This is a genomic window from Massilia consociata (assembly GCF_042432755.1).
GTDB classification, from domain to species: Bacteria; Pseudomonadota; Gammaproteobacteria; order Burkholderiales; family Burkholderiaceae_D; genus Telluria; species Telluria consociata.
The window spans coordinates 170,530-226,645 of sequence record NZ_JBHLWP010000016.1; the positions used below are offsets into that span (position 1 = coordinate 170,530).

The following is a 56,116-nucleotide window of genomic DNA, read 5'->3' on the forward strand; positions in this document are numbered from 1 at the left end:
CAGCGCCACCGCCTGCTGCGGGCGGTCGCCCAGGATCTCGGCGCGGTCGACCGTGTCGCCGGTGGCGTCGTCGCTCTTCTCGATCGGCAGGTGCTCGTTGGCGAGGTAGCCGTGCAGTTGTTCGGCCAGCTGCAGCTTGTTCTTGATCGACAGCTCGACGTTGATGCGCTCGATGCCGTCGGTGTATTCGCCCATCCGGTTCAGGGGGATCACCACGTCTTCGTTGATCTTGAAGGCGTTGGTGTGGCGCGCAATGGCCGCGGTGCGGGCGCGGTCGAGCCAGAACTTCTTTCTCGCTTCGGCACTGACGGCGACAAAACCTTCGCCGACCCGGGTGTTCGCCAGGCGCACCACTTCCGAAGCGGCGATGGCCACCGCGTTCTCGTCGTCGCCGACGATGTCGCCGAACAGCGCCATTTTAGGGAGCACGCCGCGCTTCGATTTGGTGGCGTAGCCGACCGCGCGCAGGTAGCGCTCGTCCAGGTGCTCCAGGCCGGCCAGGCGAAGGGTAGCAAAGGCCGGATCGCCGTTCTTCGGCAGGCTGTCGAGATAGTCCTTGATCTCGACGATCGACGGGATCGCGTCGCGCGCCTGGCCGAAGAATTCCAGCGCCACGGTGCGGGTGAACTTCGGCATCTTGTGCAGGATCCAGCGCGCCGACGTGATCAAACCGTCGGTGCCTTCCTTCTGGATGCCCGGCAGGCCGGCCAGGAATTTGTCGGTGACGTCCTTGCCCAGGCCTTCCTTGCGGAAGCGCTTACCTTCGATGGTGAGCGTCTCGACCCGGAACGGCTCGCCCTTGGCGCCGGGTTTACCTGCACTGCGCGGCGTCGGATGGGTCCATTCGAGTTTGAAAGTGGCGACCGGCGCGTCGTGGATTTTCGAGAGGTTGTGATCCATGCGCGTGACTTCCAGCCAGTCGCCGTTCGGGTCGACCATGCGCCAGGAGGCCAGGTTGTCGAGCGCCGTGCCCCACAGGACGGCCTTCTTGCCGCCCGCGTTCATGGCGATGTTCCCGCCGATGCAGGAAGCGTGCGCAGAAGTCGGGTCGACCGCGAACACGAAGCCGGCCTTCTCGGCCGCCTGCGACACGCGCTGGGTGACCACGCCGGCATAGGTATGGATGGTCGCGTACTCGCGGTCCACGCCCGGCAGGCGGGTCATTTCGACCTCGCCCAGGCCGATCAGCTTTTCGGTGTTGATCACGGCCGACATCGGCGTGAGCGGAATCGCGCCGCCGGTGTAGCCGGTGCCGCCGCCGCGCGGGATGATGGTCAGGCCCAGCTCGATGCAGCCTTTTACCAGGCCCGCCATCTCTTCCTCGCTGTCGGGCAGCAGGACCAGGAACGGGTATTCGACGCGCCAGTCGGTGGCGTCGGTGACGTGCGAGACGCGGTGCATGCCGTCGAAACGGATGTTGCGTTTATCCGTGTAGGCGCCGAGCACCTGCTTTGCGCGCTTGCGCAGGTCATACGTGTCGCGGAACTCGCGCGCGAAATCGTCGACCGCCTTGCGCGCCGCGGCGAGCAGCTGTTCGACGGCGACGCTGCGCGCGGCGGATGCCTCGGCATCGCCGTCGTTCACGTCGACACTCAGGCGACGCTTGTCGACTTCGCCCAGGCGGTGGTGCAGCGCATCGATCAGCTTCTGGCGCCGCTTCGGGTTGTCGAGCAGGTCGTCCTGCAGGTAGGGATTGCGGCGCACCACCCAGATGTCGCCCAGCACCTCGTACAGCATGCGCGCAGAGCGCCCGGTCTGGCGCGCGCCGCGCAGCTCGTCGAGCAGGCGCCACGACGACTCACCCAGCAGGCGGATCACGATTTCGCGATCGGAGAACGAGGTGTAGTTATACGGGATCTCGCGCAGGCGCGCGGGAGCGTTGTCGGCGAGCAGGGTATGGATGTGTGCGGGGGCGTTCATTGAAATCGTATCGACAGTCGGACTGGCCCGAAGGATATTCATTCTAGCTTATTGCGGTGCACCACGCAGGGGATGAATGAGAAAGCGATATTTCCAGACGCAAGAAAATGCCAATACTGAACAGTATATGCAAATTTCGTTTGCGGAAAACGGTCGGGATGCAGGCTTCGTTTGCATGCAGATGACAAACGACATATTGCATAAGGCGATGCCGGTGGTCGACGGCTTCCGGTAACTACCAGAAGCGCCTGGCGCGCCGCTGGCTTCCGGCCTTACCTTCGATGCATTGTTAGAAGTTTTTTATAGTAAGTTTCTGATACCACGCAGGCCTGATACAGGCGTCCCGGAGTCGGTACCGTTTAGCCGATCCACTGCCCCAGCAAGTCTCCGATGGATTTCCAGAACCCGTCCGGGATATACAGCAGCGCCGCCGTCATGGTCACGTAGCGCAGGAACTTCCCGATCGCCATGTACATCACGCTCGGCCAGAACGGCAGGTGCAGCCAGCCGGCCAGGGTGCACAGCGGGTCGCCCACGCCCGGCATCCAGGACAGCAGCATGGTCTTGGCGCCATACCGCTTGAGCCAGCCGAACCAGCGGCTCTGGCGCTCCTTGGCGAAGGCCACCTTGGCGCGGTAGCCGATGAAGTAGTCGAATGCCCCGCCCAGCGTGTTGCCCACGGTGCCCACCAGCACGGCCGGCCAGAACATCGCCGGGTTGGCCTTCACCACGGCGAACACCGCCGGCTCGGAACCGAGCGGCAGCAGGGTCGCCGAAACGAAGCTGATGATGAAGATGGAGGTCAGCCCGACGGTCGGTGCGGCGAGGAGGTCCAGGAGCCAGAGGACAGCGTTTTCGATCATTAAGTGGGAAGCCCGAGCGAGGGTAAGAGGCGTCCATTATAATGAGGATCACTTATCGTAACGACACAATACGCCGAGCCTGATACCCAGCGCCGCGTATCGACCTGCCCGCCCCGGTCATCCTCCGAGCAGAACAGTGTGCGTCGTCCCGGACCGCCAGCCTACCCCCTGCTGGCTTCATTACCGATTGCCGACCATGACTACCGACTACCTCAAGAGAATCCTGACTGCCCGCGTCTACGACGTCGCCGAAGAAACCCCGCTCGAATATGCGCCGACGCTGTCGCAGCGCATGGGCAACCGCATCTACTTCAAGCGCGAGGACATGCAGAGCGTCTTCAGCTTCAAGCTGCGCGGGGCCTACAACAAGATGGCCAACCTGACGCTCGAACAGCTCAGGCGCGGCGTGATCTGCGCCTCGGCCGGCAACCACGCGCAGGGCGTCGCCCTGGCAGCAAGCCGCCTGGGCTGCCGCGCGCTGATCGTGATGCCCACCACCACCCCGCAGGTGAAGATCGACGCGGTGAAATCGCGCGGCGGCGCCAGCGTGGAAGTCGTCCTGCACGGCGACTCCTACACCGACGCCTACCATCACGCGCTGCTGCTGGAAAAAGAGCAGCGCCTGACCTTCGTGCATCCCTTCGACGATCCGGACGTCATCGCCGGCCAGGGCACGATCGGCATGGAGATCCTGCGCCAGCATTCCGGCCCGATCCACGCGATCTTCGTCGCCATCGGCGGCGGCGGCCTGATCTCCGGCGTGGGCGCCTACGTGAAGGCGGTGCGCCCGGACATCAAGGTGATCGGCGTGCAGACCATCGATTCCGATGCGATGGCCAGGAGCCTGAAGGCGGGCCAGCGCGTGACGCTGACCGACGTCGGCCTGTTCTCGGACGGCACCGCGGTGCGCCAAGTGGGCGAAGAAACCTTCCGCGTTGCCAGCCAGGTGGTGGACGAGATCATCATCGTCGACACCGACGCGATCTGCGCCGCGATCCAGGACGTGTTCCAGGACACGCGCAGCATCCTGGAGCCGGCCGGCGCGCTGGCGGTGGCCGGCGCCAAGGCCTACGTGGAACGCTCGCAGATGGCGCGCAATCCGGTCAAGGCCGAGACCCTGGTCGCGGTGGCCTGCGGCGCCAACATGAACTTCGACCGCCTGCGCTTCGTCGCGGAACGCGCCGAACTGGGCGAATCGCGCGAAGCCGTGTTCGCGGTAACGATTCCCGAGCAGCGCGGCAGCTTCCGGCGCTTCTGCGCGCTGGTCGGCCCGCGCAACGTCACCGAATTCAACTACCGCATCAGCGACGCGCGCCAGGCGCACATCTTCGTGGGCGTGCAGGTGGGCAGCCGCAGCGAGTCGGGCCTGCTGGCGCGCACCTTCGAGGAGCACGACTTCCGCACCCTGGATTTGACCCACGACGAACTGGCCAAGCTGCACATCCGCCACCTGGTGGGCGGAAAGAGCGCGCTGGCGCAGGACGAATTGCTGTATCGTTTCGAGTTTCCCGAACGTCCGGGTGCGCTCATGCGCTTCCTGGACAGCATGGCGCCGAACTGGAACATCTCGCTGTTCCACTACCGCAACCAGGGCGGCGACGTCGGACGCATCCTGGTCGGCCTGCAGGTGCCGGCAGCGGAGATGGACGAGTTTCGGCAGTTCCTGGCCACGCTCGGCTACCGGTACTGGGACGAGAGCAGCAACCCGGTCTACAAGTTGTTTTTGGGGGCATGATCCCCATTGTGTGGACAGGTGATCCCTCGTCCGCACATTTTGTTGAACGTGGGCGGCCATGCCGTCCACCCTAGGCGCCACAAGCGCATTGCGTATGAATACTCCTGATCAATCGCCTCTTGGCAAAACCTCGGCCTACCAGAGCCAGTACGCCCCCGAACTCCTGTTCCCGATCCCGCGCCAGCAAAAGCGCGAGGAAATCGGCCTGGGCACGGGCACCCTGCCCTTCTTCGGCGTCGATATCTGGAACGCCTACGAGCTGTCGTGGCTGAACATGCGCGGCAAGCCGCAGGTGGCCATCGCCACCATCACGGCCCCAAGCGATTCGCCCAACATCGTCGAATCGAAGTCCTTCAAGCTGTACCTGAACTCGTTCAACCAGACCCGCCTGGCCGGCACCGACGCGCTGGCCGAACTGCTGCGCCAGGACCTGTCCGCCGCCTTCGGCGCCCCGGTCCACGTGAGCATCACGACGCCGGACGCCTTCGACACCCTCAAGATGGGCGAGCTCGACGGTACCCTGCTGGACCGCCTCGACGTGGAGATCGACCAGTACGTGCCTTCGCCGCAGCTCCTGAGCGCGAACACCGAGGAAGCACCGGTCGAGGAAACCCTGGTGTCGCACCTGCTGAAGTCGAACTGCCTCGTCACCGGCCAGCCGGACTGGGGTACCGTCCAGATCCGCTACGTCGGCCCGCAGATCGACCAGGAAGGCCTGCTCAAGTACCTGATCGGCTTTCGCGAGCACAATGAGTTCCACGAGCAGTGCGTCGAGCGCATCTTCATGGACGTGCTGCGCCAGTGCAAGCCGAGCAAGCTCGCGGTCTATGCCCGCTACACCCGCCGTGGCGGGCTCGACATCAATCCATGGCGCGCCAACTTCAGCACCGGCAAGCCGGGCAACCTGCGTACCGCGCGCCAGTAACGCTTCGCAAGGCACAGGTGCTCGCCGCCTGTGCGTTTTTGGCTACAACGGTGTCAAGGCATGAATGGCAAAATGACACTGGCACATACTGCTTAAAATATGGGCAGCATGTGTGCAAAAGTCGGTTTTTTACCTACCCGGCATGCATTTGCAAGGTCGCAGGTGGGATTTCAATTGGGAAATTGCGTTTTGCTGTAACCAGGATTTCGTAGCAAAAAAATACGTTTTTGCCGAGTTGGTGTATCGTACTTCACTGTATGTACGTACAGATGCGAAATCGAATGTCACGGCCCCGAAACAGGCCTATAATTCCGCCTCGCAAGCGCCCTTACCTGTGCATGGCACAAAAGTTATGACGAACCTAAGCAAAATCCTCTCCCTCGAGAACGTGCAACTGGACCTCGAAGTCTCCAGCAAGAAGCGTGCTTTCGAGCAGGCTGGCCTGATTTTCGAGAACAACTGCGGTATCGCGCGTTCGACCGTGTCGGACAACCTGTTCGCACGCGAGCGTCTCGGCTCCACCGGGCTGGGTCATGGCGTAGCCGTGCCGCATGGCCGGATCAAGGGCTCCAAGAGCCTCAAGTCGCCGCTGGCGGCCTTCGTGCGCCTGAAGGAACCGATTCCCTTCGAGTCACCCGACGGCCAGCCGGTCAACCTGCTGTTCTTCCTCCTGATCCCGGACCATGTCACCCAGCAGCACCTCGAGATCCTGTCGGAAATCGCCGAGCTGTTCTCGGACGAAGCGGTGAGGACGGCCCTGGCGACCGATCCAGACCCGAAGTCGGTCCATGAGCGCATCATCAACTGGCAACCTAGTCTGCAGGCGTTGGGCTGATTTGTATTAGACTGTCTGTGCGGCAATGTCGCCGCGCACCGAAGCCATGCCCATGCTGCAGACTCCGCTGACCATCCAGCGCTTGTATGACGACAACCGCGACAGCCTGCAGCTCGGCTGGTTCGCGGGCTTCCCCGGCGGCGAACGCCAGATCGCAGGCGACGCCGCCTCGGCTGCCGACCAGGTGGGCCACCTGAACCTGATCCACCCGGGCCGCATCCAGGTGTTCGGGCACCAGGAACTGAATTACTACCACCGCCTGAAATCGAGCTCGCGCACCCATGTGATCGGCGAGCTGATCGGCGGCGGCCCGCCGGCCCTGATCATCGCACAGGGCCTGGAAACCCCGCCCGACATCCTGGCCATCTGCGACGAGCAGAACATCCCCCTGTTCTCGACTCCGCTGCCGGCGGCGCAGGTGATCGACTTCCTGCGCGTGTATCTGTCCAAGAAGCTGGCGCAGCGCGTCATCATGCACGGCGTGTTCATGGACGTGCTGGGCGTGGGGGTGCTCATCACGGGCGAATCCGGCCTCGGCAAGAGCGAACTCGGCCTGGAACTGATCTCGCGCTCGCACGGCCTGGTGGCCGACGACGCGGTGGAATTCTCGCGCATCGCGCCGAACATGATCGAGGGCCGCTGCCCGCCGCTGCTGCAGAACCTGCTCGAAGTGCGCGGCCTGGGCTTGTTGGACATCAAGGCGATCTTCGGCGAGACCGCGGTGCGCCGCAAGATGCGGCTGAAGCTCATCGTGCACCTGGTCAAGCGCGGTACGCTCGACGAGGAAGTCGAGCGCCTGCCCTTCCACCACCCGACCGAAGACGTGCTCGGGCTGCCGATCCGCAAGGTCGTGATCCCCGTCGCGGCCGGCCGCAACATCGCGGTGCTGCTGGAGGCGGCGGTGCGCAACACGATCCTGCAACTGCGCGGCATCGACACGCTGCAGGAATTCATGGAGCGCCAACGCCAGGCGATGAGCGGCGACTAAGGTTTCACCCCATGTCCTCATAGGAGAACAGGGACAAGCGCGGGGCGCTTGCGGTATCATCGCCGCATGCACATCGTCCTCATCACCGGTATTTCCGGCTCGGGCAAATCGGTTGCCCTCAATGTCCTCGAAGACGCAGGTTATTACTGCGTCGACAACCTCCCGCCGGCGCTGCTGCCGGCCCTGGTCTACGCCGTCAGCGAGAAAGGCACCGAGCGGATCGCCGTCGCGGTCGACGCGCGCAGCGCCGAGTCGCTGGTGGAACTGCCCGTGAGCGTGCGCCACCTGAAGGAAGAAGGCCACAACGTCAAGGTCATGTTCCTGACCTCGAGCACGCATTCGCTGGTCGCGCGCTTCTCCGAAACCCGCCGCAGCCACCCGCTGTCGCACGAACTGCGCCCGGGCGAGAACCCGGCATCGCGCCGCACGCTCATCGAATGCATCGCCGAGGAGCGCGAGCGCCTGTCGGCAATCGAGAACCTCGGCCACGTGATCGACACGTCCGAACTGTCCGCCAACAAGCTGCGTGCCTGGATCAAGGAACTGGCCGACGTCGAACATGCGCCGCTGACCCTGTTCTTCGAGTCCTTCGCCTTCAAGGTGGGCGTGCCGCTGGATGCGGACTTCGTGTTCGACGTGCGCGCGATCCCGAACCCCTATTACGACCTGGCCTTGCGCCCGCTGACGGGCAAGGATGCGCCGGTGATCGCCTTCCTCGATGCGCAGCCGAGCGCGGCCGAAATGCTGGAAGACATCCGTGCGTTCGTCGAGAAGTGGCTGCCCTCGTTCAAGACGGACAACCGCAGCTACCTGACGGTGGCGGTGGGCTGCACCGGCGGACAGCACCGGTCGGTGTACATGGCGGAGCGGCTGGGAGCCTACTTCAACAGTACCGAGCGCGTCATCGTGCGGCATCGGGAGCAGCCGAAGCACATTACCGTCTGATACGGTCTTTAGGTCCATCCGGAACGTAGGGTGGGCAGGTTTTCCTGCCCACGCGTTCAACTCACACCAGAGCTGCCGGCCCGGCTGATTCACCGTTAACTATCACCGCATGGGCGGGAGACCCGCCCACCCTACAGACCATCAGGCCAGGTGCCGCAGCGGGTGCGCGTAGTCCGGCCATACCGGCTCGAAGAAGCGCGCCACCATCGCCGGCGTCACCTGCTCCAGCGTCGGCGGGTTCCATTTCGGCGCATTGTCCTTGTCGATCACCAGCGCGCGCACGCCTTCGAGCACTTCGCCATGCTCGAAATTGCGGCGCACCAGGTTGCGCTCCATGCGCAGGCAGTCGGCCACGTCCAGCGAGGCGCCGCGCAGCAGAAGCTCGCGCGTCACGCACATCATGAGGGGCGAGCGCTGGCGCATCGCCTTCAGGGCCTTCTGCGCGAACGGGTTTTCGTCGCGCGAGAGCGACTCCATGATGGCCGGCACCGAGGCCGCGCCGAAGTGCGCGTCGATCACTGCGCGCTGCGCCTGCAGCTCGCTTGCACCTGCCTGGCTTGCAAACTGCGCGGCAAACGCGCGGATCGCCTCCGGCAATTGCGCGCCCAGGGTCGATTCCACCAGCGCCATCAGCTCGCCGAGCCGTTCTCCCGGCATGAACACGTCCGCCAGCCCGACATAGAGCGCGTCCGCCGCGCCGATCGTCAGCCCGGTCAGGCCCAGGTACTGGCCCAGCTGCCCCGGGGCATGCGACAGGAAATGGCTGCCGCCCACGTCGGGGAACAGGCCGATGTTCACTTCCGGCATCGCCATCCTGGTACGGTCGGTCACGATACGCAGGCCGCAACCGGGGCCACCCTGCGCGATGCCCATGCCGCCGCCCATCACCACGCCGTCCATGACGGCGATGTAGGGCTTCGGATAGAAGTGGATCAGGTGGTTCAGCGCGTATTCTTCGGTGAAGAAATCTTCCAGCAGCGCGCTGCCGCCGGTCGGGCCGACGCGGCCCATCTCGTGGAAGAAACGGATGTCGCCGCCCGCGCACAGGGCTTTCTCGCTGGTGCTGGTGATGAGCACCGCATCGACGGCGGCGCTGTCCTGCCAGTCCAGCAGGATGGCGGTCAATGCGCGCACCATGTCCAGCGACAGCGAGTTCAGGGCTTTCGGGCGGTCAAGCGTGATGACGCCGGTACGGTTGGCGACGCGCGTCAGGACGGTATCGGTCATGGCAGTGCTCTGTGATCGAAAAGACATGCATTCTACAGAACACTCGGGCCGGTGCGATATCTTTACAAAGCAAAAAGGGCGTCCCCTCAGACGCCCTTGCTGTGATTACCGCGGTGTGTGCGTAGGTGTTACGCTGCGGCGGCTTCGCCGTTGTCCGGCATGCGCTTGTGCGCTACGTGATTATGGTTTTGAAGCATGGATTTGTGTTTCAGAACCTGCCTGTCCAGCCTGTCCATCAGCGTGTCGATTGCCGCATAAAGGTCTTGCGCCGCACTGGCCACGTGCAAAATCTTGCCAGATACCTGTAGGTTGATCTCGGCTTTCTGCCGTTTTTCTTTTTCGGTGAGGTTATCGATGGCGAGGAACACGTGGGTGTCGATCACGTGGTCGAAATGGCGGGTAATGCGCTCGAGCTTATTCTGAACGTATTCACGGATGGCGGGGGTGACTTCGAGATGGTGGCCACTGATTGTGAGGTTCATACACACTCCTTTGGGAAGGTGCCCTGCCCGCGCCACAAGGTGAGAGTGGGCAGTAGCTTTACAGGGATTTGCGGAGGCTGACGGGCGGAATCTTGAGCGCTTCGCGGTATTTGGCAACCGTCCGGCGCGCAATGACCATACCTTGTTCCCCGAGCATCTCCGCGATCTTGCTGTCGGATAAAGGGTTCCTAGGGTCTTCTGCTCCTGTCAATTGCGCAATGAGAGCGCGGATCGCCGTCGAGGAGGCTTCTCCCCCCGCTTCGGTGGCGACATGGCTTCCGAAGAAGTACTTCAGCTCGAACATGCCGTGCGGGGTCAGCATGTATTTCTGCGTTGTGACACGAGAAATTGTGCTCTCGTGTAGACCTAGTGTATCAGCTATCTCACGTAAAACAAGAGGGCGCATGGCAACCGCGCCGTGGCTGAAAAAGTTGCGCTGGCGCTCGACGATTGCCTCGGCAACACGCAGGATCGTGTCGAAACGCTGGCGCATGTTCTTGATCAGCCACTTCGCTTCCTGCAGCTGCGCGCCCATCTGGCTTTCGCTTTTTCCCTGCTTGAGCAGGTTCGCGTACAGCGTGTTCACGCGCAGGCGCGGCATCACTTCCGGGTTCAGCGAAACGGCCCAGCCGTTCTTGGCGCGGCGCACGATCACGTCCGGCACCACATAGTCGGAGACGCCCGATGCGAACGCCGCGCCGGGATGCGGGTTGCACCTGCGGACCACGGCCTGCACCTCGCGCAGGTCTTCGTCGTCGCAATCCAGGGCCTTTTTCAGCTTGGTATATTCGCGCTGCGCGAACCAGGTCAGGTAACCCTCGACGATCTTCAAGGCGAGGCGCCGCGTCACCAGGGGCACGCCCGGCATGCGGCGGATCTGCAGCGCCAGGCATTCGGCCGCGCTGCGCGCGCCGACGCCGACCGGGTCCAGGCTCTGGACCAGGGCCAGCGCGCAGCGCAGTTCGTCCATCTCGATCTCGAGCTCAGCTGGCAGGCGCGCGTGGATCTCGTCCAGCGGCTCTTCCAGGTAGCCGTTGTCGTCGAGGGCGTCGATCACGAGTTCGACCAGGGCGCGGTCGCGCATTGCGCAACTGGTGGTGCGCACCTGCTCCATCAGGTGCTCGCGCAGCGTGAGGCCGCAGGCTTCCAGTTGCGGGCGGCCGTCTTCGTCGTCGCCACTGCGCGCACCGCCGCCTTCGCCACCCCAGTCCATGTCGCCATCGCCACGCTCGCCGTCGTGGTCGTGGCCATCGCCCTCGCCCTGCGCACCGTCGGCGGAAGCGCCCTGCTCCTGCGCCGGCTGCGCGGCCGGCGCTTCGCCGTTGGCGGGCGCCTGGTTGATGGCGCCGTCGGCCAGCAGCCGCACCGAACGGTCGAGCGGATCGTCGAGCCGTTCGAGCAGCGGGTTGTCGCCCAGGATCTGTTCGATTTCCTGGTGCAGTTCGAGCGTGGATAGCTGCAGCAGGCGGATCGACTGCTGCAGTTGCGGCGTGAGCGCCAGGTGCTGCGAGGTGCGGAGTTGCAGTGACTGTTTCATTGCCTAATGGTCGTGACGAGATGCAGTACTACATGCGGAAGTGTTCACCCAGATACACGCGCCGCACGGATTCGTTGGCGATGATGTCGTCAGGACGGCCCGAGGCGAGCACCGCCCCCTGGTTGATGATGTAGGCGCGGTCGCAGATGCCGAGCGTCTCGCGGACGTTGTGGTCGGTGATCAGGACGCCGATGTTGCGCTCCTTCAGGAAGCGCACGATGCGCTGGATCTCGATGACCGCGATCGGGTCCACGCCCGCGAACGGTTCGTCGAGCAGCACGAAGCGCGGGTTGGTCGCCAGCGCGCGCGCGATCTCCACGCGGCGGCGCTCGCCGCCGGACAGCGACATCGCCGGGTTCTCGCGCAGCTTCTCGATCTGCAGCTCGGCCAGCAGGGTGTCGAGGCGCTCGTTGATCTGGTCTTTTGGCAGCGCCTTGCCGTCCACGCGCTGCAGTTCCAGCACGGCGCGGATGTTCTCTTCCACCGTCAGCTTGCGGAACACCGAGGCTTCCTGCGGCAGGTAGGACAGGCCGAGCACCGCGCGGCGGTGGATCGGCAGGCTCGTGATGTCGGTGCCGTTGATGTCGATGGTGCCGGCATCCGACGGCACCAGGCCGACGATCATGTAGAACGAGGTGGTCTTGCCGGCGCCGTTGGGCCCCAGCAGGCCGACCACTTCGCCGCATTCGACCTGCAGCGACACGTCGCGCACCACCAGCCGTTTGCCGTAGCTCTTCTGCAGGCCCTTGACGACCAGGGTGCTGCAGTCTTCGCGGCCTGCCGTTTCGCGCGCTGCCGTCATTGCTTGGCGCCTTCCGACGTGGTGCGGCGCGGGGCGATGATCAGGGTGCCGCGGCCGCCGCCGACCTTGCTCGCGCCGCTCGGGTCGTTGCGCACCTGCGCGACTTCCCGGCGGTTGTCGTAGGAGATGAAGGGACCCTTGATCTCGTTGGTCATGCGGCCGTTTTCCAGCTCGCGCACTTCGGCGCTGGAGAACAGCTTGACCAGTTCGGCGCGCTCGTCGTATTCGATGCGCTGGGCCTGGCCCTCGACCCACAGGTTCGGGCCGCCGTCACGCTTCTGGCGGAAGGTGGCCAGCTTGCCCGGCGCTGCGGTGAGCGTCACGCTCATGTAGCCTTCCGGCGTTTCCTTCATCACGGCGCGGTCGGACTTCAGGACCAGGGTGCCGCGCGTGAGCACGACGTTGCCGGTCAGGGTGCGGGTCTGCGTGACCTCGTCGACGTCGAGGGTGTCGAAGTTGATCACGGCCTCCTTGAGCGAGTCGGCGCGCTCGGCAAAGGCGCTGAGCGATGCCAGGCCAAGGAAGACGGCTGCGATGAGTTTTTTCATTGAATGCTTGTCCTGTGTTGTTTGCTGGCCGCTAGCGCTGGCGCGGCGGATAGACGATCTGGCCGCGGCTGGCAAGGTGCAGCTTCTGGGTGGCGTTGTTGGCCACCATGCCGGTGCCGCGCACGGTGGCGGCGCCGAGCTGCATCTCGACCGGCTTGTCGGTCTTCATGATCTCTTCGTCGGGCAGCACGGTGAGCGCCTGGGTGCGCACGCGCAGCGCTTCGCTGGTCGGCGTGGCCGGGCGCTGGATGTCCACGTTGCCGAGCAGGTCGACGCGGTGCTCTTCATGGTAGATGCGGCCGCGGTCGGCCACCACGGTCATGCGCGGACGGCCCGGGGTCATGCCCTGCACCACCGGCTGTTCGACCACGGAGACATCGCCCATCGGCGTGTGCGCCAGGCGCTTGCCCGACACCACGTAGCTCGGCTTGCCGTCCTGCGTCATGCGCACGAACGAGAAATTCTCGACGATGTAGTCGGGTTCGGACCCCGGCCCGCCCAGGCGGCCGTCGAGCTCGTCGCTCTCCATCACCTGCAGCAGCCAGAAACTGCCGAAGGCGCAGAACACGCCGATCATCATGATGCTCAAGAGCTTCCAGCGGTGGGCGGTGCGCTTGTAGTTGACCATGGCGTCCTGACCGTGTTCAGGCGAAATACGGCGCCAGCGCCTGTTCGTAGGTACCCTGGGCGCGCATGATCATGTCGCACACCTCGCGCACGGCGCCGCGGCCGCCCGGGTTCTTCGTCACGTAATGGGCGCGGTACTGCACCTCCGGGTGGCCCGAGGGCACGGTGATGGCGAAACCCACGCGCGTAAAGAGCGGCAGGTCGATCACGTCGTCGCCGATGTAGCCGCAGTCCTCGGCCGTGAAGCCGGTAGCCGCGAGCAGCTCGCCAAAGCCGATGCGCTTGTCGTGGATGCCCTGGTAGACATGCGAGATGCCCAGGTCGCCGGCGCGCTTGACCACGATCGGCGATTTGCGCGCGCTGATGATCGCGGTCTGCACGCCGGTCTTGTTCAGCAGCTGGATGCCGAGGCCGTCGAGCACGTTGAAGGTCTTGGTGACCTCCCCTTCCGGGCCATAGGTCAGGCTGCCGTCGGTGAGGATGCCGTCGACGTCGAAGATCATGACTTTCACGCGCGCGGCGCGCTGCATGTGTTCCAGCGGGGTCAGCTGAACGCTCATCAGATCACCTTGGCGCGGGTCAGGTCGTGGATGTGCAGCGCGCCGACCAGGCGGTCATCCGCGTCCACCACGAGCATCTGGTTGATGCGGAATTCTTCCATGACGGCGACGGCATCCACCGCCAGCTGTTCCGGATGGACGCGGCGCGGGTTCGCGTGCATCACGTCGCGGATCAGGATATTGGAAAAATCGTGGTTGCGTTCAATGAGGCGGCGCAGGTCGCCGTCGGTGAACACGCCGACCGGACGCCGGTCGGCATCGATCACGGCGGTCATGCCCATGCCCTTCTGGGTGATCTCCAGCAGCGCCTTGGCCAGCGGCACCTCGGGCGCCACGGCGGGGATGGCGTCGCCGCTGCGCATCACGTCGCGCACGTGGGTCAGGAGGCGGCGCCCCAGAGCCCCGCCCGGGTGCGACATCGCGAAGTCTTCCTCGCGGAAGCCGCGCGCATCGAGCAGCGCCACGGCCAGCGCGTCGCCCATGGCCAGGGTGACGGTGGTGCTGGTGGTCGGCGCCAGGTTCAGGGTGCAGGCCTCCTTGGCCACCGAGATGTCGAGGTGGATCTCGGACAGCTTGGCCAGGCGCGAATGCGGCTTGCCGGTCATGGCGATGACCGGGGTACCCATGCGCTTGACGGCCGGCAGGATCTCGAGCAGCTCGGACGATTCGCCCGAGTTCGAGATGGCGATGAACACGTCGTGCGCGGTCACCATGCCGAGGTCGCCGTGCGCGGCTTCGCCCGGGTGCACGAACATCGCCGGGGTGCCGGTGGAGGCCAGGGTGGCGGCAATCTTGCGGCCGATATGGCCAGACTTGCCCATGCCGGACACGACGACACGGCCGGTGCAGCCATACAGCAGCGCGACGGCGCGCACGAAACTGTCGTCGTCGCCCAGTCTGGCGTGCAGTGCGCGGATGGCGTCGGCTTCGATGGCCAGGGTCTCGCGGCCCAGCGCAAGCACGCGGCTTGCCTGGTCGGCGTCAAAACTTTTCAGCATTGTTTTTTCATGGGTTACACTCATCACAGGAGTATAAACGAATTGGGTAAGCAAAAAACTTGCCAGTCGTAACAAACTACAACAAACGACGGTGACAAGACCGCGACAACATTCCTGGGGAAGATGCATTCCGGACTCGAACTGACCCTGCTCCTGCTGGGCTGCGCCGTGCTCGGCGTGGTCGCATTCCGGATGCTGCACCTGCCGCCGATGCTCGGCTATCTGACGGTCGGCGTATTGATCGGCCCCCATGCGCTGGCGCTGGCCGACGACAGTCCCGCCACCCACGCGCTCGGCGAATTCGGCGTCGTCTTCCTCATGTTTTCGATCGGGCTGGAGTTCTCCTTGGCCCAGCTCAAATCGATGCGGCGCATCGTGTTCGGGCTGGGTCTGGCACAAGTCGTATTGACCATTGTGACGGCAATGGCTTTCGGGCTATTGATTTCCTGGTGGGCGCCGACACTGCACGTCAGCTGGCAGGCCGCGTTCGCGCTCGGCGGGGCGCTGGCGATGTCGTCCACCGCGATCGTCGTCAAGATGCTCACCGAGCGGCTGGAGCTGGAAAGCGAACACGGGCGGCGCATCATCGGCATCCTGCTGTTCCAGGACCTGGCCGTGGTGCCGCTCCTGATCATGATTCCTTCGCTGGCGCGCCCGGCCGAGGAGCTGATGGCCACGCTCGGCTGGGCGGCGCTGAAGGCCGCCTTCGTGCTGGCCCTGCTCCTGATCTTCGGCCAGAAGCTGATGCGCTACTGGTTCACGGTGGTGGCCAAGCGCCGCTCGCAGGAACTGTTCATGCTCAACCTGCTCCTGGTGACGCTCGGCCTGGCCTGGATCACCGAGCAGGCCGGCCTGTCGCTGGCGCTGGGGGCCTTCGTTGCCGGCATGCTGATCTCCGAAACCCAGTACAAGCACCAGGTGGAGGAAGACATCAAGCCCTTCCGCGACGTGCTGCTCGGCCTGTTCTTCATCACGGTGGGCATGCTGCTCAACCTGAAGCTGGTGCTGGAGAACTGGTGGATCGTGCTGGCGCTGCTGGCCTTCCCGCTCCTGCTGAAGTTCGCGATCATCGCGTTGCTCGCCAGGGCCTTCGGTTCGTCCACCGGCGTCGCCATGCGCACCGGCCTGGCGCTGGCGCAGGCGGGCGAGTTCGGCTTCGTGCTGCTGAACCTGGCGATGGGCTCGAAACTGGTCGACCCGTTCCTGCTGCAACTGGTGCTGGCCTCGATGGTGCTGTCGATGCTGCTGGCGCCCTTCTTGATCGACAACATGGACCGGATCGTCATGAAAGTCGCGGCCAACGAATGGATGATGCAGTCGCTGCAGCTGACCCAGCTCGCCAGCCGCACCATGAAGACCCAGAAGCACGTGATCATCGCCGGCTTCGGACGCAGCGGCCAGAGCCTGGCCACCCTGCTCACCGAGGAAAAGCTGCCGTGGTACGCGCTCGACCTCGACCCGGAACGGGTGCAGGAAGCGCAGTCGGCCGGCGCCAACGTGTCCTACGGCGACGCGGCGCGGCGCGAAAGCCTGATCGCGGCCGGCATCAACCGCGCCAGCGCGCTGGTGGTCACGTTCGCCGACACGCGCCTGGCCCTCAAGCTGCTGCACCTGGTGCACGAGCTGGCGCCGAACCTGCCGGTGATCGTGCGCAGCCATGACGACAGCGACCTCGATGTGCTGAAGAAGGCCGGCGCCACCGAAGTGGTGCCGGAAGCGCTGGAGAGCAGCCTGATGCTGGCCTCGCACGCGCTGGTGATGATGGGCGTGCCGCTGCGCCGCGTGGTGCACCGCGTGCAGAGCGCGCGCGACGAGCGCTACGCCTCGCTGCGCGGCTACTTCCACGGCGCCGGCGACATCGCGGACGACCCGGAACACACCCACGTGCGCCTGCACTCGGTGACGCTGCGCGACGAGGCGGCGGCGGTCGGGCGCCGGCTGGGCGAGATGGCGCTCGACGAATTCGGCGCCGAGGTGACGACCTTGCGACGCAACGGCCAGAGCCTGGCGGCGGATGCGCAAACCGTGCTGCTGGCGGGAGACGTACTGGTGCTGCGCGGGACGGGAGAAGCGGTCGACCAGGCCGAGAGCCGGCTGTTGTAGGGTGGCCGGTTTCGCCGGCCGCGCGTTCAACCGTCGCCGGAAAAATCGCGACGCGTCAATTCCTGCATGATGTGAACGCGCGGGCGGGAGAACCCGCCCGCCCTACGAAACCGACACGACCCGGTTGCGTCCGGTGGCCTTGGCTCGATACAGCGCCGTATCCGCCTGCGCCACCAGTTCCTGCGCCACGCCCTCGATCGCATGGTCGCGCTCGAAATCGTCGAGCGTTGCCACCCCGATCGATACCGTCACCGACACCGGCTCCCCGCTGCTCAGGTCCACCGGCTGCGCCTCGACGCTGGCGCGGATGCGCTGCGCCACCATGCTGGCGCTGTCCAGGTCCGCATCGATCAGGAGCACCACGAACTCCTCGCCTCCGACGCGCGCCAGCGCATCCGAAATGCGCAGTTCGGCCTTGATCCGCTGCGCCACCTCGCGCAGCACGTCGTCGCCGGCCTGGTGTCCGGCCGTATCGTTCACCTGCTTGAAGTGGTCGATGTCGATGTACATGACCGAAATGCGATACTCCTGGCGGCGCGCCCGCGCGATCTCTTCCACCAGGCGGCGGTCGATGTAGCGGCGGTTGTAGACGCCGGTGAGCGAATCGGTCAGGCCGATGTACTTGAGCATCTCGTTGCTGATGACGTTTTCGAGACAGATCGCAATGATCGACCCCATGTGCTCGATGAAATCGGTGCCCAGTGCCGGCGTGAAGCGGCTCGGGTCCGTGCTGCCCAGGTTCAGGCTGCCGATCAGGCGGTTATTGCGCAGCAGCGGCACCAGGGCCACGCTCTGCAGGCCGGCAGGCGGATGCGGGAACATTCCCTGGTGGCGCGACGGCGCGTACGGCCCCAAAATGGGACGCGGGGGATGCCCTTCGACGTGCGGGAAGCCCAGCTCGCTCGCGTGTTCGCAGAACATCAGGTTGGGCAGCAGCTCGTAGTCGACGCCCAGCTTGTCCATCACGGTATAGATGTCGGCATCCGGATCGACCAGCGACAGCGTCACGATATCGAGCTCGGAAATGACCGGCAGCGTCGTGTAGATCGTCGTCACCAGTTCCTGGAACGAGCCCGAGCCCACGATCTTGAGGTCGAAGGCCTGGTGGCGCGTCATGATCGAGTGATTGCGTTCGGCCTGCTCGAGCAGGTACGCCATGCGGGAACGCAGGGTTTCGTTCTCCAACATCAGTTCTCGCGTCAGCGCGTCCGGCTCGTGCATTGAAAATTCCTTTCAGCAATAACCGTAACATTACGCCAATTGTCGGGCCTTGAAAACGAAAACCGCCCGCACACAGCCGAAAAGCGGGCGATTTCGCGACACTGCGACTGTCGGGAATTAACGTTCTGTCAAAACGCGATGCCGACGTCCAGTTGCTGGCCGACCCGCAGCACCTGCCCGGCACCAAGCGTGACGATGCAATTCATACCCATGCACACCGCCCCTTCCATGCGCGGGTTGGCGCGGTAGGCCTGCAGGATGTCGAGCGGGTCCGGGCCCGGGACACCGGTGGCCTGGTCGATCGCCGGGATCGGGCAGCGGGCGCAGGGTTTCACGGGGCACAGCGCCAGGCCGCCGGCCTCGAAGGATGCCACGTAATCTTCCTCGAAGGCGTCGAGGCCGTCGACGACCAGGTTCGGGCGGAAGCGGTTCATCGGCAGCGGCGCGCGGCCGGCCTGTTTCAATTTTGCGTTGAGGTCGTCCAGGGAAGCCTGGCCGATGACGAGGATCGGGTAGCCGTCGGCGAAGCGGGTTTCGGCGGGGATGCCGCCGGTCCATTTGGTGCTGGTGGGACGATGCACGCTTGGCGGGAAGCGTACCAGGCGGCAGGCGCCGCCTATCGCACCGGCGAACCAGCCGGCGGCGGCGTCGCCGCAGTCGGCAGCCTCCACGCTGTGGTCCCAGATCTGGACCGTCATGCCGGGTGCGGCGGGGTCGTGCGCCAGCGGCAGGCGCAGCGGCGGCATGCCGGGGGCCGTCACCTCGACGGCATCGCCATCGATGCGCGGGGTGACGAGCGCCATGCGTGGATACTCGCGCTGGGTCAGGAACTGGCCCTCGCGGGTGACCAGCATCCATTCGCGGTCATGCACGCCTTCGGCCTGCAAGCCGCTGATGCCGAACTGCGCTTCTGGCACGGAGATGCCGGCGCAGGACTTGATGGGGTAAATGACGAGTTCGGCGATTGTGGTGATCGTGGCCATGCTGTCGGACGGAGCGTGTGAAGGGCGACAGTATGGCAGGGAATGCGTGGCTTGGCATCGGTAGCAGTGGCACAAGCCTGTACCGGCGGCTCCCATTTTTGGCACCTATCCTTGCACGTCGTTCCCGCGCAGGCGGGAACCCAATTCTGTGGCTCAGCCGTAGCATCAACACAGCCGCCCAGTTGTCGCGCTCAACGGGCAGCCGCTTTCGCCTTCTCCTCGCGCTCGCGCTGCAGCCGCGCATCAAGGCTGCGCGCAGCCCCGGCTGCCAGCTTGCGGCAGCCTTCCGGATCGATGAACGGATTGGACTGCGCCGTCTTGGCCGCCGCCTTGGCAAAAGCGTCGCTGAAGCCCGGATGGGCGGCGATCACGATGTCGCACTTCAGGTTCGCCACCTTGGCGATGGTCTCGCGGAAGCTCGCCGAGCGGTCCGGATACCCTGCCCCGCCGGTATAGTAAAAGCCGTCGGTGGAGACCGCGGTCAGGCTGTCGGCATAGACCACATCGAGGCATTTACCGCCCTCGCAGGACTGCCAGGTCCAGGTGGTGCCGCCGGGCGTGTGGCCCGGCGTGTGGTGTACGGTGAAGCGCAGCGGGCCGACCGTCACCGTCTCGCCGTCCGCCACTTCCTTCACCTGCGCGACTTTCGGGATGTAGAAGCGGTCCTTCGGGTCGTACTGCGGGTCGTCCGTGCCCGGCGTGCCGTCGCGCAGCACCTGGGCGCCGTGCGGGCTGTGCGCAACCACCGCGCCGCTGGCCTTCTGCAGCGCGGCGATGCCGCCAGCGTGGTCGAAGTGCGCATGCGAGTTCAGGATCAGTTTGATGTCCTTCATCCTGAAGCCGAGCGCCTCGATGTTCTTCCGGATCAGCGGCGCCGACTGTGGCAGCGCGCCGTCGAGGAGGACGTGGCCCTGCGGGCCGGTGACCAGCAGCGCGGACAAGCCGGCGGTGCCGACATAATAGGTGTTGCCGTAGATGTTAAAGGGGGCTGCGGGCTTGTTCCATTCCTCGCAGGAGGTGCAGGTGAGCGCGTCATGCGCGAACGCTGGAAAGGCGGCGGACAGCAGCGCCGCGGTGGCCATGGTCTTGAAGATGTATGCTCGCACGCGAGTCTCCGGCAAAGGTACCCATGCGGGTACTGTTGTTGTAGGAGCAGGAATCATACCGGCTTGCCGTCGGCCTTTCGGAAAAATGAACGACCCGATCGGCAAGTACCGTCCCGGTGGCCTGCAGGGAGCACATCCTGCGTCGTGTTGGCTTCGGCGTCGGTCGGCCTGTAAAGAAAAATGGCCTCGCATCTGCGAGGCCATTCACACGGGGAGTACCGGGTTGACTTAGACGTTGAACAGGAAGTTCAGCACATCCCCATCCTTGACGATGTATTCCTTGCCTTCCGCGCGCATCTTGCCCGCTTCCTTGGCGCCCGCTTCGCCCTTGTAGGCGATGTAGTCGTCGAAGGAGATCGTCTGGGCGCGGATGAAGCCGCGCTCGAAGTCGGTGTGGATCACGCCGGCCGCCTGCGGGGCGGTGGCGCCGATCGGCACGGTCCAGGCGCGCACTTCCTTCACGCCGGCGGTGAAGTAGGTCTGCAGGCCCAGCAGCTTGAAGCCGGCGCGGATCAGGCGGTCCAGGCCCGGCTCGTCCATGCCCATGTCGGCCAGGAATTCCTTCTTGTCGGCGTCGTCCATCTCGGCGATTTCCGATTCGATGGCGGCGCAGATGGCGACGATCGGCGCGTTCTGCTCGGCAGCAAACGCGGTCAGCTGGTCCAGCAGCGGGTTATTGGTAAAACCGGTGTCCGACACGTTGGCCACGTACATGGCCGGCTTGGCGGTGATCAGGCTCAGCTGCTTGATCAGGGCCATCTCATCGGCGTCCAGGCCCAGGGTACGGACCGGCAGGCCTTCGTTCAGGTGCGGCAGGATCTTTTCCAGCAGCGCCACCAGCTTGGCGGCGTCCTTGTCGCCCGAACGCGCCTTCTTCTGCTCGCGGTGGATCGCCTTCTCGACGGTGGAGAGGTCGGCCAGCGCCAGCTCGGTCTGGATCACGACGATGTCGTCCAGCGGGCTGACCTTGCCGGCCACGTGGATGACGTTCTCGTCTTCGAAGCAGCGCACCACGTTGACGATGGCGTCGGTTTCACGGATGTGCGACAGGAACTGGTTGCCCAGGCCCTCGCCCTTCGATGCGCCAGCCACCAGGCCCGCGATGTCGACGAATTCCACGATGGCTTTCACGACGCGCTCCGGCTTGACGATCTCGGCCAGCTGGTCGATGCGCGGGTCCGGCACCTCGACCACGCCAACGTTCGGTTCGATCGTGCAGAACGGGTAGTTTTCGGCCGGGATACCGGCCTTGGTCAGGGCGTTGAACAGGGTGGACTTGCCGACGTTCGGCAGGCCGACGATGCCGCATTTGAGGCTCATGGGAACTCTTTCTAATCTGTGGACGCGGAGCGGAAAGGAAGCCCGGCTCCAAAACCCCACATTGTACCCCCGGACGCCCCAGGTTGCCGAAAAAAACGGCGTGCGCCAGCCGAGCTCCTGTCTCGGATCCCGCATATTCCGGTCGCGGCGATTCGTGTTCCCAAGGCCATTCTTGCTGATAAAATTGGCAATCCTCGGTCCCCCGATAACCATGGCCCCAAGTGCATTGCAGCGCATCGCCGACTACATGATGCCGGCCTTCCCGCCGTGCCCGTCCGACCTCGGCTTCCTGTTCGGCACCCGGCACGGTGTTCCCCAGTTCTGCGAGACGGCCTATGCCCTCTGGCAGGACAGGATGTTCGGGCGCCTGTTGGTATCCGGCGGGCAGACCGGCGGCCAGGCCAAGGCCGAGGCGGACGTGATCGGCGACCGGCTGGTGCAGCTCGGTTTTCCGGCGTCGGCGCTGATCCTCGAACGGGCCGCGACGAATACCGGAGAAAATGTCCGGTTCGGCCGCGCCCGGGTGGGTGAGGTCATGGACCTCGCTGCGATCAGGAGCGTCGTCGTCATCGGCAAGGTGTGTTCGACGCGCCGTTACCTGATGACCCTGCAGCGGCACTGGCCCGGCTTGCGCATGACGGTCGCGCCGGTCAACTATTTCGGCGTGGCCGCCGAACGCTGGCACGAGCACGACGCATTCCGGGCGCGGGTGCTGGGCGAATTCGGCAAGATTCCCGGCTACCTGGCGCAGGATTTCCTGCACGAGATCGACGGCTGCGCGCCCTATCCGCAAATCGTCGCGCCAGAGATGCTGGCATGAAGCGCATGCGCCAGGCTGCACCAGCCGCCGGCGCAACCTGGCAGTACCGGCGGCCTGGGCACGAATCACCAACAAGTGAAGAAGGCCCGCAGATGCGGGCACGCTGAACATGTGGGCATTCGTCGACGCAAGCGATTGGCCATTGCAACAGCAGCAATCGCCTCGCCGCTGCTCAGCTACCCCAGGCGAGGTATTCGATGCCATCCATCGTCGCGCCCACCAGCTTGGCCACATTTTCGTCGCTGTTTGCCATCCCGATCAGGACATCCGCGCGATCGACAGTGCCTTTCCCAAGGAGGGTGACCCAGTAGTCGATGCCTGCGGCATCCGGTGCCCGGTCGAGAACGTTTTCATACAGCTTCGTGACGAATGCGGCATTGCTCAGGTTCGCGCCATACTTGCCGATGAATTCGGCAGAAGTGATGAACTCCTGCGCGACATGATGCAGCGGCAATCCATTGTCCAGGTGATGGATCCAGAAACCGAGCCCTGCGTCGTCGGAGGCACGGTTGAAAGCAGCCTCGTACAGACGGAACGCCTGGCCTGCAACGCCACTCACGTCGATCGCCACCATCTTGTCGTCGAACTTCAGGCGCTCGACGTTGAACAGGGTGTCGCGGCCATGGCGTCCGGCAGTATCGAACACGGTCGCCCCAGCCGGATAAACAACGATCGTGTGGTCGCCAGCATTGCCGTTTATCGACATGATGTCGGTACCCGTCGAGCCATGAACGACATCGTTGCCACTACTTCCGACGAACGCGCCGGCGTTGGCGAGTACGATCGTTTTTCCGTCATTGTTGGCGAGCCCGGCCATGATTGAATAATAGCCGGGCACCTCTTTATAGAACGGATTACTGATCTTGACCGTATAGCTTCCGCCATTTTCCAGGTCGACGTTCAGTAGGTCGCTTCCACGCTCGGCCTTCGCGAGAAGTACCTTTCCTTTGCTGTCAGCGATTTCGATCGTCATCTGGCCTCCCTCCTTGCCGGGGCCATACGGATGTCCGAAATTCAGGGAAAGCTTGCCGCCCGAACTTGCGTCGAATTTGTAGTAATCGATATCGTTGGCCCCTGCCCTGCCGATGGCAGTCCTGCCAAGGGGCAGTAACTGCGCCTCGGACGGAGCGTCGTTTGCAGGACTGTCGTAGACCACTCCTTTGTAGGTATCGAAAACGGGCGCCAAAGTGTACAGCCCCTTGTTGGGCTGTTCACTGAACACCTGGCTCACCGTGACGAGGTATCTGCCCGCCATAGGAACGGTTGTTTCGAACACGTGGTCGCCCCGCATCGTGCCGGTGAGAATGACCTTGGATTGCATGTCTGTGACATGCAGCCTGACCATGTTACCTTCCGCCCCCTGGCCGTTGGCGTGTGCGAATTGAAACCTGAGCCTGCCACCGGCGTCTGGCTCGACGTAAAACGTATCGGTATCCCTATACTCGAGTCGACCACGCACGACATGGTCCACGGGCAGGTGAAGCGCGGTCGACAGGCTGTTGTTGGCGCCGCCATCGTAGATGGTGTTGAGATCGTTCTTGAGGGTCGATGTGAAACTGTATGCTCCCGGCGCCTTCGAGGAAAAATCCGCATCGCGAGCGCTCAGGTAGTACGTGCCCCCTGCAGGCACGGTTGCATACAGTTTGGCATTCCCGCGCGCAGTCAGACTTGCAATCTCGTTGTTCTCGCTGTCATACAGCCTGAGCGCGATTGGGTGGCCGTTACCGACGATACCGTCGGGGTGTTGGAAGTCCAGCGTTACCTCACCCCCGGTACCGAACGTAATAGGATGAACCCTGACTTCCTTGTCACCCAAGCTCCCGCTCTGGGTTTCCTGTTGTACCTTACTTGCCATGTTGTGCCTTTCGGTGTGTTAGCGCCAGATTGAGATGACGAACTGTCATCTCGACCGAAAGATACCGATGGCCTTTCCTTGTCGTATTGAGCACACATCGGGCTGCAGCGATGGTTTGAGCGTAACAAAGGAGTGGTCCACCTCAGCGCGGAACTGCCTCAACCTCGAGCAAGGGGAAGCACGATTTGGTCTTGCTAGCAAGATAGAGATTGCCAGATTAGTACTTACTGATAAGATCGTCTCTTCAATTTCTCGTGCAACATGCCAAGCCATGCTTTCCAGCGAACGCCCATCACCACGCACTCTCATGCGCAAGCGCTGGCTGCCGGGGTATGTGCTGGCGGTGGCGATCGTTTATCTGCTCTCGGCTGCAGCATGGGCATGGGCGAGCTTCGACGATGCCATTGCCTCATTCAAACCCTTGGAAACCATCCAGTTGTCGAAGCGCCAAACGGCAATCCTGCTGCGGGTCGAGGATCCTGCCTTCTACGAGCATGCGGGTGTGAGCATCGGCGCCGGGCACGGTGTGGCAACCATCTCCTCGGCTCTCGCGCGTGACGTGTTCCTCCTGCATGGCGAGGTCGACGGCTTGCGTGGCGCCCTGCAAGGCTTCTACCGTGGGGTGTTTAACTGCTGCAAGCGGATCGACCTGGGACGCGACGTCATGGCGCTGGTGCTCGACGCCCGCATGTCGAAGCAGGCCCAGCTTGCGCTGTATGGCGCGAGCGTCTACATGGGCACGCATCGGGGCCGGCAAATAGCGGGCCTCGACGAAGCCGCACGCAGTTATCTCGGCAAGCCGCTCGCCACCGTCACCGAGCAGGAATTCATCCGGCTCGTCGCCATGATCAAGGCGCCCAACCACTATCACCCGTCGCGCAACCCGGCAGCGCTGGATGAGCGTGCGGCGCGCATCGCCGCCCTGCTGGCGGGCCGGTGCGCACCCGACGGCTGGTTCGACAGCGAATTCGCGGGCTGCGCCGGGCAGCGCCGCGGAGCCGAAGCAATCTAGAGCGGGCGGATGCGCGACAGGTCGGGCCTGGCCACGAACTCGGCCAGCTCGTCGCGCAGGCGCTGCCCTTCACGCATGGCGCGGGTCCAGTTGCGGATGCGCTCGTCATGGTCGAGGCCGTAGAACTTGAAATCGGCCCGGTCCGGCAGCTTGCCGCGCGGCAGGGTGCGCAGGAATTCGCTGGAGGGCGCGACGAGCAGCACGTTGTCGAGCCAGTGGCGGTTGGCGCGCGCCGCGCGGCGCCACGGAAAACCCTTGTCGAGCCAGCCCGGCACGATGTGCTGGGTGAAGTGCGGGTACAGCACCAGGTCGGCCTTCCCCTCCCCCGCCGCCTGCGCCGCCTTCGCATACGGCAGGGCCAGGTGGTAGTCGATGATGCCGCCGTCCCAGTAGCTGCCAGGCGGCACGTCGGCGATTCCGGTGACCGGCTTCATCAACAGCGGCAGCGTGCCCGAGGCGAGCAGGCCGCTGGCGAGGTTGTCGCGCGTGAGCGACGAAAAGTGGGTAGTAAAGGCATCGAAACGCTCGCGCAGCCACGGCGCCTGGGCGCGACTGTCGCCGATCACGACGCGCTCGAGCAGGCGGCCGAGCCAGTCGCGCGAGCAGGCGTTGTGCAGTGCCGCCGCCGCGAAGCCGCGCAGTTCGGCGCGCGGGTGGCCGGGCGCCGCCAGCCCGCCCTTGCCGCGCACGGCCAGCAGGTGCAGCCGGTGGTGCGGGTGGCTGACGATGTCGTCCTCGTGGCCGCGCACGAACTCGCCCAGCAGCCCCTGCACCACCTCGTCGATCTGCTGCTGCGTCGGCTTCTTGCTGGTGTAGCGCTGCCCCGCATACAGCTCGCCCAGGCGCGCGAAGGCTTTCGCCGGGTCGCGCTGGCAGGCGGCCGCCATGCGCCAGGCGCCGATCGAGGAGCCGATCAGGATGCGCTCGCGCGGGGCGGACGGGAACCATTCGCCGAACATCCATTGGTCGAGGGCCTGGAAGATCAGCCCCTTGGGGCCGCCGGCCGCGGCCGGCACGATGCCGATGTCCTGCGCGCGCAGGCCCTGCGCGCCGATCTGGGCCAGGGCCAGCGGCCCGGCGTGGAATGTGAGTGCCTTCATGGGGCAAAATTATCGCAGGAAGAGCGTGCTTGTGCTGGCGCAAGGGTGGTACGGAGGTGCTGCGTAACATGGTTTGATCGCCTTCGCGGAGCCCACCATGCCATATCGGTTTTCCCTGATGCTGTTGTTCGTTTTTATGCTGGCCGCCGGCCACGCCGGCGCCGGCCCGGCAGCCGGCGACAGCGGCACCGACCATTCGGTCGTGGTGGAACGTTATCTCCAGCACTTCACGGTCGAGGCCGACGGCTCGCACCGGCTCAGTGTCGAACAGGTCAAGCGCATCGTCAGCGCCGATGCCGTGCAAACCCAGGCCCAGCAATACATCAGCTTCAACGGCTCGCTCGACGAGGTCGTGTCCGTGGAGGCCTGGACTGCCAAGGCAGACGGCCGGCGCCTCCCGGTCCGGCCGCAGCAAATCCGCGACCAGCAGGAAGCCGCGTCCGTGGATGCGCCCATGTTCCAGGACACGCGGCTGAAGGTCGTCATCTTCCCCGACGTGGCGGTGGGCGACACGCTGGGCCTGCGCTATACGGTGCGGCGCCACACGCCGCTGTTCCCGGGCCACTTCGAAGACCTCACGTTCGCGCGCCCCATCCGCTACCGCGATTTCCAGCTCATCTACGACATGCCCGCGTCGATGCCCTTGCAGGCAGATGCCGTCGGCTTCGAACCGATACCGTCGGAGAGTCCGCCCGGGCGCCGGCGCCATGCCTGGCGCCACGTCGACGGTGCCAACGAACGCATCGAGCACGGCTCGGTGAGCGCCCTCGACCACGGACGGCGGCTGGCCGTCTCGACCTTCCCCGACTATCCCGCCTTTGCCCGCGCCTACCATGCGCGCGCGGCGGCCACCGCCGTGCCGGACGCGGCCATCGCCGCACTGGCGGCCGGCATCACGCAAGGCATCACCGACCAGCGCGGGCGCGTCATCGCGCTGCACGACTGGGTCCGGCGCAACATCCGCTATGTGGCGGTCTATCTCGGCCCGGGTGGCGTGGTGCCCCACCCCGCTTCCGCCGTGCTGGCGAACCGCTATGGCGACTGCAAGGACCACGCCACGCTGCTGCAGGCCCTGCTGAAAGCCGGCGGCATCGACAGCAGCGTCGCGCTGGTGAACAACGACGACGCCTACCGCCTGCCCGCAGTGCCGACATTGGGCGTGCTGAACCACACCATCGTGCATGTGCCGTCCTTGCAGCTCTACCTCGACCCGACCGCCGGATCGGTCGCCGGGGGGTTCCTGCCGCCTGCGCTGCTCGGCAAACCGGCGCTGCTCGCCGATAGCGGCCAGTTCGCGATGACGCCGGCATCCCAGCCGGCGCGCAGCCGCACGCTGACGCAGTTCGACATCGCCCGCGACGGCAGCAGCCGCTTCAAGGTGTCGCGCACGAGCGGCGGCGCGATCGCCGAACCGTACCGCCACGCGCTACGGGGCACGCCCCAGGCCGAACGCGAGCGCTTCGTGCGGCGCATGCTGGCGGGGCTCGGCCAGACCGGCGACGGCCTGCTGGACGCGGGCGACACCGACACGGCGGAGCATGATTACACGCTGGGGTTCACGGGGGCGACTGAAGGCTTCGTCCAGTTGCCGGGGCCGGTCGCGCTGGCGACCACCTACAATTTCTGGGGCGGCTTGGGCGAGGCGGTGGCCGATCTCGGGCGCGAGCCGGAGCGGCGCCAGGAATTCGTCTGCCCGGCCGTCGACGCCGAGGACGAACTGCGCTACCGGCTACCGCCACGCACCCGCGTGCTGGCGCTGCCCAAGCCCGTGGTCGTGGACGACGGGCGTTTCTACTACCGCTCGCAGTACGCGCGCAGCGGCGATGCAGTCGTGGTCAAGCGCCGCCTGCAGTTCCGGCACACGGCGGCAACGTGCACGCCGGAGGACTACCGCCATATGCGGCCCGCGCTCGAGCGCATGATGCGCGACCTGCGCGGGCAGGTCATCGTGCAGGGACCCGAGCCCCGGGGTTGAATTCAAGCCGTGTGCAGCTGCATCATCGCCACGTCCATCTTGCCTTCGCAGCACAGCGGGATGATGCGCAGGGCCTTGTCGATCGATTCCTCGATCAGGGTCTGCTCTTCGCGGCGCGGACGGTGCAGCACGAAGTCGGCCACGGCCTGCTGCAGGTTCAGGCTGCGCGGATGGCCGATGCCCAGGCGCAGGCGCCAGTATTCCTGGGTGCCGAGCGCGGCGGTGATGTCCTTCAGGCCGTTGTGCCCGCCCGACGATCCGCCCTTCTTGAGCTTGGCCACGCCGGGCAGCATGTCGAGCTCGTCATGCACGACCAGCACTTCGTCCGGGTTGATCTTGTAGAAGCGCGCCAGCGCCCCGACCGACTGACCCGAGCGGTTCATGTAGGCCAGCGGTTCCAGCAGCCAGACCTCGTTGCCCGCGATCCGGGTCTTCGCGACCATGGCATTGAAGCGCGACTCGCGCTGCAGGCGGCAGCCGGGCAGCGAATTGGCCAGGTTGTCGACCAGCCAGAAGCCGGCATTGTGGCGGGTTTGTTCGTATTCCGGGCCGGGGTTGCCGAGGCCGACGATCAGGCGGATGGGCATACGCTGTCTACTTTGATTCTAGGAAAAACAGGATTATCGCTGAAAAACCCGGCGGCATGCCGTTTGTAGGGTGGGCGGCTCCACTGGTGAAGCTGATCAGCCGCATTGGGAATGCCGCCTGCGCGTTCAGACCACGGTGCCGCTGCCCGTGCGTCTGTTCCTCTGCTGGTTGAACGCATGGGCGGCGCTGGCGTACAGGCCGATCCCATTGCCAAGTAGAGCCGCCCACCTACGGCAGCGTCAAAAGTCCTTCAATTGTTCCTTTTCCGCCTTCTGGCGTTCCTTGATCTCACGCTCGCGCGCATCGATCACGGCCTGGTCGTAGAACGACACGTCGCCGGCCTTGCGCGCCAGCTCGAGCTGCGCCACCGCCGCCGGCAAGGCACCGGCCATCACGTACGATTCCGCCAGCGCCATGTGCTGCAGCGCGATCTTGCCCTGCCTCGCATACGCCTTGGCCAGCATGTCGTGCAGCTTCGGCTCTTCGCGGTACAGCTGCGTCTGGTCGCGCAGGTAGCGGGTGGCTTCGTCGTAGCGCCCGGCTGCGATCAGCGCTTCGCCGTACTGCCGCGCGAGCGCGCGCGACAGCGGATAGCGCTGGCGCGCCGCGTCCGCATCCTGCACCGCCTGCTGCACGACGGGCTGCGGCTGGCCCGGCGCCAGCTTGATCTCGAGTGCCAGGCCGGCGAACATCGTCGCGCCGTCGCCGGCATTCGACTCCGCCGAGAGCACGCCCTCCTTCGGCTTGACGGTGGCGCGCGCCTTGTCGAGCCAGGATTGCGCTTCCGCCAGGTTGCCCTGGCGCAGCGCCAGGAAGGCCAGCCCGTATTGCGCGCCGGCCTGCTGGTGGCGGTGCTGTTCCTTCAGCTGCGCCTCAAATGCGGTCCTGGCGTCGCGGCGGCCGTTGACGCTTTCGTCCTGCAGGACGCGGGCGCGGGCGCGGACCAGCTGGAAGTCGAGGTTGTCCACGCGCGGCTTCTTCGGCAGTTCGCGGATGCGCGCCTGCATGTCCGTGATGCGCTCCGCCGTCAGCGGGTGGCTGCTCAGGTGGGCCATGTGGGCAGGTATGTCGTACAGCTTAGAGGCGCTCTGGAGGCGCTTGAAGAAACCGACCATGCCGGTGGTGTCGTAGCCGCCGGCGCTCATGATCTGGAAGCCGACCCGGTCCGCTTCGCGCTCGGCCTCGCGGCTGAAGTTCAGCTGGCGTTGCACGGCCAGGCCCTGCCCGCCCATCAGCACGCCCATCGCGGCGTCGGAGCTGCTCTTGGCGGCCAGCGCCGCCAGGATCATGGCCGCCAGCGGCAGCAGCACGTCCTGCTTCTGCTGCCCCAGCATGCGGGCGATGTGGCGCTGCGACACGTGGCCGATCTCGTGCGACATCACGCCGGCCAGTTCGGACTCGGTCTGCGCCGCGACGATCAGCCCGGTGTGTGCGCCGATGAAGCCGCCCGGCAGCGCAAACGCGTTCAGGTTGGTGTCGCGCATGGCGAAGAACGAGAAATCGGCATTCGTTTCGCCGCGCGCACCGGGCACGGACGACACCAGCGCATTGCCGAGGTTGTTCAAGTACTCGGTGATCGGGGCGTCGTCGAGGTAGGCGGCATCGCGCCGGACGTCGCGCATGATGACCTCGCCCAGGCGGCGCTCGACAACGGGCGACAGGACCTGCCGCGCCGTGTCGCCCAGGGTCGGCAGGCGGTTGCCGTCGATTTTTTTCAACGGATCGGCGGGCGCGGCAATGGCGCACGCGGCCGCCGTGCATAGGGCCAGGGCGGTCAACGCAGGGCGCCAGCGGCGCGCCGATACTGGTCGGGAAGCGGATTTCACAATGCTATGATAACCCCATCCGCAGCCGTGTTGCTGCCGGGTGAACGCTTTGTTTCCCCGCTTAATCCTTACTTAATAATTCTTTGGAATGACCTCGCCCTCCTCCCCAGCCGACCAGCTGACCCATTTCGATGCCACCGGCCAGGCCCACATGGTCGACGTCGGCGCCAAGCAGGACACCCACCGCATCGCCGTCGCCGCCGGCACCATCCGCATGAAACCCGAAACGCTGGCACTGATCCAGTCCGGTACTGCCAAGAAGGGCGACGTGATCGGGATCGCCCGCATCGCCGCGATCATGGCCTCCAAGCGCACCAGCGACCTGGTGCCACTGTGCCATCCGCTGCCGATCACGCGGGTGGCGGTCGATTTCGAGGTCGACGAGGCAGCCAGCAGCGTCCATTGCCGGGCCCAGGTCGAGACGATCGGCAAGACCGGGGTCGAAATGGAAGCGCTCACTTCGGTGCAGGTCGGCCTGCTGACGATCTACGACATGTGCAAGGCGGCGGATCGCGGCATGGTCATGACCAACGTGCGCGTGCTGGAAAAGCACGGGGGCAAGAGCGGGGACTGGGCGGCAGAAATCTGAACGCCCAGTCTGGTATATGGGGCCGCCTACCGGATTTGTCCGCGCGGCCCTTGCCTAGTTCAATAAAAGCTTTCCGTGCCACTTTTCCAGGTTCACGCCTTTCGTCAGCAGCCAAAGGCACATCGCACTTTCGCCGACCAGCGCCGGAAGCAGAATCAGCGGAAACAACACGCCCTGCAATGGCGGATACACGAACTTGGCAAAGCTGTTAATGAGATAGCACGCGCCGACGATTTGCATCGCCACGCCCAATACTGCCGGGAAGTAACCGGATTTCCTGATTAAGTATCCTACCAGCAGGCATTGCACGCCGAAGAACACCAGGGCGATGCCGAAGGTATTGGCGTGGGCGACGACCGCCAGATAGGTCAGTGCATGCAGTTGCCCGGCGCTGGCGACCTTTGCCAGTGCGGGGCTGGTGATCGGGTCGAGTGCAGCCTGCAGATGCAGTACGCAGAGACTTTCGACAGCCAGTGAAACCAGTCCGAAACAGACGACTGCCAGGGCGAGGTGTCGATGCACCGGCCGCAGCAACACATACCAGATGGCCGTCAAGGCGACTGCGCACACGAGCAGGACGAGCTGCCCGCCGATGCCCAGGCGCCACAGGAATGCCGAGTCGAGAATGCGCTGGGCAGTGGCGCCAGGGTCTCCCCAAACGATCAGGCTGCTCCGGATCACGGCTTCCCCGACGAGGCCCATCACGATAATGACCAGGTAAAGGAATCCTGCGCTCCGGGCATACACCTGTATGGCGCGCGGTTCGTCTTGGATGGGAAGTCCTTGCGCCATACTCTACCCTCGCATTGGAAAGTCGCAGTGCGGCTGAGCATACGGCAGTGATTGCAGAGCGTCAATACTCTCGAGCCCGCAACGGCGGATCGATGGACGCGTCTGGTGCCGCCCACTCATGAGGTCGTGGGCTTGGCGTTCACGCCGGGCACTGCTCGCAGATCGTCCGGGTTCTCCCCGTGCTATACGGCATTGACATGTCACATGTTAAATTGCTGCCCTACGCGGGCGGCTTCCTGCCGTGCGCGGACATGACAACAAGGACGGAGAATGAAATTTCGCTTAGTAACAATGGTGACGATGGTCGCGGCCGCCCTGGGCAGCACCACCGCGATGGCCGCGCCGCGCGGCTTTACCGTGGAAGACCTGGTGAACATGGAACGGGTGGGCAGCCCGGCCGTGTCGCCTGACGCGAGCCGCGTCGTTTATACCGTGCGCAGCACGGACATGAGCAAGAACCGCGGGCATACCGAACTCTGGATGGTCGACCTGCGCGCCGCCAAAGCGGCGCCGCAGCGCCTCACCAGCCACAGCTCGAGCAGCACCGAGCCGGAATGGTCGCCGAAGGGCGACGCCGTGTACTTCCTGTCGACCCGCTCGGGCTCGTCGCAGGTCTGGCGCCAGCCTGCCGCGGGTGGCGAGCCGGTGCAGGTCACGAACCTGCCGGTCGACGTCGAGAGCTTCCGCGTGTCCCCGGGGGGCGACCGTATCGCCATGAGCCTCTCCGTGTTCCGTGACTGCGCCGACCTGGCCTGCACCAAGGGGCGCGCCGAAGCGAAAGAGAAGGACAAGGCGACCGGCAAGCTGTACGACCGCCTGTTCGCACGCCACTGGGACACCTGGCGCGACCACCGCAACAACGTGCTGTTCTCGGCCCCGCTCGACGCCGCCGGCAAGGTCAGCGCCGCGCCGGTCAGCCTGTCCGGCCCGCTCGACGGCGACGTGCCGTCGAAACCCTTCGGCGACCGCGAGGAATACCGCTTCAGCCCGGACGGCAAGAACGTCGTGTTCGCGCTGCGCGTGGCCGGCAAGACCGAAGCGTGGTCGACCAACTTCGACCTGTACACGGTGCCGGCCGCCGGCGGCGCCGCGCCGCGCAACCTGACGGCCGACAACCAGGCATGGGACACCAAGGGCGTGTACTCGCCGGACGGCCGCACCCTCGCCTACCTGGCGATGGCGCGCCCCGGCTTCGAGGCCGACCGCTTCCAGGTGATGCTGATGGACGTGGCCACCGGCCACAAGCGCAAGCTGGCGGCCGACTGGGATCGCTCGGCGGGCAGCCTGCAGTGGCGCGCCGACGGCAAGGCGCTGATCGTCGATGCGGAAGACATCGGCCAGCACCGCCTGTTCTCGATCGATGTCGCCAGCGGCAAGGTGACGCCCCTGACCGACAAGGGCGCGGTCGGCGCCTTCGACGTGCGCGGCGATACCATCGCCTACACCCAGGCCAACCTCAGCTCGGGCGCGCAGCTGTTCTCGATGAAGCTGGGCAAGGGTTCGGCTGCGCCTGTCCAGCTCACCAACGTCAACGCCGAGCGCCTGGCCGACGTGCGCTTCGGCCAGTCCGAGCAGTTCAGCTTCCAGGGCGCGAACGGCGAGACCGTCTACGGCCACGTGATGAAACCGTGGAATGCCGAGCCGGGCAAGAAGTACCCGATCGCCTTCATCGTGCACGGCGGCCCGCAAGGCAGCTTCGGCAACAGCTGGAGCTACCGCTGGAATCCGCAGGTGTACGCGGGCGCCGGCTACGCCGCCGTGTTCATCGATTTCCACGGCTCGACCGGCTATGGCCAGAAGTTCACGGATTCGATCAGCGGCGACTGGGGCGGCAAGCCGCTCGAGGACCTGCAGAAGGGCCTGGACGCAGCCGTGAAGAAATACCCATGGCTCGACCGCGAGCGCAGCTGCGCACTCGGCGCCTCCTATGGCGGCTACATGATGAACTGGATCGCGGGGAACTGGAACGACGGCTTCCGCTGCCTGGTCAACCATGCCGGCGTGTTCGACACCCGCGGCATGGCCTACTCGACCGAGGAACAATGGTTCACCGACTGGGAAAGCGGCGGCCCCTATTTCGCCGTGCCGCAGAACCACGAGCGCTTCAATCCGGTACACCACGTGAACAAGTGGAAGACGCCGATGCTGGTGATCCAGGGCGACTTGGACTTCCGCATCCCGACCGCACAGGCTTTGTCGACCTTCACGGCGCTGCAGCGCAAGGGGGTCGACAGCAAGCTGCTGGTGTTCCCGGATGAGAACCACTGGATCCTGAAGCCGGCGAATTCGCTGCAGTGGCATCACACGGTGATTGGGTGGTTGGATCAGTATCTCAAGCAGAAGCAGTAAAGAAAAAACCCCGCCGAGGCGGGGTTTTTTACGATTTGGCTTACTTAGAATTAGCCGCCGTTATTAGTTGCTGCAACACAAGCGCTACCCTGCAGATCTTCCGCAACAGTCGATTCGCAGCTCCACATGCCGGTCTCCACCGAACGGTTCAGCGTGATAGTGCTGCCCGAGACCGATGCCGGACCACCGACGATCGTGCACTGCAGGGACGACTCATCAACTACGAACGCGCAATTTGCGGTCTGCGATGCCGACAGGCCGACGTCTGCCGGACCGTTAATTTCTGCACCTTCATTCAGTTTGACTTCCAGGCCAGTCTTACCAGCCGACACTTCACCCAGCGCAGCAGCGAACTTCGACTTGGCGACATAGTTCTGGTAAGCCGGGATTGCGACAGCTGCCAGGATACCGATGATCGCCACGACGATCATCAGTTCGATCAGGGTGAAACCGCCTTCGGCTTTTTTGGTTTGCATTTGCTTGATGTTCATGTCTATCTCTCCAGGGTGGTGTTTCAGGTAATTTGGGATACTGCTTGTTGCCACGCTTTCTTATATGCAATCGGTGTGCCAGCCCCAAAAATGCTGATTTTATTGGTTCGGAGATAACGAAACGGCGTGCTGACGCAAGTTTTGGCTTGAGGAGTGACAAAAATTGTCAGTCTTGCCTGCCAATTTTTGTCAGGCAAACAGTTTCCGTGACGCAATTTGTCAGGTTTTGATTGGATACTAGGACCACTTAGGCCATACGCGGAGCAACGCGCGATGCGATCACACTGGTCCGAGGAATTGGATCCCGGCCTGCGCCGGAGTCATGGGCGCCAGTGGCGCGCATGACGGTCTCAAGGGCGCGGAAAGAAACATCGGTGCGTAGGTGCCGGTACTCGAAGTCGGCACACTCTTCACATTCTTATTAGCTGGGCACAAAAAAACGGGGAGCTCGCGCTCCCCGTTTTCGTCGACCTAAAAGAAGATCGCCGGATTACAGCATGGCCTTCAGCAGGCGCGCCATTTCCGACGGGTTCTTGGTGACGGTAATACCGCAAGCTTCCATGATTTCCAGCTTGGCTTGCGCGGTGTCGGCGCCGCCCGAGATCAGCGCGCCGGCGTGGCCCATGCGCTTGCCCGGAGGCGCGGTGACGCCAGCGATGAAGCCGACGACCGGCTTCTTCATGTTGTCCTTGATCCAGTGAGCAGCGTTCGCCTCGTCCGGGCCGCCGATCTCGCCGATCATGATGACAGCGTCGGTGTCCGGATCGTCGTTGAACATGCGCATCACGTCGATGTGCTTCAGACCATTGATCGGGTCGCCACCGATGCCGACTGCCGACGACTGGCCCAGGCCCAGTGCGGTCAGCTGGCCGACTGCTTCATAGGTCAGGGTGCCCGAACGCGACACGACGCCGATACGGCCCTTCTTGTGGATGTGACCCGGCATGATGCCGATCTTGATCTCGTCCGGGGTGATCAGGCCCGGGCAGTTCGGACCCAGCAGCAGGGTCTTCGAACCGGCCTTGGCCATGCGATCCTTGACTTCCATCATGTCACGGACCGGGATGCCTTCGGTGATGCAGATTGCCAAGTCGAGCTCGGCTTCGACGGCTTCCCAGATCGCGGCGGCGGCGCCTGCCGGCGGAACGTAGATCACCGAGACGGTGGCGCCGGTTTCGGCCTTGGCTTCCTTGACCGAAGCGTAGATTGGAATGCCTTCGAAATCTTCGCCGGCCTTCTTCGGGTTTACGCCGGCCACGAAGGCTTCACGGCCGTTCGCGTAGTCGCGGCACATGCGGGTGTGGAATTGACCGGTCTTGCCGGTAATACCTTGGGTGATGACTTTGGTATCTTTGTTGATCAGAATCGACATTTTTATTTCCTTCGCGAATTAGGCTTGGCCAGCGGCAGCGGCAACGACCTGCTTCGCTGCGTCTTCCATGGTGTCTGCGGAGATGATCGGCAGGCCCGAATCGGCCAGCATCTTCTTGCCCAGGTCTTCGTTGGTGCCCTTCATGCGGACGACCAGCGGCACCTGCAACGACACAGCCTTCGATGCGGTGATCACGCCTTCGGCGATCACGTCGCAGCGCATGATGCCACCGAAGATGTTGACCAGGATGGCCTTCAGGCCCGGGTTCTTCAGCATGATCTTGAATGCTTCGGTGACCTTTTCTGCGGTTGCACCGCCGCCCACGTCCAGGAAGTTGGCCGGCTCGCCGCCGAACAGCTTGATGGTGTCCATGGTGGCCATGGCCAGGCCGGCGCCGTTCACCAGGCAGCCGATGTTGCCGTCGAGCGAGATGTACGCCAGGTCGAACTTCGATGCTTCGACTTCAGCCGGATCTTCTTCGTCCAGGTCGCGGTAGGCGACGATTTCCGGGTGACGGAACAGGGCGTTCGAGTCGAAGTTGAACTTCGCGTCCAGGGCGATGACCTTGCCCGAACCGGTCAGGATCAGCGGGTTGATTTCGGCCAGCGAGGCGTCGGTTTCCCAGTATGCCTTGTACAGGCCTTGCAGGTTGGTGCGGGCGTCGACGACCGACTCTTCCGGCACGCCGATCTTGCGGGCGACGTCGTCGGCCTGCTCATCGGTCAGGCCGACCGACGGTTCGATCACGACGTTGTGGATCTTTTCCGGGTTGGTGTGCGCGACTTCTTCGATGTCCATGCCGCCTTCCGACGAGGCCATCAGCACGACCTTCTGGGTTACGCGGTCGGTCACCAGGGAAACGTACAGTTCCTTCTTGATGTCGGCGCCTTCTTCGATCAGCAGGCGGCGGACTTTCTGGCCTTCCGGGCCGGTCTGGTGGGTCACCAGCTGCATGCCCATGATCTGGTCGGCGTATTCCTTGACCTGTTCCAGCGACTTGGCAACCTTCACGCCGCCGCCCTTGCCGCGGCCGCCTGCGTGGATCTGCGCCTTGACGACCCACACCGGGCCGCCCAGCTCTTCAGCGGCCTTGACCGCTTCGTCCACCGACATGCACGGAATGCCGCGCGGAACGGTCACTCCGAACTTTCGGAGGATCTCTTTGCCCTGATACTCATGGATTTTCATGCTGGCTTCCCTTCTTCTATATTAAATACTGATTTGGAAATACGGTTGAACTACAAAATTGACAAAACATCGCATCCTAACCCGACACGGCTTTGATCGACCAGCGGGGGTAGTAGGTGGCCACGGCCGGTCCGTCGCTGCGCAGAGCATGGCAACGGTCGAGCTCGAAGGGCCGTTCGGCCGCGCTTTTGCTAGGATTTGCGTCGGCGGCGCCGCGATCGTCGAAGACGTCGTCGGCGAAGGCCTGCAGCGCTGCGGTAGGCAGCACCTGGGCCAATTCGGTCAGGTGGGTGCAGCCGAGCACGCCGGAGAGGCGGTCTTTCAGGTGCAGCCGGAAGTGGTTCATCAGCGACAGGCCGACCAGCTTTTTGTAGGCAGGGCCAATCGTCTCACAAAAACCGGGATACGGAACGGCATCGGAAGCGGCTTCAGCGTCCACGATGGTCAGGTTGCGATCGATGGTGACGCGCAGTTTGAGGTCGTGCACAGGCATGCCGCCCGGACGGGTGCCGGAGGCGAGCGGGATGTCACGGGTTTTGACGTCGCGGATACTGGCGTCCAGATCCCACAGGCCATCGTCGCGCGCGTACGCTTCGACGGTAATGGCGCGCGTATGCCGGAGCGAGCGCGATACGGGAGGAGACAGGGGCATAAAAACCAATGCCGCTTGCGCGGCGGTTAGTGGTGCAGCCAGTGTGCTTCATGCACGTTGCCGTAGCTTCTACGACAACAACCGCTCATGCGGCGCTGCTTAAACCGTGAAAGTTTAGCACAGCGCGTTGGCGGTTGCACTGCAACAGAGGGGATTTTGCCGTTTGGAAACGACAACGCCAGGCTTTCTTGCTGGCTGGCCAATGTTGCAAGTGGTTGGACCGCCTGTGGACGTCCGTTAACGGACAGCGCCAGCGCGCAGCGCCATCACCCGTTGAGGAATATGCCAAAGGCATATCGGGGATGACGCTCCGCGCTGGCGCCGGAGCAACGCTTCCGTTATGAAAGCGCGATGTGGTGGGCGGGGGTGATACGGCAAGCTTGCGGCCACGCCTGTCATATCGTCAGGACATGCCTGATGCCAGGCTCGTCCGTCATTGCAGCAGGCCTGGGGCCAGGACTGCTACAGCTCGTCGTCGTCGGGAGCGCCCTGCATTGCGGTCCGTGCAGCGCGTTGGGAGAATCCACGCTGCAGCAGGAAGCGCATCTGCTTGGCCCGCTCGGCCGCATCGGCGGCGACGGTACCGAACTTGCGGCGCCAGACTTCGATGGCGCGCGCCGTTTCGCTGTCGGCGAGCGAAGCTTTGATCTCGGCCAGCGCTTCACCGTTCAGGCCGTGGCTTTGCAGCTCGGCCATCACGCGACTGTTACCGAAACGTCCCGCCTTCCGGTGAATCAGGGATTCGGCAAAACGTTCCTGCGACAGCCAGTTGTTTTTCTCAAGGAAATCCAGGAGGGCTTCCACGTCATCGCCCTCCTCGGCATAACGGGCCAGCTTGCGCCCCAGCTCGAGCCGGCTGTGCTCGCGCAGCGACAGGTAGCGCAGCGCGCGCGCTTTCAGGCTCAGCTGGGGTGCAGGCATAGGCAGCTACAAGTTCAGCGATTACTCGCCGACTGCCTTCAGCTTGTCCTTGCCGCTGTCTTCAACAGCAGCGAGGACTGGCGGCAGCTCGCGCACGCCCAGCGCAGCACGGACCTTGTTCTCGATCTCGCGTGCCAGTGCCGGACGCTCTTTCAGGAACATGCGGGCGTTGTCCTTGCCCTGGCCAATGCGTTCGCCGTTATAGCTGTACCACGAACCCGACTTCTCGACGATCTTGTTGTCGGCGCCCAGGTCCAGGATTTCGCCTTCGCGCGAGGTGCCTTCTCCGTACAGGATGTCGAAGTGGGCTTCCTTGAACGGCGGCGCGATCTTGTTCTTGACGACCTTGACCTTGGTTTCGTTACCAATCACTTCGTCACCCGACTTGATCGAACCGGTACGGCGGATATCCATACGCACGGAGGCGTAGAACTTCAGCGCGTTACCGCCGGTCGTGGTTTCCGGGCTGCCGAACATCACGCCGATCTTCATGCGGATCTGGTTGATGAAGATGACCAGGGTGTTGGTGCGGTTGATCGAGGCGGTGAGCTTGCGCAGCGCCTGCGACATCAGTCGCGCCTGCAGGCCCGGGAGCGAGTCGCCCATGTCGCCTTCGATCTCGGCGCGCGGGGTCAGTGCCGCCACCGAGTCGATGACCACGAGGTCGACCGAGCCCGAACGCACCAGTGCGTCGGTGATTTCGAGGGCCTGTTCACCAGTGTCCGGCTGCGAGATCAGCAGTTCGTCCAGCTTGATGCCCAGCTTTTGCGCGTAGCCCACGTCGAGCGCGTGCTCGGCGTCGATGAAGGCGCAGGTGCCGCCCAGTTTTTGCATCTGGGCGATGGTCTGCAGCGTCAGGGTGGTTTTACCCGACGACTCCGGACCGTAGATTTCAACGATACGGCCGCGCGGCAGGCCACCGACGCCGAGCGCGATGTCCAGGCCCAGCGAGCCGGTGGAAACAGTCTGCACTTCCTCGACCGGCATGTTGGAATCCATGCGCATGACCGAGCCCTTGCCGAACTGCTTTTCAATCTGCGCCAGGGCGGCTGCCAGCGCTTTGCCTTTTTCCGAGGCGTTTACTGCGAGTTTTTTGTCGTCCATGGTGTACTTTCAGCTGTGGAGTAGGCAAGGTAGGGGCGCTACCACGCAAATCAAGGTCACTACTGTATAAAAATCCAGTGGTTTTGGCAAGCGAAAAATGGCGTTGTGGTAGGCTCGCATTGTTGCGATAAATCAAACACAATAAGGGCCTGACAACGGTCTAATGTATTTCCTGAAGGTGCCCCCATGCGAATTCTGCTCGCCGAAGATGATAGCGTACTTGCCGATGGATTAACCCGGTCGCTGCGCCAGTCCGGTTATGCCATCGATTGCGTCAAGAACGGCCAGGATGCCGACACGGCCCTGTCCACCCAGGAGTTCGACCTCCTGATCCTCGACCTCGGCCTGCCCAAGCTGTCCGGGCTGGAGGTGCTGCGCCGCCTGCGCGCGCGCGCCTCGCTGCTGCCGGTGCTGATCCTCACCGCGGCCGATTCGGTCGAGCAGCGCGTCGAGGGCCTCGACCTCGGCGCCGACGACTACATGGCCAAGCCGTTCGCCCTGTCGGAGCTGGAGGCGCGGGTACGTGCCCTCACCCGCCGCGGCGCCGGCGGCGGCTCCACCGTCGTGCGCCACGGCCCGCTGGTATACGACCAGGTCGGCCGCAGCGCCTACATCAACGACCAGATGCTCGATCTTTCCGCACGCGAGCTGGGCCTGCTGGAGGTGCTGCTGGCCCGCACCGGCCGTCTCGTCTCCAAGGAACAGCTGGTCGACCACCTGTGCGAATGGGGCGAGGAAGTCTCGAACAACGCCATCGAGGTCTACGTGCACCGCCTGCGCAAGAAGATCGAGATCGGCGGCGTGCGCATCGCCACCGTGCGCGGCCTGGGCTACTGCCTCGAAAAATTTGCCGAGCCGGCGAACGGCGCACCGAAGCAGGCCGCCCCCGCCGGGAACAGGTGAACGGCCGCGCCGCCGGCGCCGCCGGGCCGGCCGAACCCGGGCCGGCCGCGGCGCCACGCAACGAACCCGCGCAGCGCGCGTCCCCGCAGCCCGACCCCGCGCAGTCCGAGCCTTACGTTCCGCCCAACCCCGAGCCGGACGAGAACATCCAGCACTCGCTGTTCGGCGAGATCCTCGATTGGATGCTGGCCCCGCTGCTGCTGCTGTGGCCGATGAGCATCGCGATCACCTACCTGGTGGCCAAGTCGATCGCCAACCAGCCCTTCGACGATGCGCTGGAAGACCGCGTCACGGTGCTGTCGCAACAGATCCGCACGGTGTCCGGCCAGCCGGTGGTGCAGCTGCCCGGCAGCGCGCGCGACATCCTGCGCGCCGACGACGTGGACAGCGTGTACTTCCAGATCAGCGGGCCGGACGGCGGGCACCTCGACGGCGACCGCGACCTGCCGCGCCCGCGCGACGCCGACGCCGCCGGCACCGACGAGCGCGCACGCAGCGGCGCCGTGGCCTTCCGCAACGACAGCATCCATGGCACCCCGGTGCGCGTCGCCTACTCCTATGTGAACCTTGATCCCGTGCCGGAGCGCGGCCCGGCCGCCGGCGGTGCGACCGCTACGGCCCCCGGCCTGGCCCTGGTCCAGGTCGCAGAGACCCTCGACAAGCGCGCCCACCTGGCCAACGAGATCATCAAGGGCGTGATCCTGCCCCAGTTCATCATCCTGCCGGTGATCCTGGCCCTGGTCTGGTTCGCCCTGTCGCGCGGCCTGAGTCCGCTGGCCGAGCTGCAGCAACGCATCCGCGCCCGTCCCCAGGACGACCTGTCGCCGATCGACCCGCGCCAGGTGCCGGAAGAGATCTCGCCGCTGGTCGGCTCGTTCAACGACATGCTCGAGCGGCTGGCGCAGACCGTCGAGATGCAGAAGCGCTTCATCGCCGACGCCGCGCACCAGATGAAGACGCCGCTGGCCGGCATGCGCATGCAGTCCGAGCTGGCCCTGCGCCAGGTCGATCCGGACGAGATCCACCGCTCGCTCGAACAGCTGGCCAAGAGCTCGGAATCGGCCACGCGCCTGGTCAACCAGCTGCTGGCGCTGGCGCGCGCCGAGAACCAGCCGCACGCCGGCCTGGCGTTCGAGGAGATCGACCTGGCGCAGCTGGCGCGCGCCACCGTGCAGGACTGGGTGCAGGCCTCGTTCACGCACCGCATCGACCTCGGATTCGAGCCGCAGGACGAACCGCTGGTCATTGCCGGCAACGCCCTGATGCTGCGCGAGCTGCTGTCGAACCTGATCGACAACGCGCTGCGCTACACGCCGCAGGGCGGCAGCGTCACGGTGCGCGTGCGGCGCGACGGCGAGCACGCGCTGCTGGAAGTCGAGGATACCGGCCCCGGCATCGCACCAAGCGAGCGCGTCCACGTGTTCGAGCGCTTCTACCGCATCCTGGGCACCAACGTCCAGGGCAGCGGCCTGGGGCTGGCGATCGTGCGCGAGATCGCGCAGCAGCACGGCGCCGAGATCGACATCTTCAACAACCCGCGCAGCCATGCGTCCAAGTACCCCGGCAGCCTGTTCCGGCTGACCTTCCCGCCACCCGTCCATGACCTCGCCGATGCAGAATGACCCGTCCCCTCTCCCGCACGAAGCGGCCCGCACCGACATGCGCCGCGCGCACTGGGAGCGCACCCGCCGCATGACCCTCGTCCTGGTGTCGCTCTGGCTCGTCGTCGGCTTCGGCACCGTGGCCTTCGCGCGCGAGCTCTCGCAGTTCACGCTGTTCGGCTGGCCCCTGTCGTTCTACATGGCGGCGCAGGGAGCGTCGCTGGTGTCGCTGGCGATCATCGGCTTCTACGCCTGGCGCATGCGCCGCCTCGACCGCGAGCATCCCGGCGCGGAGACGCGAGCGTGAGCGCCAAGCCACCCTACTTCCGCAAGCTATCGCGCTACTACCTCTGGTACACAGCCTGCTTCGCGCTGTTCCTGGTCTCGCTCTACCTGCTCGAGCAGGAAGGCATGCCGCGCCTGTGGATCGGCTACATCTTCATGGCCGCAACCATCGTGCTGTACGCCACCATCGGCGTGGTCGCGCGCACCTCGAACGTCACCGAATACTACGTGGCCGGGCGGCGCGTGCCGGCGCTGTTCAACGGCATGGCGACGGCGGCCGACTGGATCTCGGCGGCCAGCTTCATCAGCCTGGCCGGCGGGCTGTATCTGTATGGATTCGACGGTCTGGCCTACATCATGGGCTGGACCGGCGGCTTTGTGCTGGTGGCCCTTCTCATCGCCCCCTACCTGCGCAAGTTCGGGCAGTACACCATCCCCGACTTCCTGGCGGTGCGCTACGGCGGCGGCGCGGGCGGGCGCGGCGGCCCGGTGCGGGCACTGGCGGTGGGCGCCACCATCCTGGTCTCGTTCACCTACGTGGTGGCACAGATCTATGCGGTCGGGCTGATCGCCTCGCGCTTCACCGGCGTCGATTTCTCGGTCGGGATCTTCCTCGGCCTGGCCTCCATCCTGGTCTGCTCGTTCCTGGGCGGGATGCGCGGCATCACCTGGACCCAGGTGGCGCAGTACATCATCCTGTTGGTGGCCTTCCTGATCCCGACCATCTGGCTGTCGGCCAAGCACGCGGACAATCCGGTGCCGCAGGTGGCCTACGGCTCGCTGCTGCCCAAGCTGGCCGCGCGCGAAGCCCAGCTGGCGAACGACCCGCGCGAACAACAGGTGCGCGCCGAGTTCCGGCGCCGCGCCGACGAATACGATGCCCGCCTGGCCGCGCTGCCGGCATCGTGGGAAGCCGGCAAGCTCGAGGCCCAGCGCGAACTGGCCGCCGTCCGCGCCCGCAATGCCTCGCTGGGCGAAGTGCGCCAGGCCGAGCGCGCGCTCAACACCTATCCGGGTTCCGCGGACGAAGCACGCGCGCTGTGGCTTGAATTGCGCGACGCCAACCTGGCACGCGCGCGCATGCCCGCGCCGCACGCCACCCCCTTCCCCGGGGCGACCGAAGAAGACTCGGACAAGCGCCGCAACAACTTCCTGGCCGTGGTGTTCTGCCTGATGTTCGGCACCGCCGCCCTGCCCCACATCCTGATGCGCGCCTACACCACGCCTTCGGTGCACGAGACCCGCGTGTCGGTGTTCTGGACCCTGTTCTTCATCCTGCTGATCTACCTGACCATCCCCGCGCTGGCGGTGCTGGCGAAGTACGACATCTACACCTCGCTGGTGGGCAGCGACTTCAGCAACCTCCCCACCTGGATCTCGTACTGGGCCAACGTCGACAAGGTCAGTCCCCTCGTCAAGGTAGCCGACATCAACGGCGACGGCATCGTGCAGCTGGCCGAGCTGGCCATCGACGCCGACGTGCTGGTGTTGGCCACGCCCGAGATCGGCGGGCTGCCCTACGTGATTTCCGGGCTGGTGGCGGCGGGCGGCCTGGCGGCGGCGCTGTCCACGGCCGACGGCCTGCTGCTGGCGATCTCGAATGCGCTCTCGCACGACGTGTATTACAAGATGGTCGACCCGGGCGCCTCGACCCAGAAGCGGGTGACGATCTCCAAGCTCCTGCTGCTGGCGGTTGCCTTCATCGCGGCCTACGCCGCCTCGCAGCGGCCGGCCGACATCCTGTCGCTGGTCGGCGCCGCGTTCTCGCTGGCCGGCTCCACCCTCTTCCCGGTGCTGGTGCTGGGCGTGTTCTGGAAGCGCGCCAACCACGTGGGCGCGATCTCCGGGATGCTGGCCGGCTTTGCCGTCTGCCTGTGGTACATGCTGCGCGCCAGCCCGGCGCTGGGAGGCAGCGTCGAGGCCTCCTGGCTCGGCATCCAGCCGCTGGCGGCCGGGGTGTTCGGCATCCCCGCCGGCCTGCTGGCCACGGTCGTGGGCAGCCTGCTGAGCGCGCCGCCGAACAGCGCCAGCGCCGGCATGGTCGAGTACATCCGGGCGCCGGAGCAGGAACCTGCCGGCCGCCCTTAGCTGCTTCTCAGGGGCTTCTCAGCTACTTGTCCGGCCGTATCGGATGCCAACACGCGACAGTGCATATGCGTGCGGCATGGAGTTGAGCCGGACAGCCTGCAAAGGGTTTTACCAATGCGGCGGGGCTGTTATTGTTAGGGCGCCTTTTTCGGCACTTTTTTTCTAGAGCCAACATGACGTCATTTCTCCCCCGTGCGCTGGGCAGCGTCGCATTCGCCGCCGCCCTTGCATGCACGCTGCCCGGCGCGCAAGCGCAGGTTCCGGCACCCGCCACGGCTACCCTGCCGTCGATTGCCAGCTTCTTCTCCAGCTCCCCGATCAGCAACGCCAAGCTGTCGCCGGACGCACGTTACCTGGCCGCGCGCTCCGGAGCGCCCGGCAGGCGCGACGCGCTGGTGGTGGTCGACTTGCAGACCAACAGCGGCAAGGTCGTCGCCTCCTACAACGACGCGGACATCGGCGACTTCCAGTGGATCAGTAGCGAGCGCCTGCTCTTCAACACGCGCGAAAAGGGCGTTGGCGTGGGCAATACCCGCTACGCCCCCGGCCTGTATGCCGTGAACCGCGACGGCGAGCGGTTCGTGGAACTGGCCGATCGCACCGGCCATGGCGCTACCCATGGCACCCGTTCCACACGCAAGATACTGCCCTGGCACACGTTCATGCTCGACCAGGAAGGGGCGCAGGATTCGGAATACGTGTATGTCACCAGTGCGAATCTCGATACCGCGGGCGAGGTGCGCAGCGTCGACCTGCTGCGCCTGAATACCCTGACCGGCGCCACGCAACCCGTGCCGCGTCCTGCCGGCAACGTGCGCGGCTGGGAGCTCGACCACAAGGGCGAGCCGCGCCTGGCGATGACGCTGGAGCGCGATACCATCACGCTGCACTACCGCGAGCCATCGAACAATGCCTGGCGCGTGCTGGCCAGCTTCCCGGCCTTCGACGACGGCAGCAAGGCCCTCGAGCCGATCGGCTTCGCACCGGACGGCAATCTGTTCGTGAGGGCGCGCAGCGGCGGGCGCGATACGACCTCGGTCCACCTCCTCGACACCGCCACCGGCAAGATCAACCCTGAACCGGTGCTGGTCACCGCGGGCTACGATTTCGACGGCAGCCTGGTGAGCAACCGCGACAAGGTGCTGGGCGTACGGTTCCGCACGGATGCGGTATCGAACGAGTGGTTCGACCCGGGCATGCAACAGGTGCAGGCATCGCTGGACAAGCTGCTGCCGGCCACCATCAACGTGGTCTCGGTACCGGCACAGCCCGAATCGCCCTGGGTGCTCGTGTGGTCGTATTCGGACGCCATGCCGGGTACCTATTCGCTCTACAACACCCAGACGAAGCTGCTGAACAAGATCGCCGACGTGCGGCCGAAGATCAATCCGGCGCAGATGGGGCGCCAGCAATTCGTGCGCTACAAGGCGCGCGACGGCCTGGAAATCCCTGCGCTGCTGACGCTGCCCCCCGGCACCAAGCGCACCGGCCTGCCGATGGTGGTACTGGTGCATGGCGGCCCCTGGGTGCGCGGTGCGTCGTGGGGCTGGAACCCGTATTCGCAGTTCCTGGCCTCGCGCGGCTATGTCGTGCTCGAGCCGGAATTCCGTGGCAGCCTGGGTTTCGGCATCAAGCACTTCAAGGCCGGCTTCAAGCAGTGGGGCCTGGCGATGCAGAACGATATCGCCGACGGCGTGCGCTGGGCCGCCGGCAAGGGCATCGCCGACGCCAACCGTGTCTGCATCGCGGGCGCCAGCTACGGCGGCTACGCCACGCTGATGGGACTGGTGAACGACCCGGACCTGTACAAGTGCGGCGTCAACTGGGTGGGTGTCACCGACATCAACCTGTTGTACAACAATGGCTGGAACTTCAGCAGCGACATGTCGGACGAGTTCAGGGCGTACGGCATGCCGGAAAGGGTCGGCGATCGGGTCAAGGATGCTGCCCAGCTCAAAGCCACCTCGCCGATTCAGCAGGCAAGCCGCATCACGCAGCCGGTGCTGCTGGCCTACGGCGGCGTCGACCAGCGCGTGCCGATCAACCACGGCACGCAATTCCGCGACGCGGTCATGAAAACCAACAAGCACGTCGAGTGGGTCGAGTACCCGGAAGAAGGCCACAGCTGGTCGCTGGCAAAGACCCATGTCGACTTCTGGGGCCGGGTCGAGCGCTTCCTGGACAAGCACATCGGCGCCGGCGCGGCGCAGTAGCCACTCTGGCGTGCACGTCAAGCTGGGCCCCGGGCGGGGTCCAGGTCCTCCGCCTACTCCGACGAACAACAAAAACGGGCGCCGCGGCGCCCGTTTTACTTGCAACGCTGATCGCTTACTGCACGATGGTCTGCACCTGGCCTTCTTCGCGGGCGCGGATTTCACCGATGCGGTACACGGTCTCGCCGGCCGCCTGCAGCTGGGCCATGGCGGCGTCCGCGTTCTCTTTCGAGACGATCACGGTCATGCCGATGCCGCAGTTGAACACGCGGTGCATCTCGGCATCGGCCACGCCGCCGTGCTGCTGCAGCCACTGGAACAGCGGCGGCATGGTCCACGACTGCGCGTCCAGCACGGCGGTCAGGTTATCCTGCAGCACGCGCGGGATGTTCTCGACCAGGCCGCCGCCGGTGATGTGCACCAGGCCCTTCACTTCCATCGCAGCCATCAGCGCCAGCAGCGGCTTGACGTAGATGCGGGTCGGCGCCATCAGGACGTCGGCCAGCTTGCGGCCGTGGAAGTCGGCTTCCAGGTCCGGCTTGGCGACCGAAATGATCTTGCGCACCAGCGAGTAGCCGTTCGAATGGATGCCCGACGAGGCCAGGCCCAGCACCACGTCACCCGGGGTGATCTTGCTGCCGTCGATGATCTGCGATTTTTCCACTGCGCCGACAGCGAAGCCGGCCAGGTCGTATTCGCCGTCCGGGTACATGCCCGGCATCTCGGCGGTCTCGCCGCCCAGCAGCGCGCAGCCGGACTGTTCGCAGCCCTGGGCGATGCCCTTGACCACAGCGGTGGCGGTCGGCACGTCCAGCTTGCCGCATGCAAAATAGTCGAGGAAGAACAGCGGCTCGGCGCCCTGCACCAGGATGTCGTTCACGCTCATGGCGACCAGGTCGATGCCCACCGTGTCATGGCGGTTCAGCTCGAAGGCCAGCTTCAGCTTGGTGCCGACGCCGTCGGTACCCGACACCAGCACCGGTTCCTTGTACTTCTTGCTGATCTCGAACAGCCCGCCGAAACCGCCGATACCGCCGAGGACGCCTTCGCGCATGGTGCGCTTGGCAAATGGCTTGATCGCTTCGACCAGGGCGTCGCCTGCGTCGATGTCGACACCGGCGTCGCGGTAGGAGAGGGAAACATTAGATGGTTGGCTCATGGTATTTGGCAGCGGAGGCGGTAAAATAGAAGGCGACAGACCAATAAACCGGTCAATCCAGTATTTTAGCATTAGCAAAACGGCCCTTCCGCCAGCCGTTTTCTAATCAATCCGCGAATATAACAATAACGGCATGCCATTTTTCCTCGCTCCGGAGCAAAAACAGTCCACATTCTGGTTGGCGCTCTGGCTGGGGGTGGCACTGTTGTTGTACACCCTGGGGCCGATCCTGTCGCCCTTCACCGCCGCGACCAGCGGCGGCCTCGATGCTGGCGGTGCCGATGGTCGGTTGCCGCCACGTCCGTCCCCACTACCTGCGCAGCAGCTTCTATAATGCCTGACGCATATGACATCTCATTGTACCCATCCAGCATGAGTCCGACGCCATGAAACAGCTGGTGCTCGATTTAGGCGCCGAACCGGCGCACAGCCTCGACACCTTCCAGGTTGGCGAGAATGCCGAACTGGCGCACCTGATGCACCAGTTCGCGCAGCGTGCTTCGCGCGAGCATTTCGCCTACCTGTGGGGCGACACCGGCGCCGGCAAGACCCACCTGCTGCAGGCGCTGGCGGCCAGCCCGGCCTCGCGTTACATCCCCTCCGACGCCCCGGCGGACCAGTTCGTCCACAACGAGGAAGTGACCCTGTATCTGCTGGATGACTGCGACCGCCTGTCGCCGCAGCGCCAGATCGACGCCTTCGCCCTGTTCAACCAGGCCCGCGAGCATGGCGCCTACATGGTCAGCACCGGCCCGGTGCCGCCGGCGGTGCTGGGGGTGCGCGAGGATCTGCGCACGCGCATGGGATGGGGCCTGGTGTACCAGATCAAGGGCCTGTCGGACGACGAGAAGATCGCGGCGCTGACCCAGGCCGCCGAGGCGCGCGGTTTGACGCTGTCGGCCAGCGTGTTACCCTATTTGTTGTCTCACTTCAAGCGCGACATGCGGTCGCTGGCGACGATGCTGGACGCCCTCGACCAGTATTCGCTCGAGACCCAGCGCCCGGTCACCCTGCCGCTGCTGCGTGATTTGTTGCTGCAAGAAAACCAGCAGTCGGAAACCAAAGAATGAAAAACCTTGCGCTGTTCGACCTCGACCATACCCTGATCCCGATCGATTCGGATTACGAATGGGGCGAGTTCCTGGTCCGCACCAAGGCGGTGGACGAAACCGCCTTCCGCCGCCGTAACGACGAATTCTTCGCCCAGTACCAGGCGGGCGTGCTCGACCCGGTCGAGTACCTCGAGTTCGCCCTCGGCACCCTGGCGCGCTTCCCGCGCGCCCGGCTCGACGCCATGCGCGCGCAGTACATGGCCGAGGTGATCGCGCCGGCCATCAGGCCGCAGGCCTTGCGGCTGGTGCGCGAGCACCAGCAGGCCGGCGACCTGGTGGCGATCATCACCGCCACCAACCACTACATCACGGCGCCGATCGCGGCCGCCTTCGGCGTCGAGCACCACATCGGCGCCATGCCGGAATATGACGGCGCGGGCAACCTGACCGGCAGGCTGGCGGGCACCCCGACCTCCGGGCCGGGCAAGATCACGCACATGCACGCCTGGCTGGAGCGCCTCGGCACCCGCTTCGACGCGTTCGAGCGCTGCCACTTCTACAGCGACTCGCACAACGACCTGCCGCTGCTGTCGATCGTCAGTCACCCGGTCGCCACCAACCCGAGCGCCAAGCTCGCCGCCCACGCGCAATCGCAGGGTTGGCCAACCATTCACCTGTTCAATGATTAAGAAATTCATCCGCAAGATCCTGGGCGTCAAGGATGACGGCCGCGACCCGACCCAACCCGTCATCCTCGGGCCGGAAGAACACAAGATCGATCCGCGCAACGTCTCCCGCAATGCGATCACGGTCACCCAGACGCTGCAGGAAGCCGGCTTCAAGGCTTTTGTCGTCGGCGGCGCCGTGCGCGACCTGCTGCTGGGCGTCAAGCCGAAAGACTTCGACATCGCCACCGACGCCACGCCCGAGCAGGTAAAACGCCTGTTCCGCCGCGCCTTCATCATCGGCCGCCGCTTCCAGATCGTGCACGTCATGTTCGGGCAGGACCTGCTCGAAGTGACCACCTTCCGCGGCAACGGCAGCGACAACGCGCCGAAGGACGAGCATGGCCGCGTCCTGCGCGACAACAACTTCGGTCCCCAGCACGAGGACGCGGCGCGGCGCGACTTCACCATCAACGCGATGTACTACGATCCGGCCACGCAGACGGTGCTCGACTACCACGGCGGCATCGAGGACATCCGCGCCAAGACCTTGCGCATCATCGGCATGCCGGAAGCGCGCTACCGCGAAGACCCGGTGCGCATGCTGCGCGTGGTGCGCTTCGCGGCGAAACTCGGCTTCACCATCGAGCCGTCCACGCGCGCACCGATTCCCGTGATGGCGCCGCTGATCGACAACGTGCCGGCCGCCCGCGTGTTCGACGAAATGCTCAAACTCCTGCTGTCGGGCCACGCGCTGGCCTGCCTGAAGGAGCTGCGCTCGGCCGGCCTGCACCACGGCCTGCTGCCGCTGCTGGACGTCGTGCTGGAGCAGCCGATCGGCATGAAGTTCGTCACCCTGGCGCTGGATTCGACCGACGCACGCGTAAAAGCCGGCAAGGGCGTCTCGCCCGGCTTCCTGTTCGCCTCGCTCCTGTGGCACCAGGTGCTGGAAAAGTGGAATGCCTACCGCGCCGCCGGCGAAGCGCCGATCCCTGCCCTGCACCTGGCGGCCGACGACGTGCTCGACACCCAGACCGAGAATCTGGCCCTGCAGCGCCGCATCGCCACCGACATGCGCGACATCTGGGCCATGCAGCCGCGCTTCGAGCGCCGCACCGGCAAGGCCCCGTACAAGCTGCTCGAGCACCCGCGCTTCCGCGCCGGCTACGACTTCCTGCTGCTGCGCTGCGAATCGGGCGAGCTGCCGGGCGAGGTCGGCGAATGGTGGACCGCGTTCTACACGGCCGAAGGCGGCGAGCGCGAAGCCCTGCTGGCGGCGGCGAACACCCGCGGCAGCGAACCGGGACAGAAGCGCAAGCGTCCGCCGCGCCGCGGCCCGCGCCGCGGCAACGGCGGCGGTGGCGAAGGCACGCCCGCAGCGCAGACCCAGGGCGGCGGCGAAGAATGATCGCCTACGTCGGCATCGGCGCCAACCTGGGCGACGCGCAGGCCAACGTGCTCGACGCGCTGCGCCGCCTGGCGCTGCTGGAGGGCACGATGGTGGTGGAGACCTCCGGCCTGTACCGCACGGCGCCGGTCGACGCCAAAGGCCCCGACTACATCAATGCCGTCGCCTGCATCGACACGGCGCTCGATCCGCACCGGCTCCTGGCGGCGCTGCAGGACATCGAACTGGCGCACGGCCGCGAACGCCCCTACCGCAACGCCCCGCGCACGCTCGACCTCGACCTGCTGCTGTACGGCGACCAGGTCATTGCCACCGGGTCGCTCACCGTGCCGCACCCGCGCATGCACGAGCGCGGCTTCGTGCTGGCCCCGCTGGCCGAAGTCAACCCCGACCTCGTCATCCCCGGCCTCGGCCCGGTGCGCGACTATCTGCCGCTGGTCGCCAGCCAGGCCGTCGAGAAGATCGGCTGAGCATGGGCCTGCCCGTCTGGTTCCAGACCGCCGGCCTCTTGGTGCTGTCGAACATCTTCATGACCTTCGCGTGGTACGGCCACCTGAAGAACCTCAACCACCGCGCCTGGTACGTCGCGGCGTTCGTCAGCTGGGGCATTGCCCTGTTCGAGTACCTGCTGCAAGTACCGGCGAACCGGATCGGCCATACGCAATTCAGCCTCGCGCAACTGAAGATCATGCAGGAAGCGATCACCTTGACCGTGTTCGTGCCCTTCGCGATGTTCTACATGAACCAGCCGTTCAAGCTCGACTATGTGTGGGCGGCGCTGTGCCTGGTCGGCGCGGTGTACTTTATCTTCCGTAGCTAATCCGGCATCCAGCCTGCAGATTTGCGGCGGCCGCATTACACTACGCGTTTCCGAACGACCGTCTTAAAAGGATTTCCATGAGCGCTTACCTGCAGGGTCAGGATCCGGCCGCCAACGATGCCCCGAAACCCGTCCGCAAGGCCGTCACCGCACCCTCGCTGCTGGCCATGCGCGCGGCCGGCGACAAGATCGCCATGCTGACCGCCTACGACGCCAGCTTCGCCTCGCTGATGGACCGCTGCGGCGTGGACGTGCTCTTGATCGGCGATTCGCTGGGCATGGTCTGCGCCGGCTACGACTCGACCCTGCCGGTGACGGTGCTTGATGTCGCCTACCACACGGCGTCGGTCGCGCGCGGCAACAAGCTGGCGCTGGTGCTGGCCGACATGCCCTTCGGCAGCTACACCACGCCGGTCGAGGCCTACAACAACGCGGTCACGCTGATGCGCGCCGGCGCGCAGATGGTCAAGATCGAGGGCGGCGCCTGGCTGGCCGAGACCGTGCGCTTCCTGGTCGAGCGCGGCATCCCGGTGTGCGCCCACATCGGCTTGACCCCGCAGTTCGTGCACGCCTTCGGCGGCTTCAAGGTGCAGGGCAAGACCGATGCGGCGGCCGAGCAGCTGAAGGCCGACGGCCTGGCGCTGCAGGAAGCCGGTGCTTCGCTGGTGGTGCTGGAGGCGATTCCGGCGGCCCTCGGCAAGGAAGTCACCGAGCTGCTGACCATTCCGACCATCGGCATCGGCGCCGGCCCGGACTGCTCGGGCCAGGTGCTGGTGATGCACGACCTGCTGGGCGTCTTCCCGGGCCGCAAGGCGCGCTTCGTGAAGAACTTCATGGAAGGCCAGACCAGCATCGATGCGGCGGTCACCAGCTACGTGATTGCAGTAAAAGACGGCAGCTTCCCGGCGCCGGAACACTGCTTCTGAACTGACCACACCCGGAGCGCACATGAGCGAACAGGCAAATCCCCCAAGCACCCGTCTGTTCCTGGCCCTGTGGCCCGATCCGGCGGTGCGCCACCTGCTCAGGGAATGGCGCGACGCCTGGACCTGGCCGAAGGGCGCCTCGCCGGTCCACCCCGACAAGCTCCATGTGACGCTGCACTTCCTCGGCGGCCTGCCGAGCGAGCGGCTGCCCGAGCTGCTCGACGGTTTTACCGTTCCCTTCACACCCTTCCGGCTCGACCTGGGCCGCGCGGCCCTGTGGCATAACGGCATTGCGGTGCTGGAGCCGCAGGCGCAGCCGCCCGGACTGCTGGCGCTGCACCGGCGCCTGTCGGATGCCCTGGTCGCGCTCGGCCTGCAGCCGGAGGCGCGCGCCTACCGCCCGCATGTGACGATGGCGCGCCGCGCCAGCGGGGCCACCGTCCCCCTCGAGGGACCGCCGGTGCTGTGGGATGTGCGCGGCTATGCGCTGGTGGAGTCGAAAAACGGCGTGTACACGGTTCTACGCAATTACACCTGACCGTAGGGTGGTCGGCTCCGCCGACCGCGCGTTCAACCCTGCAGAAGCGGCTGCGCTTACGCCCGGCGCTTGATCACCCCCGCGCTCAGCGCAATCACGATCCCCGACAGCGACAGCGCACCCAGCGCCACCATGATGCTCGCGTGCGACGCGATATACCCCAGCACCGGCGGCGCCAGCAGCAGGCCGCCGTAGCCGAGGGTGGCCACCGCCGCCACGCCGGCGCCGGCGCTCATGCCGGGAATGCGCGAGGCCGCGCCGAACAGCAGCGGCACCACGTTGGCCGCGCCGATGCCGATCAAGGCAAAACCGCAGGCCGACAGCACGAAATGCGTGCTCAGCACCGCCGTGGCCAGGCCCGCGAACATCGCCAGCCCGCCCAACACCATGATGCGCATGGCGCCGAAGCGCAGGATCATGCGGTCCCCGGCGAAGCGGCAGGCCGCCATGGCGATCGAAAAGGCCGAATAGGCGAGCGCGGCGGTGGCCGGCGCGGCCCCCGTGCGTTCCTGCATCAGGAGCGCGCTCCAATCCACCAATGCCCCCTCTACCGCAAAGCACAGCAGCGCCAGCAGCCCCAGGCTCAGCGCGGCGCCGCGCGGCAGCGCGAAGTGGCTGCCCGGTGCATGGGTCGACGCGAAGGCCATCAGGCGCGGGCTTGCCACCGCCAGCGCAATGGCGGTGACGATGGCCATGACGAAAGCCCCCTGGCCCTGGCCCCAGCCCTGCCCGATGACGGCGCCGCCCAGCCCTGCGCCCAGCAGGCCGCCGAGGCTGAAGAAACCGTGGAAGGAAGACATGGTCGGGATGCCGCGCGCGGTCTCGACCTCGCTCGCGTTGGCGTTCATGGCCACGTCCAGCGCTCCATTGCTGATGCCGAACACGAAGGCGGCCGCGAACAGCAGGCGCAGGTCGCCCACGCCCATGACCACGGCCAGCATCGCGGCGAAGGCGAATCCGGACACGATGGTCATGCGGCGCGTGCCCCAGCGTGCGGTGAAGCCGCCCATCAGGGGCATGGCCAGCAGGGCGCCGGCCGCGATGGTGAGCAGGACCATGGAGAGCATCGCGGTGTCGATGCCCATGCGCGCCTGCACCACCGGCACGTGCGCCGCCCACAAGCCGATGCCGGCGCCGTTGAGCAGGAAGACGGTCGAGATCGACCAGCGTGCATCCGAAAGCGAAGCGGCGGTCCGGGTCGCGGGACGGCAGGTCATGGGCGTGCCTTTCCGGCGAATCGGATGTCGAGTCCCGCATGCGACTGGCGCAGGCGGGCGATGGTGTCGTTCGGGGCGTCGGCTTCGAGCACGAGGTGGTCGAGCTCCGCCAGGGGGCCGAACAGGAAGGCCGCGCTGTCGGACAGGCGCTCGTTGAGCACCGCCGCCGCGCGGCGTGCGCTGCCGGCCAGCATGGCGGCCTTGAGCGCCGCCTCTTCGGCGTCGCGCGCTGCCAGGCCGCGCTGCGGATCGAGCGCGCAGATGCCGACGATGCACAGGTCGGCGCGCAGCTGCCGCAGCTCGGCGAGCGTCCGGGCGCCCATCACCGCGCCTTGCGCGGCGTGGTAGGTACCGCCGAGCAGCACGACCCGCGTGCGGCGCAAGTCGCCCAGCGCCAGCGCCAGCTGCGGGCTGTTGGTGACCACCGTGGCCGCCTGCCCGTCTTCCAGCAGGCGCGCCAGCGCCAGGTTCGTGGATCCGGCATCGATCAACACCGTATCGCCTGGGTGGATGCAATCGCGCAGTACCTGCGCCAGCGCGCTCTTGCGCGCCAGGTCGGTTTCGGCGCGCTCGCCAAAGCTGGGCAGGCTGGTGCGCCGCACCGCGCCGCCGTGGACACGGCGCAGCAGTCCGGCGGCGTCGAGGTCGCGCAGGTCGCGCCGGATGGTGTCGTCGGACGTCGCGAGGCGCTGCGCCAGCTCGGCGGCCAGTACCCGCCCCTCGCGCTCGACCACCTCGACGATCGCCTGGCGCCGTTCTTCTGCAAGCTGCATGCGTTCTCCCTGATGAATCGGTTTCAGTCTACGCAAACCGGCAAAAACACGCAAGTTTACGCAAAAACACGAATAAAAACGCATTCATCTTGCTATGGTGCATACAACA

At 65.3% G+C, this 56,116-nt stretch carries 52 protein-coding genes (1 of these 52 cut by a window edge); 24 read left to right on the top strand and 28 right to left on the bottom strand.

All coding sequences use genetic code 11. From position 1 onward, the window contains the following. Together ACFFJK_RS17930 and ACFFJK_RS17935 are read right to left on the bottom strand one after the other, a co-directional pair. Positions 1-1,920 carry the start of a DUF3683 domain-containing protein gene (locus tag ACFFJK_RS17930; protein WP_379680936.1) on the bottom strand. 2,100 nt of this gene lie to the left of the window's left edge, so only the first 1,920 of its 4,020 coding nucleotides appear in the window; its start codon is at positions 1,918-1,920; the stop codon falls past the left edge of the window. 359 nt (positions 1,921-2,279) lie between these two features. Beyond that, positions 2,280-2,783 carry a YqaA family protein gene (locus ACFFJK_RS17935; protein ID WP_379680937.1) on the bottom strand — a complete coding sequence of 168 codons (504 nt, stop codon included), beginning with the start codon at positions 2,781-2,783 and terminating at the stop codon, positions 2,280-2,282. A gap of 196 nt (positions 2,784-2,979) precedes the next feature. Between ACFFJK_RS17935 and ilvA the strand changes: the two genes are divergently transcribed. The 5 genes from ilvA to rapZ all read left to right on the top strand — a co-directional run bounded on the left by ilvA (position 2,980) and on the right by rapZ (position 8,211). Next, positions 2,980-4,518, top strand: coding sequence for a threonine ammonia-lyase, biosynthetic (ilvA, locus tag ACFFJK_RS17940; protein WP_379680938.1), 1,539 nt, complete (start codon positions 2,980-2,982; stop codon positions 4,516-4,518). 94 nt (positions 4,519-4,612) lie between these two features. Continuing rightward, a complete protein-coding gene (gene queF / locus ACFFJK_RS17945; protein ID WP_379680939.1) occupies positions 4,613-5,443 on the top strand; it encodes an NADPH-dependent 7-cyano-7-deazaguanine reductase QueF in 831 nt (276 codons plus the stop codon). Positions 5,444-5,795: 352 nt separating this feature from the next. Beyond that, on the top strand, positions 5,796-6,278 hold the full coding sequence (locus ACFFJK_RS17950) for a PTS sugar transporter subunit IIA (protein ID WP_379680941.1): 483 nt from the start codon (positions 5,796-5,798) through the stop codon (positions 6,276-6,278). 52 nt (positions 6,279-6,330) lie between these two features. Then, positions 6,331-7,266, top strand: a complete 936-nt coding sequence (hprK, locus tag ACFFJK_RS17955) for an HPr(Ser) kinase/phosphatase (protein WP_224946857.1) — start codon at positions 6,331-6,333, stop codon at positions 7,264-7,266. A gap of 66 nt (positions 7,267-7,332) precedes the next feature. Further along, positions 7,333-8,211: an RNase adapter RapZ gene (rapZ, locus tag ACFFJK_RS17960; RefSeq protein WP_379680942.1), complete on the top strand. Its 879-nt coding sequence runs from the start codon at positions 7,333-7,335 to the stop codon at positions 8,209-8,211. Positions 8,212-8,352: 141 nt separating this feature from the next. Here rapZ and ACFFJK_RS17965 read toward each other — a convergent pair whose 3' ends face one another. The 8 genes from ACFFJK_RS17965 to ACFFJK_RS18000 all read right to left on the bottom strand — a co-directional run bounded on the left by ACFFJK_RS17965 (position 8,353) and on the right by ACFFJK_RS18000 (position 15,016). Next, positions 8,353-9,438 carry an enoyl-CoA hydratase/isomerase family protein gene (locus tag ACFFJK_RS17965; protein WP_379680943.1) on the bottom strand — a complete coding sequence of 362 codons (1,086 nt, stop codon included), beginning with the start codon at positions 9,436-9,438 and terminating at the stop codon, positions 8,353-8,355. A gap of 128 nt (positions 9,439-9,566) precedes the next feature. Then, on the bottom strand, positions 9,567-9,920 hold the full coding sequence (hpf, locus tag ACFFJK_RS17970) for a ribosome hibernation-promoting factor, HPF/YfiA family (protein ID WP_379680945.1): 354 nt from the start codon (positions 9,918-9,920) through the stop codon (positions 9,567-9,569). A gap of 58 nt (positions 9,921-9,978) precedes the next feature. Then, positions 9,979-11,457 carry an RNA polymerase factor sigma-54 gene (locus ACFFJK_RS17975; protein WP_379680947.1) on the bottom strand — a complete coding sequence of 493 codons (1,479 nt, stop codon included), beginning with the start codon at positions 11,455-11,457 and terminating at the stop codon, positions 9,979-9,981. Positions 11,458-11,485: 28 nt separating this feature from the next. After that, the gene (gene lptB, locus ACFFJK_RS17980; protein ID WP_379680948.1) at positions 11,486-12,259 is read right to left on the bottom strand and encodes an LPS export ABC transporter ATP-binding protein; all 774 of its coding nucleotides are present in this window, start codon (positions 12,257-12,259) and stop codon (positions 11,486-11,488) included. After that, on the bottom strand, positions 12,256-12,807 hold the full coding sequence (gene lptA / locus ACFFJK_RS17985; RefSeq protein ID WP_379680949.1) for a lipopolysaccharide transport periplasmic protein LptA: 552 nt from the start codon (positions 12,805-12,807) through the stop codon (positions 12,256-12,258). The genes lptB and lptA overlap by 4 nt, the downstream gene beginning before the upstream one ends. Before the next feature lie 31 nt (positions 12,808-12,838). Then, positions 12,839-13,435 carry an LPS export ABC transporter periplasmic protein LptC gene (lptC, locus tag ACFFJK_RS17990; RefSeq protein ID WP_379680950.1) on the bottom strand — a complete coding sequence of 199 codons (597 nt, stop codon included), beginning with the start codon at positions 13,433-13,435 and terminating at the stop codon, positions 12,839-12,841. A 16-nt stretch (positions 13,436-13,451) separates the two neighbouring features. Continuing rightward, positions 13,452-13,994 carry a KdsC family phosphatase gene (locus ACFFJK_RS17995; RefSeq protein WP_379680952.1) on the bottom strand — a complete coding sequence of 181 codons (543 nt, stop codon included), beginning with the start codon at positions 13,992-13,994 and terminating at the stop codon, positions 13,452-13,454. After that, positions 13,994-15,016, bottom strand: a complete 1,023-nt coding sequence (locus tag ACFFJK_RS18000) for a KpsF/GutQ family sugar-phosphate isomerase (RefSeq protein ID WP_379680954.1) — start codon at positions 15,014-15,016, stop codon at positions 13,994-13,996. The genes ACFFJK_RS17995 and ACFFJK_RS18000 overlap by 1 nt, the downstream gene beginning before the upstream one ends. Before the next feature lie 99 nt (positions 15,017-15,115). Here ACFFJK_RS18000 and ACFFJK_RS18005 point away from each other — a divergent pair, with 99 nt between their 5' ends. Beyond that, positions 15,116-17,095: a monovalent cation:proton antiporter family protein gene (locus tag ACFFJK_RS18005; protein WP_379680956.1), complete on the top strand. Its 1,980-nt coding sequence runs from the start codon at positions 15,116-15,118 to the stop codon at positions 17,093-17,095. 102 nt (positions 17,096-17,197) lie between these two features. Here ACFFJK_RS18005 and ACFFJK_RS18010 read toward each other — a convergent pair whose 3' ends face one another. The 4 genes from ACFFJK_RS18010 to ychF form a co-directional block, all read right to left on the bottom strand. Then, on the bottom strand, positions 17,198-18,316 hold the full coding sequence (locus tag ACFFJK_RS18010) for a GGDEF domain-containing protein (protein WP_379680957.1): 1,119 nt from the start codon (positions 18,314-18,316) through the stop codon (positions 17,198-17,200). A gap of 128 nt (positions 18,317-18,444) precedes the next feature. Continuing rightward, positions 18,445-19,290 carry an MOSC domain-containing protein gene (locus ACFFJK_RS18015; protein WP_379681057.1) on the bottom strand — a complete coding sequence of 282 codons (846 nt, stop codon included), beginning with the start codon at positions 19,288-19,290 and terminating at the stop codon, positions 18,445-18,447. A 200-nt stretch (positions 19,291-19,490) separates the two neighbouring features. Beyond that, the gene (gene bla / locus ACFFJK_RS18020; RefSeq protein ID WP_379680958.1) at positions 19,491-20,405 is read right to left on the bottom strand and encodes a subclass B3 metallo-beta-lactamase; all 915 of its coding nucleotides are present in this window, start codon (positions 20,403-20,405) and stop codon (positions 19,491-19,493) included. Between the two features lie 228 nt (positions 20,406-20,633). Next, positions 20,634-21,725 carry a redox-regulated ATPase YchF gene (gene ychF / locus ACFFJK_RS18025; RefSeq protein ID WP_379680960.1) on the bottom strand — a complete coding sequence of 364 codons (1,092 nt, stop codon included), beginning with the start codon at positions 21,723-21,725 and terminating at the stop codon, positions 20,634-20,636. 211 nt (positions 21,726-21,936) lie between these two features. On the opposite strand from ychF, the gene ACFFJK_RS18030 reads away from it, so the two are divergent. After that, on the top strand, positions 21,937-22,545 hold the full coding sequence (locus ACFFJK_RS18030; protein WP_379680961.1) for a YdcF family protein: 609 nt from the start codon (positions 21,937-21,939) through the stop codon (positions 22,543-22,545). 172 nt (positions 22,546-22,717) lie between these two features. Here the strand turns inward: ACFFJK_RS18030 and ACFFJK_RS18035 are convergent, their stop codons facing one another. Then, entirely contained in the window at positions 22,718-24,400 is a 1,683-nt protein-coding gene (locus ACFFJK_RS18035) for a DUF4214 domain-containing protein (RefSeq protein ID WP_379680962.1), read from the bottom strand. A 307-nt stretch (positions 24,401-24,707) separates the two neighbouring features. On the opposite strand from ACFFJK_RS18035, the gene ACFFJK_RS18040 reads away from it, so the two are divergent. Further along, complete coding sequence (locus ACFFJK_RS18040; RefSeq protein ID WP_379680964.1) at positions 24,708-25,412, top strand: transglycosylase domain-containing protein; 705 nt, start codon at positions 24,708-24,710, stop codon at positions 25,410-25,412. Here the strand turns inward: ACFFJK_RS18040 and ACFFJK_RS18045 are convergent. Further along, positions 25,409-26,512, bottom strand: coding sequence for a patatin-like phospholipase family protein (locus ACFFJK_RS18045; protein ID WP_379680965.1), 1,104 nt, complete (start codon positions 26,510-26,512; stop codon positions 25,409-25,411). The two genes, ACFFJK_RS18040 and ACFFJK_RS18045, sit on opposite strands and share 4 nt — an antisense overlap. A 97-nt stretch (positions 26,513-26,609) precedes the next feature. On the opposite strand from ACFFJK_RS18045, the gene ACFFJK_RS18050 reads away from it, so the two are divergent. Then, positions 26,610-28,487, top strand: coding sequence for a transglutaminase family protein (locus tag ACFFJK_RS18050; protein WP_379680966.1), 1,878 nt, complete (start codon positions 26,610-26,612; stop codon positions 28,485-28,487). A 2-nt stretch (positions 28,488-28,489) separates the two neighbouring features. Here ACFFJK_RS18050 and pth read toward each other — a convergent pair whose 3' ends face one another. Next, positions 28,490-29,074, bottom strand: coding sequence for an aminoacyl-tRNA hydrolase (gene pth / locus ACFFJK_RS18055; protein ID WP_379680967.1), 585 nt, complete (start codon positions 29,072-29,074; stop codon positions 28,490-28,492). Between the two features lie 240 nt (positions 29,075-29,314). Then, a complete protein-coding gene (locus tag ACFFJK_RS18060; RefSeq protein ID WP_379681058.1) occupies positions 29,315-30,853 on the bottom strand; it encodes a M48 family metalloprotease in 1,539 nt (512 codons plus the stop codon). Positions 30,854-30,989: 136 nt separating this feature from the next. Here ACFFJK_RS18060 and moaC point away from each other — a divergent pair, with 136 nt between their 5' ends. Continuing rightward, positions 30,990-31,490 carry a cyclic pyranopterin monophosphate synthase MoaC gene (moaC, locus tag ACFFJK_RS18065; RefSeq protein ID WP_379680968.1) on the top strand — a complete coding sequence of 167 codons (501 nt, stop codon included), beginning with the start codon at positions 30,990-30,992 and terminating at the stop codon, positions 31,488-31,490. A 54-nt stretch (positions 31,491-31,544) separates the two neighbouring features. Here the strand turns inward: moaC and ACFFJK_RS18070 are convergent, their stop codons facing one another. Beyond that, complete coding sequence (locus ACFFJK_RS18070) at positions 31,545-32,282, bottom strand: DUF4386 domain-containing protein (RefSeq protein WP_379680969.1); 738 nt, start codon at positions 32,280-32,282, stop codon at positions 31,545-31,547. Between the two features lie 270 nt (positions 32,283-32,552). Here ACFFJK_RS18070 and ACFFJK_RS18075 point away from each other — a divergent pair, with 270 nt between their 5' ends. After that, the gene (locus ACFFJK_RS18075) at positions 32,553-34,631 is read left to right on the top strand and encodes a S9 family peptidase (RefSeq protein ID WP_379680971.1); all 2,079 of its coding nucleotides are present in this window, start codon (positions 32,553-32,555) and stop codon (positions 34,629-34,631) included. A 50-nt stretch (positions 34,632-34,681) separates the two neighbouring features. On the opposite strand, the gene ACFFJK_RS18080 is transcribed toward ACFFJK_RS18075, so the two are convergent. From ACFFJK_RS18080 to recA, 6 genes are all read right to left on the bottom strand, one after another. Then, positions 34,682-35,122, bottom strand: a complete 441-nt coding sequence (locus tag ACFFJK_RS18080) for a pilin (RefSeq protein WP_379680972.1) — start codon at positions 35,120-35,122, stop codon at positions 34,682-34,684. 490 nt (positions 35,123-35,612) lie between these two features. After that, positions 35,613-36,494 carry a succinate--CoA ligase subunit alpha gene (gene sucD / locus ACFFJK_RS18085; RefSeq protein ID WP_379680973.1) on the bottom strand — a complete coding sequence of 294 codons (882 nt, stop codon included), beginning with the start codon at positions 36,492-36,494 and terminating at the stop codon, positions 35,613-35,615. Positions 36,495-36,512: 18 nt separating this feature from the next. Next, positions 36,513-37,682: an ADP-forming succinate--CoA ligase subunit beta gene (gene sucC, locus ACFFJK_RS18090; RefSeq protein WP_379680974.1), complete on the bottom strand. Its 1,170-nt coding sequence runs from the start codon at positions 37,680-37,682 to the stop codon at positions 36,513-36,515. 76 nt (positions 37,683-37,758) lie between these two features. Then, positions 37,759-38,334 carry a DUF2889 domain-containing protein gene (locus ACFFJK_RS18095; RefSeq protein ID WP_379680975.1) on the bottom strand — a complete coding sequence of 192 codons (576 nt, stop codon included), beginning with the start codon at positions 38,332-38,334 and terminating at the stop codon, positions 37,759-37,761. Between the two features lie 462 nt (positions 38,335-38,796). After that, positions 38,797-39,255: a recombination regulator RecX gene (gene recX, locus ACFFJK_RS18100; RefSeq protein WP_379680976.1), complete on the bottom strand. Its 459-nt coding sequence runs from the start codon at positions 39,253-39,255 to the stop codon at positions 38,797-38,799. A gap of 21 nt (positions 39,256-39,276) precedes the next feature. Continuing rightward, entirely contained in the window at positions 39,277-40,359 is a 1,083-nt protein-coding gene (recA, locus tag ACFFJK_RS18105) for a recombinase RecA (RefSeq protein ID WP_379680977.1), read from the bottom strand. Positions 40,360-40,545: 186 nt separating this feature from the next. Here recA and ACFFJK_RS18110 point away from each other — a divergent pair, with 186 nt between their 5' ends. The 5 genes from ACFFJK_RS18110 to ACFFJK_RS18130 all read left to right on the top strand — a co-directional run bounded on the left by ACFFJK_RS18110 (position 40,546) and on the right by ACFFJK_RS18130 (position 47,449). Next, the gene (locus ACFFJK_RS18110; protein WP_379680978.1) at positions 40,546-41,262 is read left to right on the top strand and encodes a response regulator; all 717 of its coding nucleotides are present in this window, start codon (positions 40,546-40,548) and stop codon (positions 41,260-41,262) included. After that, positions 41,259-42,884 carry a sensor histidine kinase gene (locus ACFFJK_RS18115; protein ID WP_379680979.1) on the top strand — a complete coding sequence of 542 codons (1,626 nt, stop codon included), beginning with the start codon at positions 41,259-41,261 and terminating at the stop codon, positions 42,882-42,884. The genes ACFFJK_RS18110 and ACFFJK_RS18115 overlap by 4 nt, the downstream gene beginning before the upstream one ends. After that, entirely contained in the window at positions 42,862-43,170 is a 309-nt protein-coding gene (locus tag ACFFJK_RS18120; RefSeq protein ID WP_379680980.1) for a DUF4212 domain-containing protein, read from the top strand. Before ACFFJK_RS18115 ends, ACFFJK_RS18120 begins: the two co-directional genes overlap by 23 nt. Then, positions 43,167-45,236 (top strand): sodium:solute symporter family protein, encoded by a 2,070-nt coding sequence (locus tag ACFFJK_RS18125; protein WP_379680981.1) that lies wholly within the window; start codon positions 43,167-43,169, stop codon positions 45,234-45,236. Before ACFFJK_RS18120 ends, ACFFJK_RS18125 begins: the two co-directional genes overlap by 4 nt. A 173-nt stretch (positions 45,237-45,409) precedes the next feature. Next, positions 45,410-47,449, top strand: a complete 2,040-nt coding sequence (locus ACFFJK_RS18130; RefSeq protein ID WP_379680982.1) for an alpha/beta hydrolase family protein — start codon at positions 45,410-45,412, stop codon at positions 47,447-47,449. 115 nt (positions 47,450-47,564) lie between these two features. Here the strand turns inward: ACFFJK_RS18130 and purM are convergent, their stop codons facing one another. After that, positions 47,565-48,608 carry a phosphoribosylformylglycinamidine cyclo-ligase gene (purM, locus tag ACFFJK_RS18135; RefSeq protein WP_379680983.1) on the bottom strand — a complete coding sequence of 348 codons (1,044 nt, stop codon included), beginning with the start codon at positions 48,606-48,608 and terminating at the stop codon, positions 47,565-47,567. Between the two features lie 133 nt (positions 48,609-48,741). Between purM and ACFFJK_RS18140 the strand changes: the two genes are divergently transcribed. The 8 genes from ACFFJK_RS18140 to thpR all read left to right on the top strand — a co-directional run bounded on the left by ACFFJK_RS18140 (position 48,742) and on the right by thpR (position 54,017). Beyond that, on the top strand, positions 48,742-48,942 hold the full coding sequence (locus ACFFJK_RS18140) for a hypothetical protein (protein ID WP_379680984.1): 201 nt from the start codon (positions 48,742-48,744) through the stop codon (positions 48,940-48,942). A gap of 52 nt (positions 48,943-48,994) precedes the next feature. After that, entirely contained in the window at positions 48,995-49,678 is a 684-nt protein-coding gene (gene hda / locus ACFFJK_RS18145) for a DnaA regulatory inactivator Hda (protein WP_379680985.1), read from the top strand. Beyond that, a complete protein-coding gene (locus ACFFJK_RS18150) occupies positions 49,675-50,349 on the top strand; it encodes an HAD family hydrolase (protein ID WP_379680986.1) in 675 nt (224 codons plus the stop codon). Before hda ends, ACFFJK_RS18150 begins: the two co-directional genes overlap by 4 nt. Beyond that, complete coding sequence (pcnB, locus tag ACFFJK_RS18155) at positions 50,342-51,733, top strand: polynucleotide adenylyltransferase PcnB (protein WP_379680987.1); 1,392 nt, start codon at positions 50,342-50,344, stop codon at positions 51,731-51,733. The genes ACFFJK_RS18150 and pcnB overlap by 8 nt, the downstream gene beginning before the upstream one ends. Further along, positions 51,730-52,203 (top strand): 2-amino-4-hydroxy-6-hydroxymethyldihydropteridine diphosphokinase, encoded by a 474-nt coding sequence (folK, locus tag ACFFJK_RS18160; protein ID WP_379680989.1) that lies wholly within the window; start codon positions 51,730-51,732, stop codon positions 52,201-52,203. Before pcnB ends, folK begins: the two co-directional genes overlap by 4 nt. Before the next feature lie 2 nt (positions 52,204-52,205). Further along, positions 52,206-52,553, top strand: coding sequence for a DMT family protein (locus tag ACFFJK_RS18165; protein ID WP_379680990.1), 348 nt, complete (start codon positions 52,206-52,208; stop codon positions 52,551-52,553). A 77-nt stretch (positions 52,554-52,630) separates the two neighbouring features. Next, the gene (gene panB / locus ACFFJK_RS18170; RefSeq protein WP_379680991.1) at positions 52,631-53,479 is read left to right on the top strand and encodes a 3-methyl-2-oxobutanoate hydroxymethyltransferase; all 849 of its coding nucleotides are present in this window, start codon (positions 52,631-52,633) and stop codon (positions 53,477-53,479) included. A gap of 22 nt (positions 53,480-53,501) precedes the next feature. Next, on the top strand, positions 53,502-54,017 hold the full coding sequence (gene thpR / locus ACFFJK_RS18175; RefSeq protein WP_379680993.1) for an RNA 2',3'-cyclic phosphodiesterase: 516 nt from the start codon (positions 53,502-53,504) through the stop codon (positions 54,015-54,017). A gap of 56 nt (positions 54,018-54,073) precedes the next feature. Here the strand turns inward: thpR and ACFFJK_RS18180 are convergent, their stop codons facing one another. Both ACFFJK_RS18180 and ACFFJK_RS18185 read right to left on the bottom strand, forming a co-directional pair. Next, the gene (locus ACFFJK_RS18180; protein WP_379680995.1) at positions 54,074-55,234 is read right to left on the bottom strand and encodes an MFS transporter; all 1,161 of its coding nucleotides are present in this window, start codon (positions 55,232-55,234) and stop codon (positions 54,074-54,076) included. Further along, positions 55,231-56,007 (bottom strand): DeoR/GlpR family DNA-binding transcription regulator, encoded by a 777-nt coding sequence (locus tag ACFFJK_RS18185; RefSeq protein ID WP_379680996.1) that lies wholly within the window; start codon positions 56,005-56,007, stop codon positions 55,231-55,233. The genes ACFFJK_RS18180 and ACFFJK_RS18185 overlap by 4 nt, the downstream gene beginning before the upstream one ends. Between the last annotated feature and the right edge of the window lie 109 nt (positions 56,008-56,116).

Bases quoted from the DNA above. Each gene is read 5' to 3' on its own strand.
- ilvA (WP_379680938.1), top strand. From the start codon at position 2,980: ATGACTACCGACTACCTCAAGAGAATCCTGACTGCCCGCGTCTACGAC.
- ACFFJK_RS18050 (WP_379680966.1), top strand. From the start codon at position 26,610: ATGCCATATCGGTTTTCCCTGATGCTGTTGTTCGTTTTTATGCTGGCC.
- folK (WP_379680989.1), top strand. From the start codon at position 51,730: ATGATCGCCTACGTCGGCATCGGCGCCAACCTGGGCGACGCGCAGGCC.
- ACFFJK_RS17995 (WP_379680952.1), bottom strand. From the start codon at position 13,994: ATGAGCGTTCAGCTGACCCCGCTGGAACACATGCAGCGCGCCGCGCGC.
- ACFFJK_RS18005 (WP_379680956.1), top strand. From the start codon at position 15,116: ATGCATTCCGGACTCGAACTGACCCTGCTCCTGCTGGGCTGCGCCGTG.
- lptA (WP_379680949.1), bottom strand. From the start codon at position 12,807: ATGAAAAAACTCATCGCAGCCGTCTTCCTTGGCCTGGCATCGCTCAGC.
- ACFFJK_RS18010 (WP_379680957.1), bottom strand. From the start codon at position 18,316: ATGCACGAGCCGGACGCGCTGACGCGAGAACTGATGTTGGAGAACGAA.
- ACFFJK_RS18130 (WP_379680982.1), top strand. From the start codon at position 45,410: ATGACGTCATTTCTCCCCCGTGCGCTGGGCAGCGTCGCATTCGCCGCC.
- pth (WP_379680967.1), bottom strand. From the start codon at position 29,074: ATGCCCATCCGCCTGATCGTCGGCCTCGGCAACCCCGGCCCGGAATAC.
- ychF (WP_379680960.1), bottom strand. From the start codon at position 21,725: ATGAGCCTCAAATGCGGCATCGTCGGCCTGCCGAACGTCGGCAAGTCC.
- ACFFJK_RS18095 (WP_379680975.1), bottom strand. From the start codon at position 38,334: ATGCCCCTGTCTCCTCCCGTATCGCGCTCGCTCCGGCATACGCGCGCC.
- ACFFJK_RS18070 (WP_379680969.1), bottom strand. From the start codon at position 32,282: ATGGCGCAAGGACTTCCCATCCAAGACGAACCGCGCGCCATACAGGTG.
- ACFFJK_RS18080 (WP_379680972.1), bottom strand. From the start codon at position 35,122: ATGAACATCAAGCAAATGCAAACCAAAAAAGCCGAAGGCGGTTTCACC.
- ACFFJK_RS17950 (WP_379680941.1), top strand. From the start codon at position 5,796: ATGACGAACCTAAGCAAAATCCTCTCCCTCGAGAACGTGCAACTGGAC.
- ACFFJK_RS18000 (WP_379680954.1), bottom strand. From the start codon at position 15,016: ATGAGTGTAACCCATGAAAAAACAATGCTGAAAAGTTTTGACGCCGAC.
- ACFFJK_RS18180 (WP_379680995.1), bottom strand. From the start codon at position 55,234: ATGACCTGCCGTCCCGCGACCCGGACCGCCGCTTCGCTTTCGGATGCA.
- ACFFJK_RS18035 (WP_379680962.1), bottom strand. From the start codon at position 24,400: ATGGCAAGTAAGGTACAACAGGAAACCCAGAGCGGGAGCTTGGGTGAC.
- ACFFJK_RS18075 (WP_379680971.1), top strand. From the start codon at position 32,553: ATGAAATTTCGCTTAGTAACAATGGTGACGATGGTCGCGGCCGCCCTG.
- recA (WP_379680977.1), bottom strand. From the start codon at position 40,359: ATGGACGACAAAAAACTCGCAGTAAACGCCTCGGAAAAAGGCAAAGCG.
- sucD (WP_379680973.1), bottom strand. From the start codon at position 36,494: ATGTCGATTCTGATCAACAAAGATACCAAAGTCATCACCCAAGGTATT.
- hpf (WP_379680945.1), bottom strand. From the start codon at position 9,920: ATGAACCTCACAATCAGTGGCCACCATCTCGAAGTCACCCCCGCCATC.
- ACFFJK_RS18185 (WP_379680996.1), bottom strand. From the start codon at position 56,007: ATGCAGCTTGCAGAAGAACGGCGCCAGGCGATCGTCGAGGTGGTCGAG.
- ACFFJK_RS18120 (WP_379680980.1), top strand. From the start codon at position 42,862: ATGACCTCGCCGATGCAGAATGACCCGTCCCCTCTCCCGCACGAAGCG.
- ACFFJK_RS18140 (WP_379680984.1), top strand. From the start codon at position 48,742: ATGCCATTTTTCCTCGCTCCGGAGCAAAAACAGTCCACATTCTGGTTG.
- ACFFJK_RS17935 (WP_379680937.1), bottom strand. From the start codon at position 2,783: ATGATCGAAAACGCTGTCCTCTGGCTCCTGGACCTCCTCGCCGCACCG.
- thpR (WP_379680993.1), top strand. From the start codon at position 53,502: ATGAGCGAACAGGCAAATCCCCCAAGCACCCGTCTGTTCCTGGCCCTG.
- ACFFJK_RS17965 (WP_379680943.1), bottom strand. From the start codon at position 9,438: ATGACCGATACCGTCCTGACGCGCGTCGCCAACCGTACCGGCGTCATC.
- purM (WP_379680983.1), bottom strand. From the start codon at position 48,608: ATGAGCCAACCATCTAATGTTTCCCTCTCCTACCGCGACGCCGGTGTC.
- panB (WP_379680991.1), top strand. From the start codon at position 52,631: ATGAGCGCTTACCTGCAGGGTCAGGATCCGGCCGCCAACGATGCCCCG.
- ACFFJK_RS18110 (WP_379680978.1), top strand. From the start codon at position 40,546: ATGCGAATTCTGCTCGCCGAAGATGATAGCGTACTTGCCGATGGATTA.
- sucC (WP_379680974.1), bottom strand. From the start codon at position 37,682: ATGAAAATCCATGAGTATCAGGGCAAAGAGATCCTCCGAAAGTTCGGA.
- hda (WP_379680985.1), top strand. From the start codon at position 48,995: ATGAAACAGCTGGTGCTCGATTTAGGCGCCGAACCGGCGCACAGCCTC.
- ACFFJK_RS18030 (WP_379680961.1), top strand. From the start codon at position 21,937: ATGGCCCCAAGTGCATTGCAGCGCATCGCCGACTACATGATGCCGGCC.
- rapZ (WP_379680942.1), top strand. From the start codon at position 7,333: ATGCACATCGTCCTCATCACCGGTATTTCCGGCTCGGGCAAATCGGTT.
- recX (WP_379680976.1), bottom strand. From the start codon at position 39,255: ATGCCTGCACCCCAGCTGAGCCTGAAAGCGCGCGCGCTGCGCTACCTG.
- ACFFJK_RS18045 (WP_379680965.1), bottom strand. From the start codon at position 26,512: ATGAAGGCACTCACATTCCACGCCGGGCCGCTGGCCCTGGCCCAGATC.
- pcnB (WP_379680987.1), top strand. From the start codon at position 50,342: ATGATTAAGAAATTCATCCGCAAGATCCTGGGCGTCAAGGATGACGGC.
- ACFFJK_RS18150 (WP_379680986.1), top strand. From the start codon at position 49,675: ATGAAAAACCTTGCGCTGTTCGACCTCGACCATACCCTGATCCCGATC.
- queF (WP_379680939.1), top strand. From the start codon at position 4,613: ATGAATACTCCTGATCAATCGCCTCTTGGCAAAACCTCGGCCTACCAG.
- hprK (WP_224946857.1), top strand. From the start codon at position 6,331: ATGCTGCAGACTCCGCTGACCATCCAGCGCTTGTATGACGACAACCGC.
- lptB (WP_379680948.1), bottom strand. From the start codon at position 12,259: ATGACGGCAGCGCGCGAAACGGCAGGCCGCGAAGACTGCAGCACCCTG.
- ACFFJK_RS18165 (WP_379680990.1), top strand. From the start codon at position 52,206: ATGGGCCTGCCCGTCTGGTTCCAGACCGCCGGCCTCTTGGTGCTGTCG.
- moaC (WP_379680968.1), top strand. From the start codon at position 30,990: ATGACCTCGCCCTCCTCCCCAGCCGACCAGCTGACCCATTTCGATGCC.
- ACFFJK_RS17975 (WP_379680947.1), bottom strand. From the start codon at position 11,457: ATGAAACAGTCACTGCAACTCCGCACCTCGCAGCACCTGGCGCTCACG.
- ACFFJK_RS18040 (WP_379680964.1), top strand. From the start codon at position 24,708: ATGCGCAAGCGCTGGCTGCCGGGGTATGTGCTGGCGGTGGCGATCGTT.
- lptC (WP_379680950.1), bottom strand. From the start codon at position 13,435: ATGGTCAACTACAAGCGCACCGCCCACCGCTGGAAGCTCTTGAGCATC.